Raw genomic sequence first — 57,671 nt, forward strand, 5'->3', positions numbered from 1 at the left:
TCGGGCGGCTCGGGAGTCCAGAACTTGCGCGCCAGCCATGAGTTAGGCGGAGGTCCGACAGGACGCTTAGCCTGCCAGGGCACCGTCAGCAAGGGGCCACGCGAGGAGGAGCCGGAGGCACCGCGCCGGGGCCGGTCCGAGACGGGCGCGCGGATGACGACCGGCACACCCGAGGGCGCCTGGGCGCCCGTGATGCGGGTCAGTTCCGCCTCGCCCGAACGGACCTGGCTGGTCTGCGGGGTGATCCCGGCGGCCACCATCAGGCGGCTCATGTCACGCCGCTGGTTCGGCGTCACCAGCGTCACGACGCTGCCCGACTCGCCGGCCCGTGCCGTACGGCCGCCGCGGTGCAGGTAGTCCTTGGGGTCGCTCGGCGGGTCGACGTTGACCACCAGGTCGAGCTGGTCGACGTGGATGCCGCGCGCCGCGACGTTGGTCGCCACCAGCACGGTCACGTGCCCGGTCTTGAACTGGGCGAGGGTGCGGGTGCGCTGCGGCTGGGACTTGCCGCCGTGCAGGGCCGCGGCCCGGACACCGCTGTTCAGCAGGTGCTCGGTCAGCCGGTCGACCGCGTGCTTGGTGTCCAGGAACATCAGCACCCGGCCCTCCCGCGCGGCGATCTCGGTGGTCGTACGGTGCTTGTCGGCGCCCTGGACGTGCAGGACGTGGTGCTCCATCGTCGTGACGGCGCCCGCGGACGGGTCGACCGAGTGGACGACCGGGTCGTTCAGGTAGCGGCGGACCAGCAGGTCGACGTTGCGGTCCAGGGTCGCGGAGAACAGCATCCGCTGACCGCCCGGACGCACCTGGTCGAGCAGTTGGGTGACCTGGGGCATGAAGCCCATGTCGGCCATCTGGTCGGCCTCGTCGAGGACGGTGATGTCGACGTCGCCGAGTCCGCAGTCGCCGCGCTCGATGAGGTCCTTGAGACGGCCCGGCGTGGCGACGACGACCTCCGCGCCGTTGCGCAGCGCGGCGGCCTGCCGGCCGATGGACATCCCGCCGACCACGGTCGCGAGCCGCAGCCGCAGGGAGCGGGCGTACGGGGTGAGCGCGTCGGTGACCTGCTGGGCCAGCTCGCGGGTCGGGACGAGGACCAGGGCCAGCGGCTGGCGCGGCTCGGCGCGCCGGCCGGCGGTACGGGCCAGCAGCGCGAGGCCGAAGGCCAGCGTCTTGCCGGAGCCGGTGCGGCCCCGGCCGAGTACGTCACGTCCCGCGAGGGAGTTCGGCAGGGTCGCGGCCTGGATCGGGAAGGGGACGCTGACGCCCTCGTGTCCGAGCGCGGCCAGCAGCGGGGCGGGCAGGGCGAGGTCGGCGAACGCCTCCACGGCCGGCAGAGCGGGCGTGACCGTCACCGGCAGGGCGAACTCGCCCTGGAGGGAGGCCGGCCGGCCCCCGTAGCCCTTCGACCTGCCGGCGCCGCCGGAACGGCCGGAGGAAGCGGAACCACGGCCGGAGGGCGCGGACCCGAAGCGGCTGCCACCACCGCTCCGCCGGGGGCCTGCGCCCTCGGATCGGGTACGGGCGAAACGGTCGTTCGTGCGTGTGCGGTTCATGCGGAACCTTCCTTGAACGGGCGCGTTTCAAGGAATTCCCGCAGCGAATGTGCAGCGCAGAGAATAGCGAGAACGAGCCGAATGAAATACGACACCGAATGGGGTCGTGCATCGGACCGAATGCGGTCCGGGGTGGTGAGTAATGCGGTCGGGATACGTGTCCGGAAATCCGGAACGGTCACGGTCCCGAAGGTGGTGGGGCCGAATCGGCGGCACCGGGCGGAACCACGGGGTGAGGCTGCCGTGGGCGAAACCGGTGGCGGGGCCGGGAAGTGGAGCCTGAGGTGAAGAGGGGAGCCGGGGCGGTGCCACCGGCGGAACCGGGGTTTTCGCGTGCTGTCCCGGTGGTCCCGGCGGATGCGCGCGGTCCCGAGGGGATTCATACCCGCGTTCGGGTCCGGCCACTCGCGGCCGGCGGTCCGGGACGGGCGTCGTCGCCCGTGCCCGGGAAAGCGGCGAGCTGGGGCCCGCACCCAAGGTGCGGGCCCCAGCTTCGCTGTGCGTGCGGGTGTCAGGCGGGAACGATGTTCTCCGCCGTCGGGCCCTTCTGGCCCTGCGCGATGTCGAAGGAGACCTTCTGGCCCTCCTGCAGCTCGCGGAAGCCCTGCGCGGCGATGTTCGAGTAGTGGGCGAAGACGTCGGCGCCGCCGCCGTCCTGCTCGATGAAGCCGAAGCCCTTTTCCGCGTTGAACCACTTCACGGTGCCAGTAGTCATGTCAATTCTCCTTCGGGACGGTGCTCGGAGTCCGCACTGCGCGGATTCCGCGTCGCCGTGATGATTACCCCGCCGGAAAAAGACCGGAGACACAAAAGAACTCCACCAAAGAAGAGGGTGGAAGTCCGTCAAGTTCTTGGGAACCACAACTGCAACTGTTGTCGACAGTAGCACGACGGGAACGGCTGCGGGCGGCGAAAAAAAACCGCGCCGGCCGCCGGTCATCGGCCGATCAAGAAATACTGGCCGCGCCCGCCGTCCATTTCTCATGTGGCGGTCACAGATATTGGCGGGCCCGGGTCGCAGCGTTTCTGCGCGCCCGCTTTCGGGCGCCGCCCACCCGTCAGCCCGCTTCCGACCCGCCCGCCGGCCCGCTTCCGACCCGCCCGCCGACCCTGTCGGCACCCTCCGCCGGCCCCTGTCCGCACCCTCCCCGGCGCCCCGCCCCCGGCCCCGGCGCCCCGGCCCACGCCCCTGGCGCCCCGGCCCTGGCCGCCAGGGCACCGGGCGGCGGGGCACCGGGCGGCCGTATTCCAATCCTCAATTGTCACTCCCATGTCATACGCTGCACCTCAGGCAGCGTCCACACACCCGTCGTGGTGTGAAAACACCCGTCGTGGTGTGCAGGGGGGACGCGCGGCCGTTTTCGTCTCGGCTTCGGTCGCGGCCCGGTGAACACCGGGCGGGCCGTCTTCTGTGGGGGTCACATCACTGTGCGCAGGCGCAGCATCTCGATCGCGACGGCACTCGCGGTCGTCCTTGGTTCCACCGCCCTGGTGGCGGGCGTGGCGGGTCCGGCGGCGGCCGACTCCGCGAAGGTCCTTCCGGTGAAGTCGGTCGGCGACATCGTCGTGGACGGCACCCATCAGCGGGTCTACGTCTCCGACCCGACCGGCGGCAAGATCGTCGTCACCGACTACACGGGCACCGTCCGGGCCACGCTGACCGGGCTCTCCGGGGTGAGCGGCCTCGCGCTCTCGCCCGACTCGGGCCAGGTGTACGCGGCCGTCACCAACGCCCGCCGGATCGTCTCGGTGGAGACGGGCACGTACACCCAGACCGCCAGTTACCCGCTCGGGGCGGCCCCCGGTGACCTGGAGGTGGTGGACGGACGTATCTGGTTCGCCCACGGCACGGACTTCGGTTCGCTCGACATCTCCGGCGCCGAACCCGTCGTCCACCTCGACCAGCGGGGCGACGTCGACTTCTCCGGCGCCTACGGCATGTTCCTGGCCGCGGACCCGGCCGTCCCCGGAGTGCTGGCGGCGGGCAACGGCGGCGACCTCGCCGTCTACGACGTCACGGCCGACGGCGCCACGCTGCGCACCAAGGGCTCGATGGACACCGCCGTGAAGCAGATCGACCTGACGCCCGACGGCCGCCAGGTCCTCACGTCGTGGGGCGACCCGGCCTACGGCTACGGTCTCGGCGCCTACTCGACCACCGACCTCAGCGAGCAGACCGGCTACCCGATCGACTCCTACCCGAACGCGGTGCGGGTCGCGCCCGACGGCACCGTGGCCGGCGGCAGCTTCTCCTGGTACGAGCCGGACGTCCACATCCACCGGCCCGGCGACCCGGTGCCGACGCGGGAGTACGACTTCCCCAACACCGGCAACAGCAGCGGCGCCGACACCCTGGTGGACGGAGCGCTCGCCTGGGCGCCCGACGCCGGCCGGGTCTTCGCCGTCTCGGAGAACACGTACGGCACGTACACCCTGCGCGCCCTGACCGACCCGACCAAGGAGCTGCCGGCCCTCAAGGTGTCGGCTCCCGCGAAGGCGGACCGGGCCAAGAAGCTCACCGTCACCGGCAAGCTGACCTCCAAGACGAGGCTTCCCGCGGGCACCGGCCTGAAGGTGACCCGTACGGACGTCGAGTCGACGGGCGGCAAGGCGCTGGCCGCGGTCAAGACCAAGGCGGACGGCAGCTTCTCCTTCACCGACACCCCGCCCGCCGGCGGCAAGGTCACCTACAAGGTCTCCTACGCGGGCGACGCGACCCACGCCGCCGCCTCCGGCTCGTACGCGGTGGAGGTCTCGCGCAAGGCGACCTCGCTGAGCCTGAACAACAGCGGCAAGGTCTACGCGTACGGCAAGGACGTGTCGTTCACGGCGCACCTCGGCACGACGTACAAGAACCGCACCGTCGCGATCTACGCGGACCCCTACGGCGCCGACAAGCCGAAGAAGCTGCTGAAGACGGCCAAGGTGAACTCCTCGGGGAACGTGTCGGCGACCGTCGACATGAAGCGCGACACCGTCGTGACCGCCGTGTTCACCGGTGACTCGCACTACGCGGCGAAGACCGTGAAGTCGACGGCGTACGCCCAGGTGAAGGTCTCCACCAGCGTCTCCAAGCACTACCGGACGGGCCGGATCGGCTCCCACACGTACTACTACTTCCACAAGAAGACCGACCCGGTCCTCACCACGACGATGAGCTACTACAAGGGCCGCAAGTTCCGCTTCGACCTGGAGGTCTACTACCAGGGCTCGTGGTACGACGCGGGCTCCGAGTACTTCGCCCTGGGGACGAGCGGCAAGACGGCGGTACGCCTGAAGGCCTCGGGCGAGGCCGGCGTCCGGGCCCGCACGCGCGCGTCGTACGTGAACAACTCCTCGGGCGACAACGTCAATTCGACGACGCACGGGGCATGGAAGTACTTCACGTTCACGAACTGAACCGGCAGAGGGGGGCCGGCCTGAGGCCCCCCTCTCCGTACCCATCCCCTCTGGCTCACCGCACGGGAAACCCGAAGGTGTACCCCTGCTGCTTGAGCCAGGGCAGCACCCGGCGGAGGGCTTCGACGGTCTGGGAGCGGTCCCCGCCGGCGTCGTGGAACAGGAGCGTGGGCCCGTTGGGGAGTTCGCGCCGCACGGTGGCGACGATGGCGTCCGCGCCGGGGCGCTCGAAGTCCTTGGTGTCCACGTTCCAGCCGAGCGGGCGCATGCCCCGGGAGGCGGCGAGCTTGCGGCTGTCGGGGGTGAAGGCGCCGCCGGGAGCCCGGTAGTACAGCGGCCGGACGCCCCCGGACGCTTTGGTGATCATGCGTTCGGCGTCGAGGATCTCCCGGGAACGGTAGGCCGGGGACTTCTGGTCCATGGCGGTGTCGTGCGACACGGTGTGGTCGCAGAGCCGGTGCCCGGCGGCGACCACCTTCTTCACGAGGTCGGGGTGGGCCTGCGCCTGCGTCCCCACCATGCAGAAGGTGGCCTTCACCCCGTACTCCCGCAGCACGTCGAGCACTTGGGGGGTCCAGACGGGGTCGGGCCCGTCGTCGATGGTGATGTTGACGCCGTGGGCGCCCCGGTCGGAGGCGTGCGCGATGCTCGTCGCGACGGCCCTGACGGCGGGTTTGGCCGGCGCGGCCGGCTGCGCGGGACCGCCCACGGCATCGGCCTGCGCGCTCCACACCGAGGCACCGACGGCGCACAACGTCACCCCGAGCGCCGCCCCGACCACCTTGCCGTACCAGCCTCGCACCCCACCGTGCCGCGCCATCCCGCCCCGCCTCCACCCGATCCTCACCCCACCGGCCGCGACGCGACCACTGACGATGACGACCCCCGGCTCCCGAGGGCTCCCGCCGTTACGGAGCACGGACAATCCCGGGGGGATTCGGGGACATGCGGCTCGGCGCCCGGGCCGACTGGTCGAGAAGGCGAGTCCTGTGTCACTCGAGCCCCACGGACTGGGACGTGCGACCTGCCGCCGTCCCGGCCGTATGCGACAGGCACGCCGCCGGAGGTTCGCTACCAAGGCTGCCCATTCCGTAGGCGTGGGATCCCACCTCTTGAGCGGCGCACCGGAGCCGTCCTCCAGTGGCGCGGACGCCACCGCGCTTCGTGGGAGTACGGACAGCGGAACTCGGAGGCCGGACTGGGGCGACGTTCCGTTCCTGACCGTCACAGCATGGAGTCGACCAGTCGCCGGGTTCCCTGCGAAGTGTCGTTCCTGCCGGCCGCCCGCCTGTCGCGCATCAAAGTGTGCTGTGTGTCGACCAGCCGAGGTGTCAGCCGCAGGGCGACCTCCTCCACAGGGTGAAGGAGCCCGTCATCACCGAGTTCCGCCCGCCAGACACGGTAGTCCAGCTCGGAATAAGCGGGATTGACACCGATCTCCCCTTTGGGAACAGTCCCGTTGAAGGGCAGCGCGATGCCCATGTGGTTCCAGTAGTTCCACGCCTGGACCGCCTTGTATTCGTCGAAGAAGTGGTAGAAGTCGGGATATCGGTGGAAGCGGCGCAGCTCGCGGTGGATGAGGTGGCCTAGGAGTGGCCCGAAGTACTCCGCGACGTGGTCGAAGTCCCATCGAATGCGATGCCACCGGTCCATGGGCCATTCCGGCCCGAGAAAGCGCGCGGTGGCCAGAAAGCTGATGCGTGCCGTGAGGTGAGCTCGGGCATGGGCGGCGTCGATGCTCGGGTCCACCTGGCCGAGGATCTGCTCGAGGAGGGCGAAGCCGGGACGGAATCGAGCCAGGTCGAAGTGGCCCTCCGTACCGGGAAAGCCTTCGAAGAGCACCTTCTTATAAAGCCAGTTGTTGAACTCGCCTTGCTCCGCCAGCCTCTGGGTGTGGTCGGAGCGTGAGTACAGCATCAGGTACTCCGACAGCGCTTCGAAGTAGACGTAGCCCAGAACCGGGAGCCTGGGGATGGTCTCGGACAGGAGGCGAGGAAACGCTTGGTGTTCCGCGGGTTCCGGGCGTTGGGCGATGGCGGCCGCCAGACTGAGGAAGTCCGCTGAGTTCCTCACGCGATTCACCACCGCTTCGCGTAGTTCGCACTGCTCCTTGGGGCCTAGAAGGTTCTCCAGCTCCCGGTAGTTCCGCAAGTGGATCGACCCCAGCCGGAGGTAGTCGATGCCTACCAGACCGCGGTAGCCGTGGCGCGGCACGGTGATCTCCAGGACCAGGGGGGTCGCGACCTGGCCGGGACGCGGGGAGCGGGCCGCAGAGGCGGGTGCTTCTTTCGTGAGGATGTACGCGGCGAGGTTGTGCATGCGCAGACCCTCTGACGTGGGTGTGAGCGGTGCGCAGTAGAGGCTCCCTACCAGACAGCCGCCCGAGGGCCGAAGAGTGCCGTGGCGCGCGATGAGGTCATACCACGGGGTGACATGGAGCAGATGAAGGGTCGTCCCACGGCGCAGTGATTCGAACATGGTGTTGTGGGCCAGCAGGGCTCCGTTGGGGGCCGCTTCAGCCAGGCGTTCGTTCCACGCCGCTGTCTGTTCGGCCAGCGGGCCGGAGTTGCCGATGAGTCCGGGGCCCGCGGGTGAGGAGTAGGAGACATGGGCGTCGGCCCACATGTCGTGGAGTTCGAGGTTGCTCACGGGGCGATCACTCCTAGGTCGAAGCAGAGCTGCACGGCGCCCTCGTCTTCGTCTGGCTCCGCTGACTGGTCCCGTGTGGTGGGCAGGACGTACTCGGCGGCCTTGCGGGCGAGGTGGAGTGGAAGTGGCAGGGCGAGTAGGGGAGCTCGTCCGGGTGACTGCCGCAGGCGGTGGGTCAGGGCCGCCCACAGCTCAGGGTCGTCACCGGGCAGGCAGCCTGCGATGGTGATCTCCAGGAGGCCGGGGTTCCACGCCGGCCTGTCGGTGTCGATCGTGGAGCCGGTCTTCCCCGCCCTGGTATAGGAGCGGAAGGCCCAGCGTGATGCCATGACGGACACCTTCGTCCCCGGCCCCGCCTTTTCACCGGTGCTGCTGAACACGCGGTTCCGCGGATCACAACCGGGAGGTTTCCACAGGCCGGTGGCGAGGCCGAACCTCTCCCCCTCCTCGCCGTCACTTGTGTTCTGCTCCTTTCGGCCCCACCACTGAGGTGTTTCGGTGTCGGCGTTGTCGCGGACCCGGACCAACCGGAGCTCGGGCCCTTGGAGAGCGATCCGCTGAGCCCGCCGGCCATGAAGCTGGATCGTGTCCGGTTCGATGCGTCCGTTCTGCAGCCACGGCCACAACTGACGGGCGTTCTGAGCGTGGATCAAGAGCAGCGTCGGGCGGTCGCGAAGAGCGAACAGGATTTCCTGGACGGCGTCCGCCACAGCCCTTCTGTGCTGTTCGGTACGGCTGTTCCAGTCCCAGCCTTGTTCGGTGTCGTCACCGCCTTCCATCTCGTCCGGGCCGCCCGTCTCCGTGCCTGGCGGTCCCTCGTCGGGATCGTCCGCTGTCGGCAGTTCGGCCGATTCGGCCAGGCGCATCAGGAGCGTCGGGTACGGGACCCACTCGCCGGTTCTGTTGTCCCAGCCGGTGATTCGTTCTGGAGCGGGCTCGCCGGGACGGACGCGGATAGCGATCGGTACGAGGTCCGCCTGGCGGGTGGGACCGTCCCGGCGGCGCTTGACCAGCCACAGAGCCGTGTACTGCGTGTGCGCGGGGATGGCCGGGCCGAGGCCGTGGTCGGGCACAGGGCGATGGCCGAGCTGGCGGAAGCCGTCCATCCAGCATGCTTCGAGTTTCCTGGCCGTGGACTTCTTCACGTCCACGGGTTTGCCGGTCACCCGGCGAGGATTCACTACGAACTGGGTCACCCGTCCCGCGTCCCCGAAGCCCAGCCTCAGGGCGAACTTGGGGTCGGCGGAGCGCGGGGTGTAGGCGTCCTTGTGGTGGATCTCCAACAGGGCAAGCGACGCAGGACCGCCCGTCCGCGCGTTGGGCAAGTGCCGTACAACCCGTTCGCGGCGGCTCGCGATGGCGGTGTGCAGGGCGCTGGTTTTCCCCTGGTCGCCGGGAGCGAGGTCGAGGCTGTCTGCGAGCCCGCCGATCCGCGTCAGGTGCAGTTCCACCGCCAGCTCGGGTGTCCGCCACGAGAGTGTCTCCCCGTCCGGTCCGGTGACTTCTCCGTCCGGCTTTCGTCCTGGCTCCCCGTCGAGACCGAGCAACGTGGCGAGTGCCTGTACGCCCGCGTCCCGGATGGGCTCGGTGAGCCAGAGGAACTCCACCCGCAGGGGAGCGCCTTCCAGCAGTTCGGCCATTTCCCGACGGCGCGCGGTGGTCTCGCGCGTTTCCGGCTCAAGGGGCTCCTCGTCGTGCTGCTTTGTCTGTCGTCGCACCCTGAAGTAGCGGGTGGCCCGTACCTGGTCCGGCGCCCGGACCAGGCCATCGGGCATGGCATGTTCGAACCACTCGGTGAGCGGCACACGATCGCCAGGCATCAGCCCGGCCTTCACACCATGTGAGCCCATGGGGGCGCTGTGTACCACCGCGGCGCTGACCCCAGCCGTCCCTGTGAGCCAGCCGGTCGGGTCGCCAGTGAGGTCGTCAGGCTTGGGGAGTGGCTGCCGGAGCCGCAACCGGGAGAGCATCCCATCAGGGCCGCCCGCCTCCCAGCGCCGAGCATGGAGGGCGCGGTCGTACCTGAGGCGCCCCACGGAGAAGCGGGCAGAGGCCCAGCTCTCCGGGCAGTCGGTGATCCAAGGAGCGTTCGCAAGCAGGTATACCGAGGTGGCGCGACGAGGGGGAAGGTACAGACCGTTCGTTCCGGTCCGGGTCGCCCAACGCCGGACACCGCACCGTAGATGAACCCGGAACTCCGGTGAGAACGGGACGGTCTGGAGGGACAGCGCCAGCAGTGCCGAGAACCACCATGTCCGTCCGTCGCGGTCCTCGTGTCGGTCGGGCGGCCATGAGATCAGCTCGGCACCCCGATCGGAGGGCCGCCGCGCGACTCCGCGGAACCCCAGGGTCCCGCCGGCGTAGGAGAACGGTTCCAGCCCCAGCGCCAGGTCGGCGAGGGCATCGGGGAGTAGATGGTAAAGGCGCCCGTCCGGCTCCGCAGTACCACCCGGTGTCGGTGTCCGGGACAGCATCGAGACCTCGCGCCGCTCCCAGCGGAGTTCGCCGAGGCGTAACTCGCCGAGCACCTCCCTGACGGCCTGTCGGTGCTCCGGTTCGGGGCGCAGGTCGCGTACCCATGTGTGCATCAGCGTCGAGAAGACGTCCTGGGGCACTGGCCTGCGGGCGTACAGCCATGGCTCGTCATGGGAGACGTCGAGCCATTTCGCCACCGAGACCAATTCGGGGGCCAGCGCCTGAAGGAGGGCGTTGAGGCGTCCGACCGGGACCGCGAGGCAGTCCTCCGGTCGTTTGAGCCCTAAGCGGTAGAGCTCGAGGAGGCGTTTGCGGTGGGGCCGCGGGAAGAACAGCGTGTAGTAGGGGGCGGTCCACTCGGCGCCCGGGACGGGTACATAGCCGGCGAGTCTGATGGTGTCGTAGCGGATCACGGGGCTCCTCAGGCGGCGCGGCGTTGCGCGTCCGGCCGGTAGGGGGGGATGTTCTTGAGCGCCAGGTAGAGGGGCTCATAGAGGGTCTGTACCAACTGCCGGTCGGCTAGAGAGATCGGCCCGTCGTCGTCGAAATATGGGTCCAGGACGTGGACCATGCTGGCGAGCAGTCCGGTACGGAAGGTGTCGGAGCCCCGGCCGGCGGCCTCGCGTTCGGCGAACCGGGAGTCCACGAAGACCACCCGCGCCGGGACACCGCCCCGCACCAACCGTCCGATCACCTGCCACATCACGACCAGCCGATCCCACGTGAAGGCCGCCTTGTCCTCGTCGTTCAGGTGTCGCCAGGCCATCTTCCGGGTGAGCAGGTGACGCCACCGGATGCGCGCCTCCCGGCGGAAAGCCCGTCCGGCCGCGTTGAGGTCCGGAGCCGAGGAAACCAACTCGTTGAAACCGCCGTCGGCCATCAGGCGCGTCACCCAGTTGTTGATGCCTTGGACAGCCAGGCCGATGTCATGCGGACGGGGGTGAGGCCGAGCCAGAAAGAAGACCGAGCCGATAGCTGCCTGACCTGCGTCGTTCAGGATGTTGTGCCCGCGTTCCACGGACATCAGCGGCGCAATGAGGATCTCGGCGTCCATGGCTCCGAAGGCGGAGACGTCACCGCGCCGCAAGGTACCGGGTTCGGTGACTGCCACAGGGTCTCCGGGCGTGGCACCGCCGAAGGAGACTTCCAGTTCGGCGTCGTCCGCGACCAGTCGGCACACCTTTCCCTTCCAGCGGGGAATGGCGTTGAGGAGCTGAAAGCCTCGGCGGGCCTCCTCGTACGAGCCGACGAGCACTAGCAGACGCTTCCGTTTGGCGTTGCCGATGAGGTTCAGCTCTTGTTCGAAGTCGCTCTGGAGTTGGCCCTCCCGAGGCCTGGCGAGGCCGTCGAGCATCAGCTCCAGAACCTTGGGCCGCCTGTCCGGCCGCATGCCGGACAGGTGCAGAGGTTTCCCGTCCGGACCGGGGACGAAGACTTTACGGAAGGAGGTGCGGCGCAGCGCACCGCGCTCTTTGGGGGAGGACTTCAGGACGGCACGGACCGGTGCCAGTACATGTGCGCCCGCCGCGGTGCCCGCCCAACTGGTTCCCGACATCAGGAGGACGTGGGTAGACGGGCCGTCGTCGAGCGAAGCCACCTCGTGCAGTCCGGTCACCAGCGAGCGTCCCACTCCGGCGCAGCGAAAGAAGCGGAGCACGGCGCTGCCTGGCGTCGGCATGGCGTCCGGCTCCTCGGTGAGGAACTGGAATCCGAGGATGTTACCCATCGGTGATTCCGGTACGAGGGGACCGTAGTCGAGCGGAGGGCGCCGGGAGAGCTGATTGTCCGTCGACTCCAGATTGAGCGCGGCTTCCACCGTCGGCCACAGCTCAGTGAGGACGTCGAGGCGCTGCTGGAGCACTCCGAGCAGCAGGGTGAATTCGAAGCGGAGTGTCTTGTCGAAGAGTTCATCGGCGGATCCACCGGTGATCCCAGAGAGTCGCCTCAGCTCGGCTCTTGACCTGGCCCGAGTACGGTCCTCGTCCAGTGTGTGCAGCAGATCGTGGGTGAGACTCACCAGATCGGTCAGTTCGGGATTGTCCGAGTGATCGCCTCCGAGTGGGTCGTCGCGGAATGCATCCAGTACCTCCATGACCGCGGCTCGCCGCATGTCGCGCGGGTCCGTCGGCTTCTCGTTCTCTTCGGATTCCCGGGTGCCGGCCCCGTGTTCAGGGCTGTCGGAGTCATCTTCGGCGGGGAAATCTTCCTCGAACTCGTCGCCGGGTCCGTCGTCCTCATCCGGTCCGTCGGGAGCGGGGCGGTCTCGGAACCAGTCTTCGACCAGCTTCTGTTGGAGCGTCCAGGTGCTGAAGTAGTCGGCCTGCACCCAGGCGCGGAGCCTGGGGTGGCGCATCAGCATCGAGTACAGCCGGTTGGTGGCGGCGATCGACGCGGTCAGGGAGGAGGACCAGCGGTCCACGTCCGCGTCCAACAGCTGTAGGCGTCCGTTCCGAGCGAACTCGTCGGTCGTGTGGGCTTGTAGTTCGTCGAGCCATGAGTCCGGGGAGCGCCCGACGAGGGTGGCGGACGGCACGAACATCGAGTCGAGCTGCATCTGTACGCGGTCTGCCTCGTCCACGATGATCAGGTCACTGCGGACGCACGCGAGTTCCAGGAACCGGGCGCGCTCTCGGTTCTGATGCCTGGGTGTCAACCCGTAGATGAGGCTGGCGGGGTTGGCGACCCAGATGTCCGCGTCGACCAAGTCGTGGGCGCCGCGCTGCCGGGGGCACCCCGCCCACAGGGGGCAGCCGCGTGCGGTGTCGGGCCGGCCGGTGTTCGTTGTGTCGGAACCCTCGGCGGTGGGGCCGGTAGGCGGTGCCGTGAACGGCGCGTCCGTCTCATTCCGTCCCGATGTGGCTGTCCGAGGGTCCGCCGGATACAGGTGAGTGCAGGGCGACTCAAGGATGTCCAAGGGCTGGAGCGCCTCAGTACCGCGCAGGGCGTCGAGCGGACAGGCGGTGCTCAGATAGGTGAAGTGTTTGGCCGCGTGGCTGAGCAGGGACACCGCGCCCGCACCGGCGAGTCTGCGGTGCATGCGCTGGGCGTTCCGGGCTCGGGTGGAGGCCCCCAGCACGGGGGCTACCTGCAGCCCCAGCGCGCCGAAGAGCGCCACCAGGGTCAACTGTTCGGCGACGTCTCCGACGACGATGGTCACCTTGCGGCCCTGCTGAACGGCTTGGACGGTGAGCACGTCCCGCAGTGTGCTCTTACCCGCGCCGACCATGCCCACGAGGTGGAAGAGGCCGGTGATGGACAGCTTCCGGCTCGGCCGGTAGGCCGTCCCTCCGGAGTCGAGTACGTCCAGTTCGATTCGCAACACCCGGTTGCGCCAGGTCTTCCGGGGGTCGGTGATCCCCAGTCGCCCGTCCATCCACTCGGCGGTCGCCAGTAGTTCGTCCCAGGTCGTCTCAATCGAATGCCCCGCCTTGGGCGGGGGCAGGAGACTGTGCGGCCGGACGGCGCCCACCGGCAGGTGTTCGGGCAACCGGATGGATGTGAGGAGCTTGCCCTGCGGGAAACGGTACGACCTTCCCGGCTTGGCGATCTTCAGCTCCTGCCTGCGGTGGAAGCGGGGGGCTGATGTGAGTGCCTGTTCGTAGACCTGCCAGCGTTCGGAGGCGATCGACACGTCCTCCCTCCGGGCGGCGGTGTCGAGGTCGGTGATCTGGTAGCCGCGCACTTCGGCGGGGAAAGACGCGTACTGCCGTAGTGCGCGTTCCCAGGTGCGGCGGCGCCGGAGCATCCAAAGCAGGTGCCGGGCGACTCGGAGCATCCTCTCCCGTTCCGGTGTCCGGTCCTTGACCAGTGCGAAGGGGTAGCCACCGAGCACGGTCCACGCCGCGATGGCCGGCTCCCCGGGGCAGAGGCGCTCCAGCAGATAGAGCCCCAGTTCCACGCGGCACAGGCGGGCGGCGCGGATCGGGGCGCCGTCCCTCGGCCAGGCTGCACGGATGCGGGTGGCGGTATTGGCGAACCAGGAATTGCGATCACGCATCAGAACAGTCCCTCCATCGCTTCACCGTCCGGAGCCGAGGCCGTCTCCGCGTTCCGGGGGCTGGGACCGGTGGGCCCGATGAATTGCCGCGTGGTGCGGAGTAGTTCCCTGTCGGTCATGAGCTCCAGCGACGTGGACGACCGATAGCGCTCGAAGACAGTGCGGAAGTCGGGGTGATCGCGTAGCCGGGTGGCCGGCACCACCCACACACAGCGGTCATACGGCGGGTCGGGCGGCGGCGGAACGGCCCGGCGCCCCAGCAGGGCCGGACTCGCCCAGTCCTTGTATTCAATCGCCAGGGTCGCTCTGTCGGGGAACCGCACGCGCATGCTGTAGGAGCCGAAGCCGGGCCACAGCTCGACGTCCGCCCCGACGTCCGTCAGCCGACGGGCCAGCCGCGTCTCCAGGACGCCGGGCGCCGATACCCACTGGCGAAGCGGACGGATCAGGAGTTGGATGCCGCCGCCGTCGTCGGCCCGATACTCGCGCCCGTGGCGGACTGTGCCTAGATCGCGGCACCGTCCCTGCTCGCACCACAGCCCGCCCACCGTCGTGGGGTGCAGCAGAGTGTGGCAGCGCGCGCAGGCGGTGTAGCTCTGTCGTTTTCGGTCGAGATAACCGGCCGGTGCCGGCTGGTAGACGTCATACAGCAGGTCTCCGAGGAACCCCAGGTCGTTGTCCGCAGCCGCGGGGAGGGTGCTCAGTTCGCGGTGGGTGAGCACAGGACGTCGCACCAGCAGTAGGCGGAAGGCCCGGTATGCCTCGGGGTAGTTCTCCTCCCGGCAGCGCTGGGAGACGACGGTCATGTAGCGCTGTTCGGAGTGTCGAGCGGCGGAGTCCTCCGCGTCCACGGCCCATTCGTAGCAGAGTTGAGTCGGCAGGTGAGTGGCCTCGTCCAGGAGCAGGGCCTCGGGGGGCACCACATCAGGCGGCAGTGTGACAGGCCAGCGGTCCACCGGGCGCTTGGCCGCCCATTCGACGAGTTCGGGCAGGCTCTCCGGAGGCCGTGCTTTGAGCACCAGGCAGGTGAGGACCGTATTGTTCAGGGCGCGCTGCGCCTCCTCGGGATAGGGCAGGGCGGACGTCTTCAGATTGCCGATTTCGCTGAGGCGGACCAGGGCGGTGGCGACGCTCCGGAGCAGGAGGACGCCATCCACCTCCGACCACAGGGCCGCGCGGACTGACCGGTCGGGACTCATCTCATCTCAGCCTTTCGTGGCGTCGGACGAGGCGGAACGACACCAGACGGCCATCTCGCAGGCCCGGCAGTGCGGGCCCGGGCGGGCGGGGGCGGTGGTGTCCACATGCCACTCAGCGGTCAGGGAACGGACGACCTGGCGTGCTTCGGCGCGTACCTCGGTGTCGAGGGGGTCAATGATGGTGAGCTGGGCGCCACGCGGTCCCAGGACTTCCAGCTCCACCCGTGCGGCGGAGACGTCCTCGCCCATGATGGAGCTGGTGCTGAGCAGGACGGCTAGCGCGAGTTGAGGCCGCCTGCGTAGGCAATCGGCTTCCACGGGTGGATCCCGACGGGCGTCAGTCTTCGTCTCCCGATAGACCCAGGAGCGCCCATCCCGGTAGAGCATGTCCGTCTTGGCGAGCACTACGACGTCGGCGGCGGTGTCGTGCACCACGAGGGTTCGTTCGTGAACTACCTCGGTGACGGTGGACAGCTTGGACGGGCAGTAGCGGGCGTGTGCGGCGACCATTCGCGCTCCGAGGTCCGCCTGCTCTCGCGGGACCGTCCAGCGTCCTGCCGACCAGGAGGACCGGCCGTCGGGGGCGTCGTCGGGGAGGCAGGCGATTCCCGGGTGCGCCTCGTGGCGCTGTTGGATCCAGGTGTGTACGGCGTGGCCGCGGATGACGTGCGGAGTCAGTGCCCGGTTCTCCCGATCCGGTAGCCGGAGCCTGCGGAGGCGCTCCCGGGCGGGACAGCCCTCGTCGCGGTCCGGCCGACCGACGTACGAGCGCCCGTTGGTGACCGACCACGTACGGCGCGGCCGGCTGCGGTCCTCGATGCCCAGCACGCCATCGAGGCGGCTCAGTGCGGGGCAGCCGGAAATGTACTTGCAGTCCGCGCAGTCGTGGCCGGGAACGAAGGTGTCAGCGGAGACGGCGGCGGTCAGTCCGGGAAGGCCGTAGGCCGCGTAGCGCCGCGCCACGTCCTCGGCGCTTTCGGAGAGCACCTGGTGACGCTGGCCGTCGAGGCAGCTCACTTCGGTGATCCTCACCTCTTCGGGCTGTCGCCAGGCCGCCTTACCCACATCCCACACGGGTTGTGCTTCGTCGCTCCAGTGGAATCGGTCCGGTAATCGGTGTGGTTCACCACGGGCCACGACCTGCGCGGCCGCCGCCAGGTCGGCCCGCTCGGCCTGCCTGATGAGTTCGGCGGCTTCCCGCTCAGGCTCGCGCAGCTCTCCGACGACCGGCACGCACAGTTCCCGCACCCGCCCGTCGGCTGAGGCGTACGGGCGGCCCCAGACACACTGCTCGTAGCGCTTGGCGCCGCGGCTGTCGGGTCTTCTGAGCCGGGTAACGAGCACCCAGGAGTAGGGGACCGGGCGAAGATCCGGCGTGCTGTTCTCCAGGTAGCGGTCGAGCGCGAAGCGGGTCCATGCGGCCAACCCCGGATCAGCCTCAGGCCGCTCCCGGGTGGCCGCCAGGGCTTGCTGGAGCGCTTCCTGGGGCTCGACATCCTTGTACTCGATCAGGTCGAGCGCGTCTCCGAGCGGACCGAGGTTGAAACCCTCTCGCGGATCGGCCTTGTAAGTGGGAAGCGGGCCCGGTGCCAGCTTGATCCCGGTTCGGATCTTGAGTGCCCCTTTGTAAGGGCAACTGCCGCGGCGGTCCGGGCGGAGGAAGGACCCCGCGAACACGCGGATCAGTCCGCTGGTCCAAGTGCTCTCCGGCGGTGGCGTCCATGCAGGCATGCGATCTCCATGGCATCGACCTCGATGGGCTCACCATGGGAGCATGGTTTGTGAAGTGAGTCAACACACTCTTTCTGGTGACTTGCATTAACGAATCTGTTCCATATGATCCTCGGAAGGTGTCGTGCGAGGAGGTCACCATGACGAGCGGAGCCACGGTCAACGCTGCCGAGATCGCCCGTATCGCCGGGGTCGGGCCGGCGGCAGTGAGCAACTGGCGCCGGAGGTATGCGGAGTTTCCCACCCCAGTCGGAGGTACGGCGGCCAGTCCGCAGTTCTCCCTCTCGGAAATCGTGGGTTGGCTCAAAGCTCACGACCGGCCAGTGCACCTCTCACCAGCCGACGAGGTGTGGCGGGCCATGGAGGCTCTACGGGACCCGGGGCGCCCTGGCGGAATACTGGCCGCGGTCGGGTCTCGCCTGCTAGGTGAGGAGCAGCCCGCGCACTCCGGCCGAGCGAGGGCGGGGTTCGCCAGCCTGCCCCCGGAACTGGGTGTTCATGTCGATCGACTCAGGGATCGGCTTGGTGCGGCCGAGGCGTTCGAAGTGCTGTTCAGTCGTTGGGCGGAGGAACACGCCCGCCAGGTGGAGGTGACGCCCGCCCCCGTGGCGTCGCTCATGTGCGCACTGGTCGGCTCCGCAGGCACTGCGGCCCCCAACTCCGTGCTGGATCCCGCGTGCGGTACAGGCGGCCTGCTCCTCGAAGCTGCGAAGAACGGCGCCGCCTGCCTGCTCGGCCAGGAAACCCAGCCCGATCTCGCCGAGATCACTAACGTGCGGTTGCGGCTCCACGGATATCACGATGTCAACGTGGCCACGGGTGATTCACTCTTGGGGAACGTCCATGCTGCCGAGCGGGTAGGCGGAGTCGTCTGCAACCTTCCATTTGGCCAACGGGACTGGGGCCGGTCTGAGCTGGGATACGACACTCGCTGGACTTACGGTCTACCGCCGAAGGGAGAGTCCGAACTCGCTTGGGTCCAACACGCTCTGGCTCATCTGGACGACGGCGGCAGGGCAGTCCTTCTGATGCCCGCGGCAGCGGCCTCCAGGTCCTCGGGCCGTCGCATCCGAGCCGAGTTGGTGCGGCGCGGCACACTGCGAGCGGTCGTGGCCCTGCCTTCCGGGTCCGCCTCAGCCCACACTTTCGGGGCCCATCTCTGGGTGGTTCAGCCGTGCGACGAGCCGTTCTCTCACGACGTGCTTTTCGTCGACACCGGGTTGTTGCCCGAAGCGGCACCGGCGGGCCGCACCGCCAGTACGGACTGGGAGGCCGTGCACACCGCCGTCTCCGCCGCGTGGCGGTGTTTCCAGGAGGGAGCGGCACTCGAACCCTCTTTCTGTAGCGCGGTTCCCATCACAGACCTCCTCGACGAGGAGGTGGACGTCACTCCCTCGCGGCACGTCCGTACCTTTCCCGGCGACGCCGTGGACTTGGTGGCGCTGGAGGAGGATCGAAACCGCTGGCGCCAGACGTTGGCCGGCTTGGCGGACCGTCTTCCCGCTGTGAGAGAAGTGCCGTTGGCCGCCCCGCAGGTACTCGTCCCGCTGGAGGACCTCATCCGCTCCGGTGCCCTGCGGATGTGGCGCGGGTCCTCCAGCAGGGAAGCGCCGGAGGAGACGGTGTCGCAGGTCCCATTGGTCAGCTTGAACGACGGGCTGTCCCGTATCCCGCCCAGCCGCCAGACCTACGTCACGGAGGCCGAGCGTCTCCGCGAGGGAGACGTCCTCGTGTTCGCCGGCTCGCCGCAGGGCGCGCGCCCCGCCGACCAGCGGGAGTACGGCGCGGCGGTCGGCCAGGGCATCACCGTGCTGCGTCCCGAACGAGAGTCTCTGGATTCGTGGTTCCTGGCTGGGGCGTTGACCGGGGGGCCTGGTGTCGGACGCTCCGGTACCACCACGGGGGCCACTGGACGGCCGAGCCGGCTCGACCCGGGGCGCCTCTTCCTCCCGGTCCGGGAGCTGGACGAACAGCGTCGGATCGGCCGGGCCTTCCAGGACATCGCACGGTTCGACGAAGTCTTGGACGAGGTCGCCGACCGTGGCCACCGTATCGCCCGCCATCTTGCGGACGCGCTGGCTGCCGGGCTGGCGGGCCCGGTTAACGACGACAGGCGGGGCTGAGATGCCCTGGGGAGAGGCCGACGGCATGCTCGAGATCCAAGCGGGTCGCGTCCTTCGCTCCCGCTACCGGCTGGACGGGCCTCTTCGTACCGGGGGCATGGGGATGGTCTGGCGGGCGTACGACTTGCGGCTCAGCCGTGTGGTCGCGGTGAAGTTCGCTAACCCCGCAGCGGCTTTAACAACCCAGGGGAGGGACGAGATGCTCAAGCGCTTCCAGCAGGAAGCCGGGGTGATGGCGCGGTTCACGAACGTAGGGGTGCCCGCCGTTCACGATTTCGGCGACGATCAGGGCCACCTCTATCTTGTTATGGAACTGATCCAGGGTGCGACCCTCGAGGAGCTGATGGATGAGTGCGGAATGTTCGAACTCGCCGTCGTGGCCAGCGTCATCGTGCCCATCTGTGACGTCCTCGCGGCAGCTCATCGCGCGGGTATCGTGCACCGTGACCTGAAGCCCTCCAACGTGATGATCTCCGAGCTGGGCTACACCAAAGTTCTGGACTTCGGTATCGCCCGGGTGACGGGAGCCCCTGATGACACCCGGCTCACCAGAACGGGCCGGAGCCCGGGCAGCCCCGCCTACATGTCACCAGAGCAGTACAGGGGTGAGGAGGTCACCGGGCGGTCCGACCTCTACACCTTGGGCTGCGTGCTGTACGAGATGCTCGCGGGGCGTGCCGTCTTCCCCCGAGACGACGAGTTCGTGCTCCGCCACATGCACACCACCGTCACGCCCGACGCGTTGAGCGTGCTCCGGGATGGAATTCCGGAGGAGGTACTGGATCTCGTCAACCGGCTGCTTGCCAAGGATCCTGCGGACCGGCCCGCCACCGCCGACGAGGTGAACAGGGTTCTCCGCCCCTATCTGCCCGTGAGAGGCGACGGCCCGCCGGTCGACTACATCTCGCCCGACCCCACTCGACCCTTCCGTGAACCGTTCGCGCCCGAGGACGTGCCGCTGATCGGCCCGCGCGTGGAGTTGCCCGCTTCCGCATCGCAGACGTATCGGCCGCGGGCCGACGCCAAGGACCTCCATCACGAAGTACGGCGCCTGCTCACGAACGACCCGGCTAAGGCGGTCGACTTGCTCGCCGAACGCCTGCCGGACCTCGGTGAGCAGTACGGCCTCCGAGCTCGTGAAGTACTCGACCTTCGCTTCGATCTGGCCGAGGCACTGCTCGCCCAAGCCGACCGCGAGGCGGCCAGGGGCGTCTACACAGAGATCCAACGGGACACCGTCGGCGTGGATGGTCTGGAGGTGTACCGGTCCCGGGCGGAGGAGGGGCTCGCTCGATGCGACTGAGGTGGCCGAGTGGTCACGACTCCGCCACCGCGGCTTCCGCTCGTTCCTCGAACCGGTCTGCCCAAGCCGCGACCCTGCGGCTGACCCGGTCGAGGGTGTCCCGTACCTCTCTCACCTGGGATGGATCCCAGCCCTCCTGTGAGACGAAGCTCGGGCCCCCCTCCTCCGCGGGCACACCCGCCATCCCGTCCACCTCCTTGCGTAGGCTGTCGACGGTCTCCCGTACGCACGCCCAGCTCGTGGCGGCAGCTTTGACACCCACCTGGGCGTTCTCGAGCGGCACCGGCCCGCCGCTGTACGTGTGGCGAACCAAAGCATCGGTGAGATCCCGTGGCCGGCCCTCGGCCGTGACCAGAGGCTTGCCGCTCTCGTCCACTTCACGGAGCCGTTCCCCTGCCCGTCCCGCCCGGATGATCTCGTAGGACTGGAGGATGCCACGCCGACGGGACAGCATGGCCCGCAGCACCGTCGCGGCACCCCGGTCGTCCTCGTCCTCCCCACCTCCGAAGACCTCGCGCTGCAGGGCCATTGGCTCGGCCATCGCCATGTAGTACGCGGCCTTCACCACGAGTTCGGTCTGCGCGGGGCCGAGTCGGCCGCTGTAACCGAGGCCCTGGTCCGCCTCGGCCAGGGCCGCGTCGCGCAGCTCCTCCAGAGTGCGGCCGCTCTTCCCGGCTCCCTCCAACCGCTCTGCGGCCGATAGGTCCTCGATCTCCGGCAGCCGGTACGCGCGCTGGAGCACCGCACGACGTGGACGGACGAACTTTGCGTCATCACTCCCGGTGCGCACGGGCCGAAGGATCAGCTCCACGACGACGTCGACGCGTTCTTCCCGCTTCGGCCGCTGCTTGGCGGTGAGGGACCGGATGCCCTCGTTGACCCTTCGCGCGGTCCTGACCCCTCCGCCCAACAGGGAACGGACGATCTCTCCCGCGCGGACGTCCGGTTCGGCACTCAGCCCAGCCGCCTCCACCTCTTCTCGGGAGATCGTGCCGGCGAACCAACCCTTTTCGATTTCCGTGATGTGGGCCACGCCGGACCGCCCCGGCTCGGCGAGGCTGTCGAGGACGGCGTCCGCCTTAGCCTCGTTCTCCACGGCGGGCCCGTAGGGACGCGGGGGACGGATGTGAGTGAGGCCGATAAAGTTGCGTACCGCCGTGTGGAATGCTTGGTCGGCTTGCGTGTTGGGCCGGAACCCCACAATCACACGGGCGGGGACACTGAGGGCGCGAACCTTGCGGCGCTCGCTCTCCGTCAGTCCTTGCCACCCCTGCTTCCGCACTAGTCGAGCCCAGCGGCTGATCTCAGCGCGAAGTTTCCGGTCATCGGCGCCCCACTCGTACGCGATCTTTGACGGTTCGTAGTCAAGAAGCTCGTGGACCGCGCTGATCCGGCTCGATCCGTCGGCCGCGATGAGCAGCGCGCAGTCGGGGTGGCTGTTCTCGTGAACGACGGTCAAGGGAACCACGGTCAGTGGTTGGAGGACGCCCTCGACGGCGATGTCTTGGACCAGAGGGTTGTCCTTGAGAAGTCGGCTCTTCGCTCCTTCCAGACGTTGAGCGATTCCGGAGGGTGTCTCGACACGCATTTCCAACTCCGCCGTGCCGTACGGGGTCGACCTGGGTTCGATCATCATCGGTCGCCGTGGCCCTGAGGCCGCCAGCGCGTACTGACGATGCCCGTACTCCCGGGGGTTGGCGGGGTGGGGCAGCACGGTCGCCGACCACAGTCGCGTCTCCGCGATCAGCAGGGTGCCGCCCTGCACTCGCAGTTCGGCAGGGTCCGCGAGCCTCCGCCGCAGGTCGTCTGGCCGCACTGCGGCCCGGGACATCGCCCGCACCCCACCCTCTGTGAGCCCCTGCCCGCGCAGAGCCTCGGCGAGATTGTCGACTGCCGCCGTACGGGGCAGCGTCCACAGGGCGGGTTGCCAGCCTGGGACCGCTTCCTCCTCCACTGATTCCTTCAAGGGCGCGGAGTCGTCAACCACTTGTGATGACCTCCGTGATGCGGTCTACCAGGCGCAGCGCCCGTGTCGCCTGCTTGCGGTTCTCGTGCGTGGACGGCGGGTTGCCTGGGGCGCGCGTGAGCTGTGCGGCGAACTCGCTGAGAGCCGCTCGGACCTGATACCACTCCTCCAGGGTGAGCGAGACGTTATACAGCCGCTCGCCGTGGACGTTGATGACGTCGCAGTGTTCGTCGCGTTCCGCGATGGCCGCCCATCGTGCCGCCACACGGCCGAGAGTGACCACCGAGCGGTTGTCTTCCGGGATCTCGGGGGCATCCACGGCCCGGCAATCCTGCGCCGCCTGGTGCAGCACGGTGGCGACGAGGCTGACCTGCGCCTGGTCGAGGGGAATGAAGAAGTTGTTGCTCGTTTCGGTCACGGGACCGCACTCCGCTGGGTCGGCCGATATCTCATCGGTGATGGCGCCTGGCTTGCCCGGCCACGGGTGCGTCGGGCAGAGCGAGAGAGCGCGGGCGTACCCGACCGTCGACCTCCACCCGTGTCGGCCTGCGGCGGAAAGAACTCCGTAGACCTCTGGTGCCGCTCGGGCCGCACACCATCCGGCCCTGGGGAGAAGGCGGTGAGCAGCCTCATTCCCGAGGAGCGCGGCGAGGCGACACGACGACCCGGAGCCTGAGGACCGAGTGGGCCGTGTCGCCATGGTGATGAACACCGAGCGGGTCGCTCGGCGGGACTGTAATCATCTGAGTACGCACAGTGCAAGCCCATCTCCGGGAGCGGCGGCGCCTGCGGGAGTGCATGTCGTCCGGTGGCATGCACTCCCGCCGTGTGACGGGTCAACCCCGTGCCCTTGAGGGAGTTGATCAGGCGCGGCTTCCTCATTGAGCTTCTTCGATGTGGCCGCCGATCGGGTGACGGGCTGTGAAGCGCAACGAGCGAGGCCCCCGGGCTGTTGATCGAGATGTCTGACGTCTCAATCACGTTGCTCGGGGGCCTCGTTGGTCATGCATCCTGCCGCACTCGACCTGCCGCATGCACTCGTGGAGTGGGTCACCATGCTGATCGTCACCCGTGAGGGCGAGGCGGCGCTGCGAGCTCCGTCCGTCCCAGCGCGCGATGGTGGCACTGGTGTACCTGCGCGAACACACCACCCTGGCGAAGATTGCCGCCGGGTTCGGGATCAGCGAGTCCACCGCCCACGTCTACACCCGCGCGGTCGTCGACCTTCTCGCCGCCTGTGCACCGGGCCGGCTCAAGACGGTGCGCGACCACGAACCCGACCTCGTCCTGCTCGACGGCACTCTCGCCGCATGCGACCGGGTCGGCGACGGCCGGGCCGACTACTCTCACCAACACCGGCGGCACGGCGTGAACGTGCAGATGGTCACCGATCCCGGCGGCCGGCTGCTGTGGCTCTCGCCCGCTCTGCCGGGCCGCACCCACGACCTGACCGTTGCCCCCACCCACCGGATCATCCGGATCTGCGAGCGTCAGGGCGTTCCGATCGTGGCCGATCTCGCGTACCAGGGCGCCGGCCCATGGCTGACCACGGGCATCAAACGCAAGCCCCTGCAGGAACTGACCCCCACCGACAAGACCCGCAACCGTGCCCTGGCCGCAGCACGCGCACCCGTCGACCGCGGCGTCGCCCGCCTGAAATCCTGGCGGATCTTCCGCAGGCCCCGCTGCAGCCCCAACCGCATGACGTCAATCGCCAAGACCGTCCTCACCCTGGAGCTGCACCGCTGAAGAAGCTCAATGATCATTGGAGTGTCGCAGCAGCCCTATGCCGTTTTGGTCCTGCCTCTCCGTACTTCCTGTAGCGTCCTGAAGCGCACAACTGGGATGCTGGGAGTAGAAGATCCCGTGAGAACTGGAGGGAGTGGACCATGGCGTACTCGACTCGTATGGCTGCGGCTCTCTCCGGGGCAACCACCGGGCAACTACGCTCATGGAGGCAGGACCGAGGCAACGGTCCGATTCTCTGTCCTGAGCTCGCGGCAAAGCCTGCTCTGTACTCCTTCCGGGACGTCCTGGCACTACGCGCGTTCGCGATCCTTCGGCAAGACGTATCCCTGCAGAAGATCCGCAAGGCGCTGGCCACACTGAAGCGATTCGGTGAGTTCGAGCACCTGTCCAGCTACTCCCTAGTGGCTGAGGGCGACTCCATCGTCCTTGCGGGCCACAACAACGACGACCACGCAACAGACCTCGTGAAGCACCCGGGGCAGCGAGTCATCGCGACGATGGAGGACATCCTCCGGGAATTCGCGCCCCGCGCCGGCGTCGTGGTGCCGCACCTCCTGCGGCCGAAGCAACACGTCAGCGTGGATCCGGAGACGCAGGGGGGGCAGCCGGTCATCACCGGCACCCGTGTCCCGTTCGACGCCGTCGCGGAACTGGTGGAGGACGGCATCCCACCAGAGGAGATCGCCGACTACTACCCTGGCGTGACAGCGGAGGCCGCCCGCGACGCGGTGTCCTTCGCCCTGTATGTGGACAGCTACAGCCCGGGACCGCGCGCTGCCTGATGCGAATCCTCATCGATGAGAACGTCCCGGTGCAGATGCTGGAGATGCTCAGACGGTTGCTCCCCGGGCACGAGGTGCAGCACGTTAGCGAGATCAGGTGGGCGGGGAAGAAGGATCTTGCCCTCCTCCCCGACGCCGCGAAGAGAGGCTTCGAAGCCTTCCTCACCAAGGACGGGCGTCAGCTGGAAGACCCGTCGGAGACGACCGCCATCAAGAAGTCCGGCATGCACCACATCCGGTTCAGTCACGGTCACAAAGGTATGGCCGGCCTGGGGCTGGCCATGGGTGCTGTGATCGCCGCCATGCCTCTGATCATCCGTGAACTCGACGCGGCGGAAGGCCAGCAGCTCGTCCACATCAAAGGTCTGAACCCCGGCAGCAAGCAGCGGTTCGATCTGGTTGACCCCGTCAAGGAACCGCCTCGCTATTGGCCGCGATAGTCGCGTTCGGCGGCGCTGCTCGAACGGTCTTGGCTGCAAGTTCTACGTCACATCAACTCCCAAATCCGCGAGTTGCTTGCTCGGCGACGACGGCATCAGGTGGTACATACTGCGACTCCGCACCACATGAGGTACAGCTGAAGCAGGGGGATTTCGGGTGGCGTCGTACGACTTACGTCTGCAGCGCTGGGCCATGCGTCTCTGGGCTCGCCACCGTCTCTGGCTCAGGAGATCTGCCCAACAGAACGGCTGGGCAGGACTGCGCAAGAGGGAGCTGGACGCAGCCCTGGAGAAGCTGGGTATCCCGTCGAAGGAGGCTCCAAGAGTCCGCGGCGTTCTCAGATCGTGGCATCCGAACTGGGTGGCCTGTGTGCTCGGAGTCGTCGGGGGCTGGATTGCCGCGTGGGCAGGTTGGCGAGTATCGCTAGCACTGGCCGAGGCCGGGGTCTCCCACTTGCGCTGGACCTGGGGTACGCGGGCGATAGAGCATTTTCACTGGACGGCGGAGAAGGGGAACGCCCCAGCCTTGAGTCTCCTTGACTGGACGGTCATGCTCGCGATCATGTCCGGCGTGTTCCTGTGGCCCGTGTTCTGGGCCATGCGATGGAGCTCGACCGCTCGCTACCGCCTCGTCCTGGGAGTGATCGATGCGGTCGTGGTCGGAGCTAAGGTACGCGCTGCGCCTCGTGGCAGGGGCCGATCCAGGGCACTGCGGCAGCTGGATCAGAGCTGTCGGCATGTCGAGAAGCGCCTGTTCAAAGTGCACAGCATCGCCGGCTCGGTTCCGCGCCGCTCCTCCAGGCTCCGGCTGATCAAACGGCATGCTGCGTTGGTCGCCGGAGCCCAGCGTGTGGCGCTGCATCAGGTGGACGTCGACCCGGAGCCCGCGCTGACTGAGTTGGCGCGGCTGCAGCTCGTTATCGCCGAGAACCATCTGTACGGCCGACAGGCAGCGCTCTTGCCCGCCGAGCTGCTCCAAGATGTCCGGCCCGTGTCCCGCCTACGGAACACCTGGCGCGAGTCGGCCCACGTCGCCACGGCGATCCTCGCGTCCATGACTGCGGCAGCCGGCGCAGCGCGCGCTCTGCCATCGATGGGGGTGGGAGAAGACGTGCGTCCGTGGCTGATCCTGGGGGCGGCGGTTCTCGCCGCGACGTTGGTGGCCGGCTGGGGTCGGGTCACCCGCGTCCTCGAACTGTTCCCTGCCTGACGTGGAGCCGCTCGGCTCAGTCCTTCCGCGTTGTCCGTGACTCAACTCCAGTTTTGCGGATGCGACTTCGCAGGGGCGTCCGACCGTGGTGGCTCAGGCCACATGAAATGCGTCTCAGGATCCGAGACGTCCGGCGTTCGCGATCCCGGCGATGGCGCCCGAGGGTCGCGGCTAGGGCGACCGAGTCCCGCCCGCCCTTAGGGCGGGGGGACCCTGCGGTTGGCCTAGACAACAAGAAAGCCCCCGGGTCATCGACCTGGGGGCCTCGCGTGGAGCGGGTGACGAGAATCGAACTCGCACTCTCAGCTTGGGAAGCTGATGTTCTACCACTAAACTACACCCGCGTAAGACGCCGGTTCGGGCCGGTGTCGAATGCTCGCTCACTCTACCTCATGCCCGGCCCCCGGGGTCGAAACCGTGGGGGCCTGCCGTGTTTCAGGGGGTGGACGAGGCTGCGGGCGGCCGGAGTTGAGGCGTAGCGTGGGCCTCCCGGAGCCGGCTCCGGAGCGGGGCTCAAGCGCGGTCCGATGAGCCGGAGTGCCGCCTGGAGGGGCGTCCCTTTGGTCCCGTAATGTGGCGCTCCTGTCAGGACATCAGCCTGACACAGCTCTTGGGGAAGGGACTCTGGGACTTGATGGAGCGCACCGTCGTCCGTTGTGCCGAGGGGCACGTGTTCAGCACCGCTTCGTTCCCGATGCAGCAGGCCGAGCGGCTCGGCCCCGGACGCCTCGTCCGGTGCCCGCGCTGCGCCCGGCTCCGCAGTGTGGTGCCGGTGGCCATGGAGAAGCGGTGACGCGGTGAGCCGGTGACACGGTAAGCCGGTGAGGTGATGAGCCGGTGTCGGGGCGTCACCGTGCTGGTGGCGCGGGGAGCGCGGTGCCGTCGCGATTGTGGTGGCCCCGCGCCCCTTGCGTATCCTCAGGGCGTGCTTCTCTCAGACAAGGACATCCGGGCCGAGATCGACGCCGGGCGGGTCCGGATCGATCCCTATGACGAATCCATGGTGCAGCCGTCGAGCGTCGACGTGCGGCTCGACCGCTATTTCCGGGTGTTCGAGAACCACCGCTACCCCCACATCGACCCCTCGGTCGAGCAGGCGGACCTCACGCGGCTCGTCGAGCCGGAGGGGGACGAGCCGTTCATCCTGCACCCCGGTGAGTTCGTCCTCGCCAGTACGTACGAGGTCATCACCCTCCCCGACGACCTCGCCTCCCGGCTGGAGGGCAAGAGTTCGCTGGGCCGGCTGGGACTGGTCACCCACTCCACCGCCGGGTTCATCGACCCCGGCTTCTCCGGTCACGTCACCCTGGAGCTGTCGAACCTCGCCACCCTGCCGATCAAGCTCTGGCCGGGCATGAAGATCGGGCAGCTCTGCATGTTCCGGCTCAGCTCGCCGGCCGAGTTCCCCTACGGCAGCGACCGGTACGGGTCCCGCTACCAGGGACAGCGCGGGCCGACGGCCTCCCGTTCCTTCCTGAACTTCCACCGGACCCAGGTCTGAGGCGGTGACCATGTCCTCCGAGACCCCCCGGTCCTCCCGGCGCGAGAACCTCACCTACGAGGGGTTCGGCACCGCCGTACGCGAACTCGCCCAGACCATCGCCGACGACGGCTACCAGCCCGACATCGTGCTGTCGATCGCCCGGGGCGGCGTCTTCGTCGCGGGCGGGCTCGCCTACGCCCTCGACTGCAAGAACATCCACCTGGTGAACGTCGAGTTCTACACCGGCGTCGGGACGACGCTGGAGATGCCGGTGATGCTGGCCCCCGTCCCCAACGCGATCGACTTCTCCGACAAGAAGGTCCTGATCACCGACGATGTCGCCGACACCGGCAAGACGCTCAAGCTCGTGCACGACTTCTGCGTCGACGCCGTCGCCGAGGTCCGCAGCGCGGTGATCTACGAGAAGACCCAGTCCCTCGTGAAGTGCGAGTACGTCTGGAAGCGCACCGACGAGTGGATCAACTTCCCCTGGTCGGTCGAGCCCCCCGTGGTCCGCCGCGCCGGTCAAGTACTCGACGCGTAGGGGTCGGAGCGGCAGCAGGCGTAGACGCCCGAGAGGGGCCCCGGCCGGGTGCCGGGGCCCCTCTTCTGGTGTTCGGGACCGGTGCTGCCGGTGCCGGTGCCGGTGCCGTTGGCGTCGCGTCAGAACGTGCCCAGCTTGATGATCGACAGGATCGCGATGAGCTGGATGGATGACGCGGCGAGGGCCTTCGGCCAGGGGAGGTCGTGGGACTTGCCGACCATCAGGGTCAGCAGCGCGCCCGCCGCGACCCAGGTCGCCCAGCCGAGGAGCCGTACGAACGGCGCGTCGCCGCCGAGGAACATGGCGACCAGCAGGCGCGGGGTGTCCGTGAGGGACATGATCAGCATGGAGAGGCCGACCGTGGGCTGCCAGGCGCCGTCGCCGCCGAGCTGGCGGGCCAGCGTGTGGGTGACCACGCCGAGGATGAACGTGCTGAGCACGATGGCGACGGCGGTCGTCAGGACGATCGGGATGGCGTTCGACAGGGTCGCGTTGATGGCGTCCTCGCGGGCGCCGTCGAAGCCGAAGACCGCGAGCAGGCCGTAGACGAACGTCACGACCAGGGCTGGGCCCCACATCGCGTAGTCGCGCATCTGGAGGAAGGTCCGGTTGGGGGCTGTCACGATGCCCCGGAGCAGGTCCTTCCAGTGCAGCCGGGGTCCGACCGGCGGGGCCGCCGCCTGGCCGGCGCGGTAGGTGTCGCCCTGGCTGTACGGGTCCTCGCCGATCGAGAAGGCCTGGGTGTGACCGGGGCTGTTCGCCGCGTACGGGTCGGGGCCCTGCTGCGGGTGACCGTCACCGAAGTACTCCGGCTCGCCCGGTCCGCCGCCGGCCTGCGGCCAGCCGCCCTGCGCGTTGCCGCGGTACGGCTGCTGCGGACTGCCCCCGCCGTACTGCCCGCCCCCGTACTGCCGGTCACCGCCGTGCTGTCGGTCGCCGTAGCGGGGTGCGCCCTGCCGGCCGTCGTACGGCGGCTGTCCCCCGTACTGCGGCTGCGAAGGCTGCGAAGGCGCGTTCGGATAGCCGTACGGCTGCCGGCCGCCTCCCTGGGGAGCCTGCTGTCCGTACGACGGTTGTTGTTGCGGTCGCGCCTGCGAAGCACGGTTGTCCCGGCCGCCGCGTCCGATCCTGAATCCAGCCACGTTATCGAACGTACCTGGTCCCGGAGAGTGACGTGCCGGGCCCGGGGGATCGGGCCCGGCATTGGGTCCGAGCTGTGACATCCCCTACGGGGCGTGCCCGGCGGCCCCCTACGGGTCCCGCGGGGGGCCGTTCCGGCAGGTCAGCCACGGTGTCGGGCGGTGACGGCCGGCGCCCGCCCGGATCGGCCCGTGCGGATCGATCCGTGCGTGTCAGTCCATGCGGACCGGCCCATGCGGACGGGCCATGCGGACCGGTCTGTGTGGGTCAGCCTGCCAGGACTTCTCCGAAGTAGGAGTCGCCCGACGGGCCGCCCACCGTGGCGCCGCCGAACGACTTGGAGCCGGTGGCGGTGACGCCGGCCGTGCCGGCCTTGAAGTACCAGACCGCGCCGTCGGCGGTGTTCTCGCCGCGGGCGCCGACGACCAGCTCGGCGCGGCCGTCGCCGGTCGTGTCGGTGAGCTTGACCGCGTCGCCGAAGTAGTCCTGGGACTCGGCGGTGCCCGGGACCCCGGCGGTGTTCTGGGAGAAGGACTTGGAGCCGGTGCCGGTCAGGCCGGAGGCGGAGCCGCGCAGGACGGTCACCTGGCCCGCGTGCTTGACCGACCCGATGTACTCGCTGTCCGAGCCGATCGCCACGTCGGCGTAGCCGTCGCCGTTGGTGTCGCCCGCGGACAGGCTCCAGCCGAAGCCGTCGTTCTTCTCGCCGGTGCCCGGCACGCCCGCCGTGTCCTGGGTGATCCGCTTGGGCGTACGGGTGCTGAGGCCGCCTGCGGCGCCGTAGGTAACGGTGATCGCGCCGCCGAGGCCGCCGTCGGGCTCGGTCGAGGACTTCTCCATGAAGTTGCCGGTGACGATGTCGCCGTAGCCGTCCTTGTCGACGTCGGCGATCGTGCCCGCGTAGCCGCCCGCGAGCTTCTTGCCGAGCTTCGGGCCGGCCGGGGAGCCGGTGTAGAGGACGCTGCGGGTGCGGTAGCCGCCGCTGCTGGTCTCCTCCTGGCCCATCACCAGGAGGTCCGTCCGGCCGTCGCCGTTGACCTCGCCCGCGACGAGCTGGTCCGGGTAGATGGTGCTCTGGGCGATGGTGTCGACGCCGACGAGCGAGGCGGCTTTGCCGGTACGGGAGATGGGGCCCCGGAAGACGTCCAGCGCGGGCGTGGCGTTGTTCGCGGCGGCCAGGTCGGTGTGGCCGTCCCCGTCGAAGTCGCCGGCGGCCACCTCCCAGCCCAGTTCGTTGCGGTAGCGCGGCAGCGGGGAGGCGATGTCGGTGCCGGACTTGATCCCGCTCGCGCTGCCCCACAGCACGGTGAGGGTGCCGGACGAGTCGGTGGAGCCGATCCGCTCGCCGTGCACGCCGACGACGATGTCCGTGTAGCCGTCGCCGTCCATGTCACCCGTGGTCAGCCGGTCGCCGAAGTAGTCGTACGACTCCGGGGTGCCCGGGATACCGCTCGTGGCCTGGCTGATGATCTGCCGCTTGGCGGTGTCGAGCCCGTGCGCGGTGCCGTAGACCACGGCGACGTAGCCGGCGCCGGACTTGCCGGAGACCTTGCCGAGCGGAGCGGCGATCGCCAGGTCGCGGTGCCCGTCGCCGTTGAAGTCCCCGGCGAGTCCGGAGGGCGCGGCGGCGGCCGGGGTGGCCGTGGCGGCCGGAAGGGCGGTGAGCAGGCCGGCGGTGATCGCGACGGCCGACAGCAGGGTGCGCTTGTGCAAGACGGGACTCCGGGAGACGGAAGCAGGGACCGTGGTGAGCAGGTGGTCCGACCAGTCCCGGGGCTCCGGCCGCCCGCGTTCGACCGCGGTGGTCCGGCAGTTCACCGGGTGATCGGCGAACAGAAGACCGCTGGTGGGCGACGAGGGTTGTACGTGCGTTCGAGGAATCCCGATACGGGAGTGAGGCGCCCGTTCCCGGCGCGTTGGTGTGTCCTTTCCGGACGCATCAGCGCCTGCCGCCGGTGCGCTGGTGTGTCCTTTCCGGGATGGAGCGCCTGCCGCCGGCGCGCTGACGTGTCCCTCCCGGGACGTGAGGCCCCCGCCGCCGTCCGCCCGCCCCGGGAACGGCGACGCACGGCGACGCCCCCGTGTCGGGGGGACACGGGGGCGTCGGCGTCGGTGGGGCCGGCCGGCGTGCGCGCGGCGAGGGCCGGCCGCGTTACTTGACCGGCTCCGGTTCCGGGGCGTTCTCCGAGTCCGCCGTGCCCGCCGGGGGCTCGTCGTCGCCGGAGTCGGTGTCCAGCGGCGTCTTGACCGAGTCCAGCAGGAGCTGGGCCACGTCGACGACCTGGACGGACTCCTTGGCCTTGCCGTCGTTCTTCTTGCCGTTGACCGAGTCGGTCAGCATGACGAGGCAGAACGGGCAGGCGGTGGAGACGATGTCCGGGTTGAGGGAGAGGGCCTCGTCGACGCGCTCGTTGTTGATGCGCTTGCCGATCCGCTCCTCCATCCACATGCGCGCGCCTCCGGCGCCGCAGCAGAAGCCGCGCTCCTTGTGGCGGTGCATCTCCTGCTGGCGCAGGCCCGGGACGGCGGACATGATCTCGCGCGGCGGCGTGTAGACCTTGTTGTGGCGGCCCAGGTAGCACGGGTCGTGGTACGTGATGAGGCCCTCGACCGGGGTCACCGGGAGCAGCTTGCCCTCGTCGATGAGGTGCTGGAGAAGCTGGGTGTGGTGGATGACCTCGTAGTCGCCGCCGAGCTGCGGGTACTCGTTGCCGATGGTGTTGAGGCAGTGCGGGCAGGTGGCGACGATCTTCTTGGCCGACCGGGGCTTCGCCGACTCGGGCACGACCTTGCCGTCCTCGTCCATCTCCTCGCCGAAGGCGGCGTTGAGGGACATGACGTTCTCCATGCCGAGCTCCTGGAAGAGGGGCTCGTTGCCGAGGCGGCGGGCGGAGTCGCCGGTGCACTTCTCGTCGCCGCCCATGATCGCGAACTTGACGCCCGCCATGTGCAGCAGCTCCGCGAAGGCCTTGGTGGTCTTCTTGGCGCGGTCCTCCAGGGCGCCGGCGCAGCCGACCCAGTAGAGGTACTCGACCTCGGTGAGGTCCTCGATGTCGCGGCCGACGACGGGGATCTCGAAGTCGACCTCCTTGGTCCACTCCAGGCGCTGCTTCTTGGCGAGGCCCCAGGGGTTGCCCTTCTTCTCCAGGTTCTTGAGCATCGTGCCCGCCTCGGAGGGGAACGCGCTCTCGATCATCACCTGGTAGCGGCGCATGTCGACGATGTGGTCGATGTGCTCGATGTCGACCGGGCACTGCTCGACGCAGGCGCCGCAGGTGGTGCAGGACCACAGGACGTCGGGGTCGATCACGCCGTTCTCCTCGGCGGTGCCGATGAGGGGGCGCTCGGCCTCGGCGAGGGCGGCGGCGGGGACGTCCTTGAGCTGCTCAGCGGAGGCCTTCTCCTCGCCCTCCATGGTCTTGCCGCCGCCGGCCAGCAGGTAGGGCGCCTTGGCGTGCGCGTGGTCGCGCAGCGACATGATGAGGAGCTTCGGGGAGAGCGGCTTGCCGGTGTTCCAGGCGGGGCACTGCGACTGGCAGCGGCCGCACTCGGTGCAGGTGGAGAAGTCGAGCAGGCCCTTCCAGGAGAACTGCTCGACCTGGGAGACGCCGAAGACGTCGTCCTCACCGGGGTCGGTGAAGTCGATCGGCTTGCCGCCGCTGGTCATCGGGAGCAGCTCGCCGAGGGCGGTCGCGCCCTTGGCGTCGCGCTTGAACCAGATGTTCGGGAAGGCCAGGAAGCGGTGCCAGGCGACACCCATGTTGGTGTTCAGGCCGACCGTGATCGCCCAGCCCATGGTGACGCCGAGCTTGATCATGGCGGTCAGGTAGACCAGCGTCTGGAGGGTGCCGAGGCTGAGCCCCTTGAAGGCGGCGACCAGGGGGTACGAGGCCCAGTACGCGGCCTCGTAGTGGTCGACGCCGTGCAGGGCGCCCTCCAGGCCGCGCAGGGTCATGATGGCGAGGCCGATGACGAGGATCACGGCCTCGACGAAGTAGGCCTGGCCGGTCTTGGAGCCCGCGAAGCGCGACTTGCGGCCCGGCTTGGACGGCCGGTTGAGCTGCCGGACCGCGATCAGCACGAGGATGCCGAGGGTCGTGAACAGCGCGATGAACTCGGTGTACAGCTCGTAGGGGAGCCAGCCGCCGAGCACCGGGAGCGTCCAGTCGGCCTTGAAGAGCTGGCCGTAGGCGGTGACGATCGTCAGGCCCAGGGTCAGGAAGCCGACGGCGACGAACCAGTGCGCGACGCCGATGATCCCCCACCGGTTCATCCGGGTGTGGCCGACGAACTCCTTGGCCAGCGTGACGGTGCGGGCCTTCCAGTCGTCGGTGCGGCTGCCGGCGGGAACGGGCTGGCCGAGCTTGATGAACCGGTAGATCTGTGCGACGGCCCGCGCGATCAGCGCGACGCCGACCACGGTCAGGACCAGCGACACGACGATCGCGGCGAGTTGCATTCGGGGGCTCCTCGGGCCTGCGAGGTGTTCTTCGAGGCGGACCTCGAAGTGATTACTAAGCGGTAACTTATGCAGTCCGTCTGAGACTACCCACTTCTTCCGCCGCACTGTAGCCAGCGGTGCGGTGATCTGCGTCGCTGAGGCAAACCTGAGTGGGGCGCGTGGCGGGCGGACGGGCGGCCGTTTCTCGGCTCCGGAGTGCGCCGGCCCCGGTTCCGCCGTCTCCGTGCCCTGTTCGGGGACGGTTCGGGGACGGTTCGGGGGCGGTTCGGCCCGAGGGTCCGGCGCGACACGTAAAGCCGATCGTGTTATTCGCACAATACTGTGACAATTACCCCTAAATTAGCGATGTGCTGTACGGAATCGCGGCCGCCACGGCCGCTCTGCTCCTGACCGCCGCGCTCACCGCCCTCCTGCGGTCGCTCGCCCTGCGCCTCGGCGCGGCCGGCGGGCCGGGGCTCCTCTCCGGCCCGCCCCGGCCCCGCCCGTCCGCCTCCGCCGGTTCACCCGGTTCGCCCAGTCCGCCCGGTTCACGCGGTTCGTCCGCCCCGCCCGGCCAGGCCGCCCCGCCCGGCCAGGCCGCCCCGCCCGGCCGGGAGCGGCGGCTCCCCGTGCTCGGCGGTATCGCCGTGGCGGGCGCGACGGCCCTCGTCGGCTGCGCCGGGGACTGGACCGGCGTCGCCCCGCTCGGCCCGGAGGCCGGCCGCCTGCTGATCGCCGCCCTGGTGGTCGCGCTGGCCGGTCTCGCCGCCGACCTGCTGCCCGTACCGCCCCTGCTGCGGCTGACCGCCCTCGCCGGCGCCGCCCTGCTCGCCGTGCCGTACGACGCCCTGGGCGCGCCCGGCGCGGTGCTCGCGGCCGGCTGGATCGTCTTCGTCACCCGCGCCTTCCGCTCGCTCGACCAGTCCGACGGGGTGCTCGGGACCGTCGGGGTCGTCACCGCGTTCGCGCTCAGCGGCTGCGCGGCGGCCGAGGTGATGGACGGGCTCGCGGCGCTGCTCAGCGTGCTGGCCGCCGCGCTCACCGGCTTCCTCATGCACGGCTGGCCGCCGGCCCGGATCGCGGCCGGCCGGTGCGGCTCCCAGTTCGCCGGGTTCGTGCTGGCCTCGGCGGTGGTGCTGGTGCACGCGGAGCGGCCCGCCGGACCGGGGATCGGCGCCGGGTTCGCGCTGACCGCGGTGGTCAGCGCCGACGCCCTCCTGGTCCTGGTGTCCCGGCGGCGCGCCGGGCGGCCGGTGCTGCGCTCCGCGCCCGACCATCTGGTGCACCGGCTGCGCCGCGCGGGACTGACTCGGCAGGGCGTCATGGTCGTGGTGGGGCTCGCCGCGTTCGCGGGTGCGCTCGTCGGGCTGGGCATCGATCTCGGCCGGCTCGGGGCCGGCGCGGCCTGGTGGGTGGCCGGGGCCGTGCTCCTCGTGGCCGCCGCGGGCGCCCTCCGTCCGGGGCCCCGTCCGCGCCGGGCGGGCCCGCGACCCCGGTCCCGTACGCATGCGATCCCCGCTCCCGGGGGACCCGTCACGGGCATCGCGCGCCGGCCGGGAGGCCCCCGTGTCGCGGCGGATGTGCCGAACGGGGCCGTGGCCGGAGCGGTGAAAACCCCCTAGCTCCCTGTGAAAACCGCAGGTCAGACGCTTCCTGCGTGTAAGGAGCGGATAAGAGTTGAGTCTGTCTGACTCATGTCTGTTGACCGGGCGGCCGACGTCGTGCACACTTGAGCCTGTTCCACTCAAGTCATTGTTGGAGGAATCGAAATGGCACGTGCGGTCGGCATCGACCTGGGCACGACTAACTCCGTCGTCAGCGTTCTGGAGGGCGGCGAGCCCACCGTGATCACCAACGCCGAGGGCGCCAGGACCACGCCGTCCGTCGTCGCCTTCGCGAAGAACGGTGAGGTGCTGGTCGGCGAGGTCGCCAAGCGCCAGGCGGTCACGAACGTGGACCGGACCATCCGCTCCGTCAAGCGCCACATGGGCACGGACTGGAAGATCGACCTCGACGGCAAGAGCTTCAACCCGCAGCAGATGAGCGCCTTCATCCTGCAGAAGCTGAAGCGCGACGCCGAGGCCTACCTGGGCGAGAAGGTGACCGACGCGGTCATCACCGTCCCGGCGTACTTCAACGACTCCGAGCGTCAGGCGACGAAGGAGGCCGGCGAGATCGCGGGCCTGAACGTCCTGCGCATCGTGAACGAGCCGACCGCCGCCGCCCTGGCGTACGGCCTCGACAAGGACGACCAGACGATCCTCGTCTTCGACCTCGGCGGCGGCACCTTCGACGTGTCCCTCCTGGAGATCGGTGACGGCGTCGTCGAGGTGAAGGCCACCAACGGCGACAACCACCTCGGTGGTGACGACTGGGATCAGCGCGTCATGGACTACCTGGTCAAGCAGTTCCAGGCCGGTCACGGCGTGGACCTGTCCAAGGACAAGATGGCCCTCCAGCGCCTCCGCGAGGCCGCCGAGAAGGCCAAGATCGAGCTGTCCTCGTCCACCGAGACCACGATCAACCTGCCCTACATCACGGCCTCCGCCGAGGGCCCGCTGCACCTGGACGAGAAGCTCACCCGCGCCCAGTTCCAGCAGCTCACGGCCGACCTGCTGGAGCGCTGCAAGACGCCGTTCCACAACGTCATCAAGGACGCCGGGATCAACCTCTCCGAGATCGACCACGTCGTTCTCGTCGGTGGCTCCACCCGTATGCCCGCCGTCGCCGAGCTGGTCAAGGAGCTGACCGGTGGCAACGAGGCCAACAAGGGTGTGAACCCGGACGAGGTCGTCGCCATCGGCGCCGCCCTCCAGGCCGGTGTCCTCAAGGGCGAGGTCAAGGACGTCCTGCTGCTCGACGTCACCCCGCTGTCCCTCGGCATCGAGACCAAGGGAGGGATCATGACCAAGCTCATCGAGCGCAACACCACGATCCCGACCAAGCGTTCCGAGATCTTCACGACGGCCGAGGACAACCAGCCGTCCGTGCAGATCCAGGTCTACCAGGGCGAGCGCGAGATCGCGGCGTACAACAAGAAGCTCGGGATGTTCGAGCTGACCGGTCTGCCGCCGGCCCCGCGTGGCGTTCCGCAGATCGAGGTCGCCTTCGACATCGACGCCAACGGCATCATGCACGTGACCGCGAAGGACCTGGGCACGGGCAAGGAGCAGAAGATGACCGTCACCGGCGGCTCCTCGCTGCCGAAGGACGAGGTCGACCGGATGCGCCAGGAGGCCGAGAAGTACGCGGAGGAGGACCACGCCCGCCGCGAGGCCGCCGAGACCCGCAACCAGGGCGAGCAGCTCGTCTACCAGACGGAGAAGTTCCTCAAGGACAACGAGGACAAGGTTCCCGGCGAGGTCAAGACCGAGGTCGAGTCCTCCGTCGAGGAGCTGAAGGCCGCGCTCAAGGGCGAGGACACCGCCGAGATCCGCACGGCCACCGAGAAGGTCGCCGCCGTCTCGCAGAAGCTGGGCCAGGCCATGTACGCCGACGCCCAGGCGGCGCAGGCCGCGGGCGGCGACGCCCCGGGCGCCGGTGCCCCGAAGGCCGACGGTGCTGACGAGGACGTCGTCGACGCCGAGATCGTCGACGAGGACCGTAAGGACGGTGCCGCGTGACGGAGGAGACCCCGGGCTTCGAAGAGCAGCCCGACGTCCCCTCCGGCGCCACCTCCGACGACGCCGACCCGAAGGCCGCCACCCCCTCTGCGGAGGGGGCGGCGGCCCCGGACGGGGACGACAGCGCACAGCTCGCGGGCCTGACGGCCCAGCTGGACCAGGCACGCACGGGTCTCGCCGAGCGCACCGCCGACCTCCAGCGCCTCCAGGCCGAGTTCCAGAACTACCGCCGCCGTGTCGAGCGTGACCGGATCGCGGTCAAGGAGATCGCCGTGGCGAACCTCCTGACCGAGCTGCTGCCCGTGCTCGACGACATCGGCCGCGCGCGGGAGCACGGCGAACTCGTCGGCGGATTCAAGTCCGTCGCCGAGTCGCTGGAGACCGTCGCGGCCAAGATGGGGCTCCAGCAGTTCGGCAAGGAGGGCGAGCCCTTCGACCCGACGATCCACGAGGCCCTGATGCACTCGTACGCGCCGGACGTCACGGAGACGACGTGCGTGGCGATTCTGCAGCCGGGGTATCGCTTCGGCGAGCGCACCATCCGCCCCGCGCGGGTGGCCGTCGCCGAACCGCAGCCCGGGGCACAGACGGTCAAGGCCGAGGAGTCGGCCGAGGCGGCCGAGACCGCCAAGGACAAGGAGAGCGGTGGCCCGGACGAGGGCTGAGCTTGAACACGTGAGGAAGGAGGGACGTCGGGGATGAGCACCAAGGACTTCATCGAGAAGGACTTCTACAAGGTCCTCGGCGTCCCCAAGGACGCCACCGAGGCCGAGATCAAGAAGGCGTACCGGAAGCTCGCCCGCGAGAACCACCCGGACGCCAACAAGGGCAACACCAAGGCCGAGGAGCGCTTCAAGGAGATCTCCGAGGCGAACGACGTCCTCGGCGACCCCAAGAAGCGCAAGGAGTACGACGAGGCGCGCGCCCTCTTCGGCAACGGCGGTTTCCGCCCGGGGCCGGGCGCGGGCGGCGGCAACTTCAACTTCGACCTGGGCGACCTCTTCGGAGGCGGCGGCCCGGGCGGCGGCCAGGCCGGCGGAGCCGGTGGCTTCGGCGGCGGCATCGGGGACGTCTTCGGGGGCCTGTTCAACCGCGGCGGAGCCGGTACGGGAACGCGTACGCAGCCCCGGCGCGGCCAGGACATCGACACCGAGGTGACGCTGAGCTTCACCGAGGCGGTGGACGGCGCGACCGTTCCGCTGCGCATGACCTCGCAGGCGCCGTGCAAGGCCTGTTCGGGCACCGGCGACGCCAACGGCACACCCCGGGTGTGCCCGACGTGTGTCGGCACCGGCCAGGTCGCCCGCGGCTCGGGCGGTGGCTTCTCGCTCACCGACCCGTGCCCGGACTGCAAGGGTCGCGGCCTGATCTCGGAGAACCCCTGCGAGGTCTGCAAGGGCAGCGGCCGGGCCAAGTCGTCCCGGACGATGCAGGTGCGGATCCCCGCGGGCGTCAGCGACGGCCAGCGGATCCGGCTGCGCGGCAAGGGCGCGCCCGGCGAGCGGGGCGGCCCCTCCGGCGACCTGTACGTCACGGTCCACGTGGACGCCCACCCGGTCTTCGGCCGCAAGGGCGACAACCTCACCGTCACGGTGCCGGTCACCTTCACGGAGGCGGCGCTCGGCGGCGAGGTGAAGGTGCCCACGCTGGGCGGACCCGCGGTGACGCTGAAGCTGCCGCCGGGCACGCCCAACGGACGCACCATGCGCGCCCGGGGCAAGGGCGCGGTCCGCAAGGACGGCACCCGCGGCGACCTGCTGGTCACCGTCGAGGTGGCGGTCCCCAAGGACGTGTCGGGAAAGGCTCGTGACGCGCTGGAGGCGTATCGCGAGGCGACCGCGGACGAGGACCCGCGGGCGGAGCTGTTCCAGGCCGCGAAGGGAGTATGACGGAGCCATGGACACCACCGGTCGGCGGCGCAACCCGTACGAACTGACCGAGGAGACGCCGGTCTACGTCATCTCGGTGGCCGCCCAGCTCTCCGGACTGCACCCGCAGACCCTGCGCCAGTACGACCGGCTCGGCCTGGTCTCCCCCGACCGCACGGCCGGCCGGGGCCGGCGCTACTCGGCCCGCGACATCGAACTCCTGCGCACCGTGCAGCAGTTGTCGCAGGACGAGGGCATCAACCTGGCCGGCATCAAGCGCATCATCGAGCTGGAGAACCAGGTCGCGGCGCTCCAGTCCCGGGTCGCCGAGCTGCAGTCCGCGCTCGACGGGGCGGCGGCGACCATGCAGCAGCGCGAGGCCGCGGTGCACGCCTCCTACCGGCGGGACCTGGTCCCGTACCAGGAGGTCCAGCAGACGAGCGCGCTGGTGGTCTGGCGGCCCAAGCGGTCGCCGGAGCAGTGACCGGCGGCATGACCGAAGCACCCGAGCGGGGGCCCGGAGGTTCGACCTCCGGGCCCCCGCTCGCGTGTTCCGGGAAAGTGGCTCGATCTTGATGTCCCGGCCGGAAAGGCCGAGTTGACCGCTTTCGTCCGGATGGCCGTGCCGGGCGCGGCTACGGTCCGTGTCCGATCCGCGCGCCCGGCCCTTCTGTGGATGACAGAAGGTGAAGTCGAGGGGATTGCCGGAACCACGGGCGTCATCTCTTCCCACCGTGTTCACTTGTGGAACACGGAACGCTGTTGCCATCTCGTTAAGTGGCTACTCCTTGACGCTGAGGTGATCGCCGCGTTGGCTTTCAGCCACCTGGGTCGCAATGCTGCAACCTCGCCCGGAAGGCACCTGATGTGAACACTCGTAACACCGGTCTCCGTCGTACCGTCATATCCCTGGCCTCGTCGGCCGTCGCTCTCTCCCTCGCCGGCTGCGGGGTCGTGGACGGGCTCGGCGGGAGCGACGCCAAGGCCAGCCCCACCAAGGGAGACGACATCAAGGTGGGCCTCCTTCTCCCGGAGAAGGAGAACACCCGTTACGAGAAGTTCGACCACCCGATCATCAAGGAGCAGGTCGAGAAGCTCACCGAGGGCAAGGGCGAGGTGGAGTACGCCAACGCCGAGCAGGACGCCGCCAAGCAGCTCACCCAGCTCCAGCGGATGGTGGACGACAAGGTCGACGTCATCCTGCTCGACGCGGTGGACTCGAAGTCGATCGCCAAGGGCGTGAAGAAGGCCAAGGACGCCGGCATCCCCGTCATCGCCTACGACCGGCTGGCGCAGGGCCCGATCGACGCGTACATCTCCTTCGACAACGAGCTGGTCGGCGAGGTCCAGGGCAAGGCCCTGGTCGGCGCGCTCGGCGCCAACTCCGCGACGAAGAAGATCATCATGATGAACGGCGCGACGACCGACCCGAACGCGGCGCAGTTCAAGGCCGGCGCCGAGTCCGAGCTGAAGGACAAGGCGATCGTCGCCCAGTCGTACGACACCAAGGACTGGAACCCGGTCAACGCCAAGGCCAACATGGAGAAGGCGATCCAGGAGGTCGGCCTCGACAACATCGCCGGGGTGTACGCCGCCAACGACGGCATCGCCGGCGCGGTCATCGACACCCTGAAGAGCGCGGGTGTCAGCAAGGTGCCGCCGGTCACCGGCCAGGACGCCGAACTCGTCGCCGTGCAGCGCATTCTCAAGGGCGACCAGTTCATGAGCGTCTACAAGTCGTACCCGCAGGAGGCCAGCGCCGCCGCCGAGATGGCGGTCGCCCGGGTCCAGGGCCGCTCGATCGAGTTCGACGCGCTCACCCGCGACAAGGTCAGCAGCCCGACCAACAAGGACATTCCGGCGCAGCTCGTGCCCGTGGTCGACCTGACGGCGGACAACATCCAGGACACCGTCCTCCAGGACGACATCTACACGGTCAGGCAGATCTGCACCGCCCCCTACAAGGCGGCCTGCGACGCGCTGAAGCTCAAGTAGGCCCGCGGCGGCCCCAGGGCTCCCGCAGCGCGGGCGAGGCGCTCTGGCGCCCGGGGAAGGCCACACGACACGAAGGCCCGGGGCATCGCCCCGGGCCTTCGTGGTGCTACCGCCGGGAACGGAGATATCCGGCCAGCCGCACGCCGCGCGCGGGGCGGCCGGCCACGGGCCGGTTCACCCCTGAAAGGTGCCTTCGGGGAGCGCGGCTTGCAGCTTGTTGCAAGCCGCGCGGTGGAGGTGCGGATTTATGGTGACCAGAGGGGGCGAACGGCCGCGCCGGCGCCGCACAGCCGTGTTGCGGTGCCGGACGCGTCCGCGCATAGTTGCGCTGCGAAGGACGCCCTGACGCGGGGCTCACGCCAGGGGTCGGAGCTGGAGCCAGAGGTGGGAGATGGCCGGGCACGGGAGGGACGGGCATCCGCACGGCGCTGACCGACTGTGCGAGGCCGGCGACCGGGTGTACTCACGGGCGGTACGGCGCGGCCGGGTGCCCCGCGACGACGCCGACCCGGTGCCGTGCCTGCTGGAACTGGCGCTGCTGCACCCCGACCCCGACGACATGGACTGGCTGGTGCCGACCTCCCCCCAGGAGGTCATGACCCGGCTGCTGCGCGGGGTGTACGAGGAGGTCAGCGCGAGCCAGGCGCGGGTGGGCGACGCGGTCTCCGCCTTCGAGTGGTACGCCGGGCTCGGCGGCCGGGTCCAGGCACCGGCGGAGGGCGCCGCGATCCGCGTCCTGGACGGACTGCCGCGTATCCGGGCCGCCATGGACAAGGCGACCGAGGAGTGCGCGAGCGAGGTCCTCACCGTCCAGCCCGGCGGCATCCGGCGCGAGGACGAGCTGGTGGAGGGCCTGCACCGGGCGCTGGAGATGCGCCGGCGCGGGGTGCGCATGCGCGACCTCTACACCCATGTGGCCCGGCACGGCCAAGGCCTGCTGAACTACATGGAGTTGATGGGCGACGCGGCCGAGGCGCGGACGCTCGACGAGGTCGTGGAGCGGCTCATCCTCTTCGACCGCAAGGTCGCCTTCATCCCGGCCAACTCCGACCGGACCATCGCGCTGGAACTGCGCCACCCGGCGCTGATCGACTACCTGGTCACCGTGTTCGAGCGGCTGTGGCGCCTCGCGATCCCGCTGGCCTCGCCGCTGCCGTCCACGGGCATCGAGGGCATCACCCACCGCGAACGGTCGATCGCCGCGCTGCTCGCGGAGGGGCATCAGGACGCGGTGGTCGCGGAGCGGCTCGGGATCAGCGTGCGCACCTGCCGGGCCCATATCGCCCGGCTCTCCGAGACGCTGGGGGCGGCCAGCCGGACGCAGTTGGGCGTGCGGATCGCGCAGGCGGGTCTGGACGGGCCGCCGCGCGCGGCCGAGCCGGAGACGGTCACCGTGCGTCCTCCGGCGGCACCGGGCACTCCGGGCACTCCGGGCGCGCCGCCCGCGCCGGCCGGTCCGTCGGCTTCCGCCGCTTCCGGCCTGGGGTCCGCCGCGACGGGGTCCGCCGCCACAAGTCCCGACGCCACGGGCCCTACGGCCGGTTCCGGGGGCGCCGGTGTCCCCGGGCTGCCGGGGGTTCCGGGGGTGCCGGGGGTGCCGGGTCAGGGCTCGCCGACCGCGCGCTGAGCGGGCCGGGCGTCGAGTGGGCCGGGCGTCGAGTGGGCCGCGCGGTGAGCGGGCGCCGCCGAGGGAGCCGCGCGGTGAACCGGCGCCCGTCGAGCGGGCCGCGCGGTGAGCGGGCGCCCGCTGAGCTGGTCGTACGCCGGTCAGTGTTCCTGTTCCAGGATGCCCGACTGGGCTATCAGGAAGCCGAGTTGGGCGCGGCTGCCGCTGCCCAGGGAGGCCGCCAGCTTGGCGATGTGGGCCCGGCAGGTGCGGACGTTCATCCCGAGCCGGCGGGCGATCGCCTCGTCCACGTGACCCTCGATGAGCAGCTTGGCTATGGAGCGCTGGACGCCCGTGATGCCGTCCGGGGTGGACTCGTAGGGGACTTCCTCGCGCAGCGGGGTGGCGCGGCGCCAGAGCTGCTCGAAGACCCGGGTGAGATAGCGGACCAGGCCGGGGTGGCGCAGTTCGAGGGCGAACTGGTTGTCGTCGCTGGCGGGGATGAAGGCGACCGTGCCGTCGCAGACGATGAGCCGCTCGATCAGCTCCTCCAGCGTGCGGATCTCGATCTTTCCGCTGGCTATCCGGTCCATGTAGGCGGCGGTGCCCTGGCTGTAGCGGACGGTGTGCTGGTAGAGCGTGCGGATGCGGACGCCCCGGTCGGTGAGCGGGCGGTCCCGTTCGAGGGCCTGGTTCAGGATGTGCTCGCTGCGGCGCCCGCCGGGCTGGATGGTGAGCATCTCCGTGTGGCACTCGGAGGTCGCGACGTCGAGCGCGGCGTTGATCCGGTCGATGCCCTCCAGCACGGTGATGGCGTGGGTGGGGGCGGGCGCCATGGCGCTGACCATCATGAACGGCTCGAATGATTCGGTCAGTTCGATGGTGCGCCGTCTGCGGTCCTGGATCTCGCGCTCAATAGGGTGGAGGCGCTGGGTGAGCGCGATGGACGGCGGCACCGGGCGCAGCCAGGTCGAGTCGTCGGGATCGGGGCGCAGCAGGGCGAACTCCAGCAGGCATGGCGCCGCCGTCGTTTCGGCCCGGGCGATCCGTCCCGTGCTCAAAGCGCTCGTGTACAAGCGTGCCCCTTCGTCACAAAGCTCCGTGACGGGATGGGGATGTGTCTGGTTTGTGCGTTCTATGGGCAAATCGCCACCCCCCAGGGTCCTGAACATGCAGGAACATGATGCATCGTGTCGGTGGTGGTGACGTGCCTGAATGAGACATCGTCTTCATTACCGGGGGAGAGGATCCGATCAAGTGAGGACGAAGCCGACTATGTACAGGAGAATGCTTCGCTCGGTACTTGCCACCGCTTTCTCCGCGGTTGTGGCTGTCGGGGCCCTGAGTGGTGTGGGTCTCGCGGCAGGGGGGTCGTCGACCACCTCGGCACCACCGGACAGTGGCTGGGGCAGCGCACCCGCGGTTCTCTCCCTGGACAGTGGCTGGGGCAACGGGCCGGCGGATCTCGCTCTGGACAGTGGCTGGGGCAACGCGGCCAAGGCGCTTCCCGCCGACAGCGGCTGGGGCAACGCGGCGAAGGCACTGCCTGCCGACAGTGGCTGGGGCAATGTGGCGAAGGCGCTTCCCGCCCTGGACAGCGGCTGGGGCAACGCGGCAACGGCGGTCCCCGCTCTGGACAGTGGCTGGGGCAACGCGGCCAAGGCGGTCCCCGCCGACAGCGGCTGGGGCCATGTGGTCAAGGCGCTTCCCGCCGACAGCGGTTGGGGCAACGTACGGACGGACCTGGCCGACAGCGGTTGGGGCAACGCGCCGAAGGTCGTCCTGGCCGACAGTGGCTGGGGCAGGGCGAAGACGATCGTGCTGGCTGACAGCGGCTGGGGTTTCGTGGCTCCGGCCGGCAGTGCTTCGAGTGACGTCACGAAGGCTTCAGTGGACTCATGACTACACCACCCGACGACCGTTCGTTCCGCCGCGAGATGGCTACCGCGTACCGCTCCGGCTGGCACTTCATCGACCTGGTCACCGCCATCCCCCACAGCGGTGACTCGCTGATGGTGACCGTTTTCGGTGAGCCCGTCGTCGTCACGCGCGACGACGACGAGGACGTACGGGCCTATCGGTGTCTGCGGCGGCCTCGGGGGGCGCCGCAGCCAGTACGGTGTGCCATCCGCTACGGAATGATCTTCGTGAACCTCGACCAGCGCGACCACCGGCTGACCGGGCCGGACATCCCCGATGTAGAGACCATCGCAGCCACCCCCCGCAGTGCCTGACGCGATTCCCCCGTCGTAGTAGATCGCGCAGGTACTTCCCCCCGCAGCGGCGTCACCGTGACCTGAACACGGTGACGCCGCTGCAGTTTTCCCGGAAATCTCCGGGTTTCCGCCGATCCCCGCAAGGGCTGAAACCAGCCGTAGCCGAGCGGGCCCGTCCGTACGGCCGCGAGCGGGCGCCTTCCGCCACCGGTACGCCTGCCGCAGCCGGTCCCAGCCGTGAGCGGGCACCTGCGTCTCCTCGGCCGTGTCCGGGAGCCGTCGCCCCTCAGCCGTGGCCGAGCGCCTTCGTCAGCTCGATCTCGATGACCACGCGCGCCGGGTTCGGGGCCGGCACCTTCTCGTAGCGCTCGGTGTAGCGGCGCTCCGCCTCCGAGACCCGCCGCGGGTCGGCGGACACCCGGGCCAGCCCCTCCAGCGTCGCCCAGCGCCGGCCGTCCACCTGGCAGACCGCCACGCGCGCCCCCTCGGGACCCGCCGCCCGCACATGCGCGGCCTTCGCCGTGCCGCCGCCGGTGATGATCCGGGCGAGCCCGGCCTCGGGGTCGTAGGTGACACCGACCGGCACCACGTGCGGGGTGCCGTCGCGCCGCAGGGTCGTCAGGGTGCACAGGTGGCGCTCACGCCAGAAGCGCAGGTAGGCGGCGTCGGGCCGGCGCGGGTCCACGGGAGGGGAAGCCATGAGGCCTGAATCTACGCCCCGCGGGTCTTTTTCCGCCCCGCTCCAGCCTTGAGTGGAATAGACTCAAGTTTGTGCACGTTGTCGCTGTCAGGCAACGGTCGGAGACCAGGAGGAGGAGAACGCGAAAGTGGACGCCGAGCTGACCAACAGGAGCCGGGACGCGATCAACGCGGCCAGCAGCCGTGCAGTGACGGAGGGACACCCGGACCTCACCCCCGCCCACCTGCTGCTCGCTCTGCTGGAGGGGCAGGACAACGAGAACATCATCGACCTGCTGGCCGCGGTCGAGGCCGACCAGGCCTCCGTACGGACCGGCGCCGAGCGCGTGCTCGCCGCGCTGCCCAGCGTGGCCGGTTCCACCGTCGCGCCCCCGCAGCCCAACCGAGAACTGCTCGCCGTCATCGCGGACGCCGCCGAGCGGGCCAAGGATCTGGGCGACGAGTTCATCTCCACCGAGCACCTGCTCATCGGGATCGCCGCGAAGGGCGGCCAGAGCGGCGACGTACTCTCGCAGCAGGGCGCCAGTGCGAAAAAGCTGCTGGAGGCGTTCCAGAAGACCAGGGGAGGGCGCCGGGTGACGACCCCGGATCCCGAGGGCCAGTACAAGGCGCTCGAAAAGTTCGGTACGGACTTCACCGCCGCCGCGCGGGAGGGCAAGCTCGACCCGGTCATCGGCCGGGACCAGGAGATCCGCCGCGTGGTGCAGGTGCTGTCCCGCCGCACCAAGAACAACCCGGTGCTCATCGGCGAGCCCGGCGTCGGCAAGACCGCCGTCGTGGAGGGCCTCGCCCAGCGGATCGTCAAGGGTGACGTCCCCGAGTCCCTGAAGGACAAGCGGCTCGTCTCCCTCGACCTCGGCGCCATGGTCGCCGGGGCGAAGTACCGCGGTGAGTTCGAGGAGCGGCTGAAGACCGTGCTCGCGGAGATCAAGGACTCCGACGGGCAGGTCATCACCTTCATCGACGAGCTGCACACCGTCGTCGGGGCCGGCGCGGGCGGCGACTCCGCCATGGACGCCGGCAACATGCTCAAGCCCATGCTCGCCCGCGGTGAGCTGCGCATGGTCGGCGCCACCACCCTGGACGAGTACCGCGAGCGGATCGAGAAGGACCCGGCGCTGGAGCGGCGCTTCCAGCAGGTGCTGGTCGCCGAGCCGAGCGTCGAGGACACCATCGCCATCCTGCGCGGACTCAAGGGACGCTACGAGGCCCACCACAAGGTCCAGATCGCCGACCGCGCGCTGGTCGCCGCCGCGACCCTCTCCGACCGCTACATCACCTCCCGCTTCCTGCCCGACAAGGCCATCGACCTGGTCGACGAGGCCGCCTCCCGGCTGCGCATGGAGATCGACTCGTCCCCCGTCGAGATCGACGAACTCCAGCGGGCCGTGGACCGGCTGCGGATGGAGGAGCTGGCGATCGGCAAGGAGACCGACGCGGCCAGCCGGGAGCGGCTGGACAAGCTGCGCCGCGACCTCGCCGACAAGGAGGAGGAGCTGCGCGGCCTCACCGCCCGCTGGGAGAAGGAGAAGCAGTCCCTCAACCGCGTCGGTGAGCTGAAGGAGAAGCTGGACGAACTGCGCGGCCAGGCCGAACGCGCCCAGCGCGACGGCGACTTCGACACCGCCTCCAAGCTGCTCTACGGCGAGATCCCCACCCTGGAAAGGGACTTGGAGGAGGCGTCGGAGGCCGAGGAGGAAGTCGGCCGGGACACCATGGTCAAGGAGGAGGTCGGGCCGGACGACATCGCGGACGTCGTGGGCTCCTGGACCGGCATCCCCGCCGGACGCCTCCTGGAGGGCGAGACCCAGAAACTCCTGCGCATGGAGGAGGAGTTGGGCCGCCGGCTGATCGGTCAGACCGAGGCGGTGGCCGCCGTCTCCGACGCGGTGCGCCGCACCCGCGCCGGCATCGCCGACCCGGACCGCCCCACCGGCTCCTTCCTGTTCCTCGGCCCGACGGGTGTCGGCAAGACCGAACTCGCCAAGGCGCTGGCCGACTTCCTCTTCGACGACGAGCGGGCGATGGTCCGTATCGACATGTCGGAGTACGGGGAGAAGCACAGCGTCGCCCGGCTGGTCGGCGCCCCGCCCGGCTACGTCGGGTACGAGGAGGGCGGCCAGCTCACCGAGGCGGTGCGGCGGCGCCCGTACAGCGTCATCCTGCTGGACGAGGTGGAGAAGGCGCACCCCGAGGTCTTCGACGTGCTGCTCCAGGTGCTGGACGACGGGCGGCTGACGGACGGTCAGGGCCGTACGGTCGACTTCCGCAACACCATCCTGGTCCTCACCTCGAACCTGGGCAGCCACTACCTCGTGGACCCGTTGACGAGCGAGGTGGAGAAGAAGGAACAGGTCTTGGAGGTGGTCCGGGCCTCCTTCAAGCCGGAGTTCCTCAACCGGCTCGACGACCTGGTGGTCTTCTCGGCCCTCTCCAAGGACGAGCTGAGCCGGATCGCCCGGCTCCAGATCGACCGGCTCGCCAAGCGGCTCGCGGAGCGCCGGCTCACCCTGGAGGTCAGCGACGCGGCCCTGGCGTGGCTCGCCGCGGAGGGCAACGACCCGGCGTACGGGGCGCGCCCGCTGCGCCGCCTCGTCCAGACCGCCATCGGCGACCGGCTGGCCAAGGAGATCCTGGCCGGCGAGGTCAAGGACGGCGACACGGTCCGGGTGGACGCCTTCGGCGACGGCCTGATCGTGGGACCGGCGACCGGCAAGACGCTGTAACCGGAGCGCGGCCGGTCGCCGTGACCGGAGCGCGGCCGGTCGCCGTGCCCGGAGCGTGACCGGTCGCCGTGACCGGAGTACGGATTCCGGCCGAGGGCCCGCGGTGTGCTCACCGCGGGCCCTCGGTGTGTCCTCGGTGTGTCCTCGGTGTGTGCGGCCTCGGACGGCCTGGTCGCTTCCGGCCCGGGGCGGGGTGCTTTCGGCCGCCGGAGACCGACATGTGCGTGTTCATCCCCGCGGCGCCGCCGCGTCACCCGCCATACCCCCGCGGCCCATCGCCACCTGGCCCGACGCACCCGTGTGACCGGATCTTGTCAGCCCCCGGCGGACAGGCCCGGCCAGGGGTTGCCACCCCCCGCCCCGCATGGGGGAGGATGGCAGGATCCGTACGAAGGGAAATACACGGTGAGCATCGACCCGTCCTCGATTCCGAACTTCGGGGGCCAGCCCGAGCCGCAGCCCGGCGGCCCCGCGGGCCCCGTGGTCCCGGATCAGGACCTCGTGAAGCAGCTCCTGGAGCAGATGGAGCTGAAGTACGTCGTCGACGACGAGGGTGACCTCGCGGCGCCGTGGGAGGAGTTCCGTACGTACTTCATGTTCCGCGGCGAGGGTGACCAGCAGGTCTTCTCGGTGCGGACGTTCTACGACCGGCCGCACCAGCTGGAGGAGAAGCCCGCGCTCCTCGAGTCGATCGACGACTGGAACCGCCGCACCCTGTGGCCGAAGGTCTACACCCACACGCACGACGACGGCACCGTCCGCCTGATCGGCGAGGCGCAGATGCTGATCGGCACCGGCGTCAGCCTGGAGCACTTCGTGTCCTCCACGGTGAGCTGGGTGCGCGCGGCCATCGAGTTCGACAAGTGGCTCGTCGAGCAGCTCGGCCTTGAGCAGGAGATCAACGAGGCGGAGAAGCCCGAGGACGACGGGGAGTAGTCCCCCGCCTCGGCCGCGCGCCGGCGCACCCCCGCGTGGACGGAGCGCTGTGCGCCTACAGCGGTGTGTGCGCGACCACGACGAGATACGCGCCGTAGGCGAACGAGAGCCCGGCCAGGGCACCGACCACCAGGGTCGCGTGCCAGGGCCGGGCTCTCGCCGTCCTGACCAGGGCGGAGGCCAGCGGCAGCAGCAGCGGGAACGCGGGCAGCAGGAAGCGCGGCTTCGACGCGAAGAAGCCCGAGCCGCCCAGCGCGACCAGCAGCAGGACCCCGCTGTGCACCAGCAGCGGCAGCGGTGCCCGGTCCGCGAGCAGCAGCGCGTACAGCAGGACGGCCGCGGCCACGATCACCAGCGTCATGGGGAACACGAACCGGCCGCCGTGCGTCAGCAGGTGCCGGACGAAGTGGAGGGCGCCCGCGCCGAGGTCGAAACGCGAGCCCCAGCGCCGCTGCACCGCGAAGTAGCCGCCGAGCGGGTCGCCCTCGCGGCGGCCGACCCACAGCACGTAGCCCGCCCAGCCGAGCGGGGCGAGCGCCGCGCCCGTCCACAACCTGTGGGAAACCTTTCCGCGCCGGCGCACGGCCTCGCACAGCGCCGCCGCGAGGACCGCGGCGGCCACCGCGAAGCCGTTCGGCCGGGTGAGTCCGGCGAGCGCGGCGAGCGTTCCGGCCCACAGCCAGCGCCCGTCGAGCACGGCGTACAGCGACCAGGCGGCGAAGGCGGTCAGCACGGGCTCGGTGTACGCCATCGACAGCACCACGGAGTGCGGCAGCAGCGCCCAGAGCAGGACCAGCGCGGTGCCGACCGCCCGGCCGCGCAGCCGTGCCCCGACCGCGTACACCCCGCACGCGGCGACCGCCGCCGCGAGCCAGGAGACCAGCAGTCCGGCGGTGCTCGCGTTGAGCGGAGTGAGCGTGGTGACGGCGCGTACGAGGGCCGGGTAGAGCGGGAAGAAGGCGAGGTCGCTGTAGACGACGCCGGGGCGGAAGTGGAGTGTGCGGCCGTAGCCGTGCGCCGCGATCCGCAGGTACCAGAGCGAGTCCCAGGACCGCGCGAGCAGGGCCGCCGGGTGCCGGCCGGTCGCCCAGGCGGTCGCGGCGAGCACGAGGACGCCGGTGACGCGCGCGGCGGCGAACAGGCCCAGCGCGGTCATCATGTGGGACGGCCGGACGCGGCCGGCGCGCCCGGCGCGGGAGGGGTGGCCGGCGGGGCTGACGGCGGGTTCGCCGGCCTCCGGGAGCGCGGGGCGGGCGAGGGTGGTCGGCTGGGTCACACCCGAACTCTGCGACCCCCGCCGGGTGTTCGCGAGCCGTGATCCCCCGTGCGGGTGCCGTTCCGCGCCCCCCGGCGTGCCGCCCGTACGCGGCCGGGCGCCGATGCTAGGGAGCCCCGGCGGTTCCGGCCGTGCGCTGGGCTACCAGGCGGCCTTGAGCCGGCGCGCGGCCTCTTCCAGGACGTCCGTGCGCTTGCAGAACGCGAACCGTACGAAGGGGGCGCCCGCGTCCCGGTGGTCGTAGAAGACGGCGTTCGGGATGGCGACGACGCCGGCCCGTTCGGGCAGCGCGCGGCAGAAGGCGAAGCCGTCCGACTCGCCGAGCGGGCGGATGTCGGTGGTGATGAAGTACGTGCCCTGCGGCCGGAACACCGAGAAGCCCGCGTCGGTGAGGCCCGCCGCCAGCACGTCCCGCTTGCGCAGCATGTCCGCGCGGAACTCCTCGAAGTAGCTGTCCGGCAGCGCGAGCGCCTCGGCGACGGCGTACTGGAAGGGCCCCGACGCCACGTACGTGAGGAACTGCTTCGCCGAGCGTACGGCGCCGACGAGGGCCGGCGGCGCGGTCACCCAGCCGACCTTCCAGCCGGTGAAGGAGAACGTCTTGCCCGCGCTGCCGATGGTGACCGTCCGCTCGCGCATTCCCGGGAGGGTGGCGAGCGGGATGTGCTCGGCGTCGTCGAAGACCAGGTGCTCGTAGACCTCGTCCGTCACCACGAGCAGGTCCCGCTCGACGGCGAGCCGGGCGATCTCGGTCAGCTCGGCGCGGGTCAGGACGGTGCCGGTCGGGTTGTGCGGGGTGTTGAGGAGCAGCAGCCGGGTCCGGTCGGTGACCGCGTCGCGCAGTTCGTCCAGGTCGAGCCGGAAGCGGCGGTGCGGGGTGCCGTCCGGGGCGGGGGCGGCGTCCTCGGGGCGCAGGGTCACCGGGACGCGGGTGCCGCCCGCCAGGGCGATGGAGGCCGCGTACGAGTCGTAGTACGGCTCCAGGGCGATCACCTCGTCGCCCGGTTCGAGGAGCGCGAGCAGCGCGGCGGCGATGGCCTCGGTGGCGCCCGCCGTGACCAGGACCTCGGTGTCGGGGTCGTAGGACAGGCCGTAGCGGCGTTCCTGGTGCGCGGCGACGGCGGCGCGGAGTTCGGGGATGCCGGGGCCCGGCGGGTACTGGTTGCCGCGCCCGTCCCGCAGCGCCCGGACGGCCGCCTCGCGGATCTCCTCGGGGCCGTCGGTGTCGGGGAAGCCCTGGCCGAGGTTGATCGACCCGGTGCCGGCCGCGAGGGCGGACATCTCGGCGAAGATCGTCGTCCCGAACTCGGCGAGGCGGCGGTTCAGCAGGGGGCGCGCGCTGGAGGTCATGCGGGCCATCCTCCGCCGAAGGCGAGCAGTCCTCAACCGGCCCGCGCGGACCGGGGGCGCGGCCCTCAGCCGTCCTGCCGAGACCGTTTGCCGAGACCTTTTGCCGACACCGTCTACCGACCTCGCCTCGCACGCCGATTCGATCGCAGTACGACGACGAGCCGGCCGACACCTACACCGCCAAGACGGCGACGGCGGAGGTCGGGAGCCTGGCCGACGCCTTCGCCACCTGGTGGGACGGCGGCGACGGCAACGGAGGCGGCGACGGCGACGGAACGGCCTGGAACCTCGTCGTCACCGACTCCGCCGGGCGCCGCCTGGCAACCCGCGACCTGAGCTGACGCCCGCGCGCCGCCCGGCGATGTTCCGGCCCTGTTCCCCCCGGCGAATCCCGGATGCTCAGGACTTGCTCAACTCTGCTTTGGGCGGTCGTGGGGGAGGGCATCCCCCTGGCACGTACGGATGGACATCGAGAAGCACGGCCCACGGGGGGCCGCTTCCGGGGAACGGAAGGAGGGGGCGTCATGGTTTTCGGCGTCATCGTGGCGGTCGTCCTGCTCGTCGTGGTCTTGAAGGCCGCGAGCGGGGGGAGCAAGCGGAAGCGGGGGTTCGGCGGGCGGTCCGGAAGCAATTCCGGGAGCAGCGGTGACAGCAGTTGGTGGGCCGGTGGCGGGGCCGCGGCGGGCGGCAGCGCGTCCTGTTCCTCGGGCGGATCGTCCGGCGGTCATCACGGAGGCCACGGGGGTCACTCCTGCGGGGGTCACTCGTCGTGCGGAGGCTCGTCCTGCGGAGGCGGGTCCTCGTGCGGTGGCGGCGGATGCGGCGGAGGCAGCTGACGCGGGGCAGCCTGCCCTACCGCCGGCCCGCGGTTCCCGGGGGGACGGCGCGGGTGCCCGAGGGGACGGCGCGGGTGCCCAAGGGGAGGGCGCGTTCTTCCCCACGGGAATGCGCGTCCGGCGCACGGGAGTGCCCGTCGGCAGATCACTGCCGGCGGGCGCTTTCGTACCCCCGGGCGTACGCCGTAGTTGAACAGTTGAGCTGTGCAGCCCTCGGGGGGATGGAAACCGCACGAAGTTGGGTAAAAACGCTGTGGTGGTGCCACCGTTCATGATTCCCTCTAAATCACCGAAGCAGCCCTGGTAGTTGACCGAAGCAGCCCTGGGCCGAACGCCCTTCCGGCCGGGCTGACCGGGCCGTCCCCCGGTTCTGACCGGCTGCGCCGGAACCCCACCTCACCTTTGCGTGCTAGCGGAGCCGACCCATGCTCACGACCCTGAACACCTCGTACACCGACACGCGCGCGGCCGATCTCGCCTGGGCGCTGGGCCGCGAGCCGCTGCCTGCCCTCGCCACCCTCGATCTCGAACTGAACGGGGCGAACCTCCAGTTGAGACTGCTCGGCGCGTCCCACCAGGTGCTCCTGGAGGAGGAGCGGGGCACCTGTTCGGAGACCGTCGCCTGCATCCCCGGCAGCAGCACGCCCCTGCCGCTCGGCGTCGCCAAGCAGTTCGGCGACTGGGAGTACGAGTTCGCGGCCCGCGTCGAGGTCCTGTCGCCCGGCTCCTTCGCGGGCCGCGCCCAGGAGTTGCTCGCCCTGGTCGCGGACCACCCGCACGGTCTGGCCGGCGTCTTCCCCGGCAGCCCGCACGCCTTCACCGCGATGCTCGCCCACCGCCACGACGGGCAGGTCCACTGGCGCACCTGGCACGCGTACCCGCAGGACGGCCAGTTGGTCGCGACGCGTACGCGGGTGGGGGTCCGCGCGGACGTCCTCAGCGCGTCGGGGGTCTGAGGGCCGCCGGCTCGCGGGGCGGAGGCCGATGTGGAAGTCGACGCCCGGGCCGACGCTCAGGCCGACGTGGAGTGGCGCTGGAGTGGGCGGCGCGAGGCCGAAGGTCTGTGTCCAAGGGGCCGGAGTTTCCGGTCCGCAGTTCCGGGCCGTGCATGGAGGCCCGCCTCGCGGGGAAGATGCCCGCCCCGGACCGCCTGCCATAAAGCGCAACGCTTTCCACACGTGTGGGTGACGAAGCGCGGTGGCACCGTGACGTAGCGTTCGCAACGTGATCGACCCGCACGCGCCTGCCCCGCCCGGCGCGCCGCCGCCCTGGGGCGTCCAGGGCCAGGCGCGGCTGCCCGTCCGCCCGGGCGTCGGCCGGTTCCTCGTCCTCGCCGGCGTGTTCGTCTGCGCGGCCTGCGGACTGGTGTACGAACTGGAACTCGTCGCCCTCGCCTCGTACTTGATCGGCGACTCCGTCACCCAGGCCTCCGTCGTCCTGTCCGTCATGGTCTTCGCCATGGGGATCGGCTCGCTGGCCGCCAAACGGCTGCGCCCGCGCGCCGCCGCCGGGTTCGGCGCGGTCGAGGCGGCGCTCGCGCTGGTCGGCGGATGCAGCGCGATGGCCCTGTACGCGGCGTTCGCCTGGACCGGCGGCTGGGGCGGCCTGTGGGCGGACGGCTCCCGCTGGCTGCTGGTGGCGTTCTCGCTCGCCATCGGCCTGCTCATCGGCGCCGAGGTCCCCCTCCTCATGGAGTTGATACAGCGCATCCGCCGCCAGGACCCGGGCGGCGCGGTCGCCGACCTGTTCGCCGCCGACTACGTGGGCGCCCTCGTCGGCGGCCTCGCCTTCCCGTTCCTGCTGCTGCCGCTGCTCGGCCAGCTCACCGGCGCGCTGCTCACCGGCACGGTCAACGCGGTCGCGGGCGGCGCCCTGGTCCTCGGCCTGTTCCGCAAGGACCTGAGCCGCCGGGCCCGCTGGACGCTGCTCGTCGCCAACGTCGTCGTCCTCGGCCTGCTCGCCGCCGCGGCCGTCCTCGTCGACGACTTCGAACGGGCCGCGCGGCACGCCGTGTACGGGGGTGACGTGCGGGTCGCGCTGAGCGGCGGCGTCCAGGAGGTCGTCCTCGCGGGCGGCACCCGGGGGCACCCGCTGCACCTCTTCCTCGACGGCCGGCTGCGGTTCAGCGGCCGGGACGAGGACCGCTACCACGAGGCGCTCGTGCACCCCGCGATGAACGGGCCGCACGCGCGCGTGCTCATCCTCGGCGGCGGGGACGGGCTCGCCGCCCGGGAGGTGCTGCGCCATCCCGGGGTGCGGCGGGTCGACATCGTGGAGATCGACCCGGACGTCGTCCGGCTCGCCCGCCACGACAGCGCGCTCACCGCGCTCAACCGGCACGCGTACGCCGACCCGCGGGTGCACGAGGTGACCGCGGACGCGTTCACCTGGCTGCGCGGGACGCCGTCCACGTACGACGTGGTGGTCTCGGACCTGCCCGATCCGGGGATCACCGCGAGCACGAAGCTGTACTCGCAGGAGTTCTACGGTCTCGCCCGCCGCGTTCTCGCCCCGCGCGGGCGGCTTGTCGTGCACGCGGGGCCGTTCGCCGGGCGGCAGCGGGTGTTCTGGACGGTCGAGGCCACGCTCCGGGCGGCCGGTCTGCGCACCACCCCCTACCGGGTCGCCGGGCGGGACTCCGGGTTCGCCACCGGCCCGGACCGCACCAGCGGCGAGGCGGGGGGCGCGCCCGGCGACTGGGGGTTCGTCCTGGCCGCCCGCTCGCCCGCGCCGCTGCGGCTCGCCGCCGCCGGGCCCCGGCCGCGCACCCTCACCCAGGCGGGCCTGACGGCGGACGCCCGCGCGGCCGGCCGCGGCCGGCCGTCCCCGCCTCCGCCGCCCTCCACGCTGGTGCACCCGCGGTACGCCGACTGAGCACCGCGCCCGGGAATCCCGGCATAGTCGGGTGCGGTTCGGGGCTCGCTGGGTAGGCTCGGCTGACATGGAGCATGAGGTGTTCGTTCCGTTTCCGGCCGGCCCGCTCAGAGAGGCCCTGGCCGACCCCGTCCGGGTGGCCCGCGCCGTCCCGGGGCTCCAGCAGGACGCGTCGGCGGGCCCCGGCGACGCGCGCACGGAGCCCGTACGGGTCGCCGGACGCCTGAAGGTCCGCGTCGCCGGTCATACGATCACCTACCGCGGGGCCCTGCGGGTCACCGCCCGGGAGGACGGTTCGTACGCGGTCGAGGGCGACGGTACGGAGGCGCGCGGCGGGGGAGCGGTGAAACTGGCGCTCACCTTGCGGCTGGTCCCCGCCGAAGGCGGTACGACGGTCGTCTACGGGGGTACGGCGTCCGCCGACGGCCGCGTCACCGGACTCCCCCCGGACGCGGTCACCACGACGGCCCACCGCCTCCTGACCCGCTTCACCCAGTCCCTGGCGGCCTCCACCCCCCAGCCCGGGGAGGAGCAGGCCTCCGGCGACACCCCGGCGCCGGAACCCGGAGACGAGACCGTCACCGAGCCCGAGCCCGAGCCCGTCACCGAGCCCGAGCCCGTCACCGAGCCCGAGCCCGCCCCGGAAACCGCCCCGGACGCGCGGGGCGAGAGCGCGCCGGTGTCCGGCGGAGGAGTCGAACCGGATGCCGAAGACCCTGCCGAGTCCCTGCCCGGCGCTGACGGGTCCGGGATCTTCGAGGCACCGGTGCCGCCCCCGTCCCTGGAGCCGGGCGCCGAGGACGACGACTTCGGGGACTTCGGGGGAGACGCCTTCGGCGAGGGTGAGCCGGGGGCGGAGGACGCGATGGCCGAGGCGGCCCACGCGCGCCGGACGATGATCGGGCGCAGCGCGGAGGAGGTCGACCACGCACCGCCGCGTGGCCGCTACGCCCCCGTCCCGCCGCCGGAGGCGACGGCAGCCCGAGCCACCCTCCGCTGGGCGGCCCCGGCGGCGGCCCTCGCCGTGGCGTCGGCCATCGCGGTGTCCCGGGCCTTGCGCAGGCGCCGCTAGGTCGCGTCGTTTGGATCAGGCTGCGGACCGCAGGGCAGGGCACGCACTTCCCCAAGCTCTTCGAGCTGGGGGTACCCCCAGCGGCGTTGTCGTCGGTTGCCGACGCTCCGCGTCGTCGTTCTCCTCCGCCTTGCGGCTGCACGCACCCTGCCCCGCTCGGCCCAGCCGACAAGGCGCCGCACTCCGGCGCCACCTGATCCGAACGACACGCCCTGGACGGCGTAGCCCGCGCGTCGCCGCGAAGGTGTCGGAGTGGCGCGGGCATGGGGCGGCCCGCGCATGCCCCGACTTCCCGGCGCCGGTCCGCCTTCGGCCCTTCGGTCCCGGACATCTCGGGCTCCGGTCCCAGCACCGGCCCCCGGCTGCCCCCGTCGACCCCGCTCACCCGCCGCTCCCGGCGTCCGGCT

The 57,671-nt window shown here is 70.2% G+C and carries 39 protein-coding genes, 1 tRNA gene and 2 pseudogenes; 24 read left to right on the plus strand and 18 right to left on the minus strand.

The genetic code is table 11. The features are described from left to right. On the minus strand, window positions 1-1,556 hold a 1,556-nt coding region (locus tag AB0912_RS10745; RefSeq protein ID WP_366697925.1), incomplete at its 3' end, for a DEAD/DEAH box helicase. A 511-nt stretch (window positions 1,557-2,067) separates the two neighbouring features. Next, a complete protein-coding gene (locus AB0912_RS10750; RefSeq protein ID WP_315886733.1) occupies window positions 2,068-2,271 on the minus strand; it encodes a cold-shock protein in 204 nt (67 codons plus the stop codon). Window positions 2,272-2,984: 713 nt separating this feature from the next. Here AB0912_RS10750 and AB0912_RS10755 point away from each other — a divergent pair. After that, the gene (locus AB0912_RS10755) at window positions 2,985-4,955 is read left to right on the plus strand and encodes an Ig-like domain repeat protein (protein ID WP_366697927.1); all 1,971 of its coding nucleotides are present in this window, start codon (window positions 2,985-2,987) and stop codon (window positions 4,953-4,955) included. A 55-nt stretch (window positions 4,956-5,010) separates the two neighbouring features. Here the strand turns inward: AB0912_RS10755 and AB0912_RS10760 are convergent, their stop codons facing one another. From AB0912_RS10760 to AB0912_RS10785, 6 genes are all read right to left on the minus strand, one after another. Next, on the minus strand, window positions 5,011-5,775 hold the full coding sequence (locus tag AB0912_RS10760) for a polysaccharide deacetylase family protein (RefSeq protein WP_366697929.1): 765 nt from the start codon (window positions 5,773-5,775) through the stop codon (window positions 5,011-5,013). Between the two features lie 404 nt (window positions 5,776-6,179). Next, complete coding sequence (locus AB0912_RS10765; protein ID WP_366697931.1) at window positions 6,180-7,604, minus strand: hypothetical protein; 1,425 nt, start codon at window positions 7,602-7,604, stop codon at window positions 6,180-6,182. Then, window positions 7,601-10,492, minus strand: coding sequence for a DUF3962 domain-containing protein (locus AB0912_RS10770; RefSeq protein WP_366697933.1), 2,892 nt, complete (start codon window positions 10,490-10,492; stop codon window positions 7,601-7,603). Before AB0912_RS10770 ends, AB0912_RS10765 begins: the two co-directional genes overlap by 4 nt. Window positions 10,493-10,500: 8 nt before the next feature. Next, on the minus strand, window positions 10,501-14,076 hold the full coding sequence (locus AB0912_RS10775) for a signal recognition particle (protein ID WP_366697935.1): 3,576 nt from the start codon (window positions 14,074-14,076) through the stop codon (window positions 10,501-10,503). Then, window positions 14,076-15,275, minus strand: coding sequence for a hypothetical protein (locus tag AB0912_RS10780; RefSeq protein ID WP_366697937.1), 1,200 nt, complete (start codon window positions 15,273-15,275; stop codon window positions 14,076-14,078). Before AB0912_RS10780 ends, AB0912_RS10775 begins: the two co-directional genes overlap by 1 nt. 6 nt (window positions 15,276-15,281) lie before the next feature. Then, on the minus strand, window positions 15,282-16,952 hold the full coding sequence (locus AB0912_RS10785) for a PD-(D/E)XK nuclease family protein (protein ID WP_366697939.1): 1,671 nt from the start codon (window positions 16,950-16,952) through the stop codon (window positions 15,282-15,284). 413 nt (window positions 16,953-17,365) lie between these two features. Between AB0912_RS10785 and AB0912_RS10790 the strand changes: the two genes are divergently transcribed. After that, window positions 17,366-19,129 (plus strand): N-6 DNA methylase, encoded by a 1,764-nt coding sequence (locus AB0912_RS10790; protein ID WP_366698199.1) that lies wholly within the window; start codon window positions 17,366-17,368, stop codon window positions 19,127-19,129. A 25-nt stretch (window positions 19,130-19,154) separates the two neighbouring features. Then, window positions 19,155-20,432 (plus strand): serine/threonine-protein kinase, encoded by a 1,278-nt coding sequence (locus tag AB0912_RS10795; RefSeq protein WP_366697941.1) that lies wholly within the window; start codon window positions 19,155-19,157, stop codon window positions 20,430-20,432. A gap of 13 nt (window positions 20,433-20,445) precedes the next feature. On the opposite strand, the gene AB0912_RS10800 is transcribed toward AB0912_RS10795, so the two are convergent. Further along, on the minus strand, window positions 20,446-22,419 hold the full coding sequence (locus tag AB0912_RS10800) for a hypothetical protein (RefSeq protein WP_366697943.1): 1,974 nt from the start codon (window positions 22,417-22,419) through the stop codon (window positions 20,446-20,448). Next, window positions 22,412-22,816 carry a hypothetical protein gene (locus AB0912_RS10805; RefSeq protein WP_366697945.1) on the minus strand — a complete coding sequence of 135 codons (405 nt, stop codon included), beginning with the start codon at window positions 22,814-22,816 and terminating at the stop codon, window positions 22,412-22,414. Before AB0912_RS10805 ends, AB0912_RS10800 begins: the two co-directional genes overlap by 8 nt. 580 nt (window positions 22,817-23,396) lie before the next feature. On the opposite strand from AB0912_RS10805, the pseudogene AB0912_RS10810 reads away from it, so the two are divergent. The 4 genes and pseudogenes from AB0912_RS10810 (at window position 23,397) to AB0912_RS10825 (ending at window position 26,579) form a co-directional block, all read left to right on the plus strand. After that, window positions 23,397-24,147: pseudogene (locus AB0912_RS10810) on the plus strand (transposase family protein). A gap of 140 nt (window positions 24,148-24,287) precedes the next feature. Further along, entirely contained in the window at window positions 24,288-24,929 is a 642-nt protein-coding gene (locus tag AB0912_RS10815) for a DUF433 domain-containing protein (RefSeq protein WP_366697947.1), read from the plus strand. Beyond that, window positions 24,929-25,369 carry a DUF5615 family PIN-like protein gene (locus AB0912_RS10820; protein WP_366697949.1) on the plus strand — a complete coding sequence of 147 codons (441 nt, stop codon included), beginning with the start codon at window positions 24,929-24,931 and terminating at the stop codon, window positions 25,367-25,369. The genes AB0912_RS10815 and AB0912_RS10820 overlap by 1 nt, the downstream gene beginning before the upstream one ends. A 550-nt stretch (window positions 25,370-25,919) precedes the next feature. Further along, the gene (locus AB0912_RS10825) at window positions 25,920-26,579 is read left to right on the plus strand and encodes a hypothetical protein (RefSeq protein ID WP_366697952.1); all 660 of its coding nucleotides are present in this window, start codon (window positions 25,920-25,922) and stop codon (window positions 26,577-26,579) included. A 270-nt stretch (window positions 26,580-26,849) separates the two neighbouring features. On the opposite strand, the gene AB0912_RS10830 is transcribed toward AB0912_RS10825, so the two are convergent. Then, window positions 26,850-26,923, minus strand: a tRNA-Gly gene (locus tag AB0912_RS10830). 290 nt (window positions 26,924-27,213) lie between these two features. Here AB0912_RS10830 and AB0912_RS10835 point away from each other — a divergent pair. From AB0912_RS10835 to AB0912_RS10845, 3 genes are all read left to right on the plus strand, one after another. Next, window positions 27,214-27,372 carry a hypothetical protein gene (locus AB0912_RS10835; RefSeq protein WP_366697954.1) on the plus strand — a complete coding sequence of 53 codons (159 nt, stop codon included), beginning with the start codon at window positions 27,214-27,216 and terminating at the stop codon, window positions 27,370-27,372. Between the two features lie 132 nt (window positions 27,373-27,504). After that, window positions 27,505-28,080 (plus strand): dCTP deaminase, encoded by a 576-nt coding sequence (gene dcd, locus AB0912_RS10840; RefSeq protein WP_366697956.1) that lies wholly within the window; start codon window positions 27,505-27,507, stop codon window positions 28,078-28,080. 10 nt (window positions 28,081-28,090) lie between these two features. Then, window positions 28,091-28,606 carry a phosphoribosyltransferase gene (locus tag AB0912_RS10845; RefSeq protein ID WP_366697958.1) on the plus strand — a complete coding sequence of 172 codons (516 nt, stop codon included), beginning with the start codon at window positions 28,091-28,093 and terminating at the stop codon, window positions 28,604-28,606. A gap of 119 nt (window positions 28,607-28,725) precedes the next feature. On the opposite strand, the gene AB0912_RS10850 is transcribed toward AB0912_RS10845, so the two are convergent. From AB0912_RS10850 to AB0912_RS10860, 3 genes are all read right to left on the minus strand, one after another. After that, window positions 28,726-29,829 carry a YIP1 family protein gene (locus AB0912_RS10850; protein WP_366697960.1) on the minus strand — a complete coding sequence of 368 codons (1,104 nt, stop codon included), beginning with the start codon at window positions 29,827-29,829 and terminating at the stop codon, window positions 28,726-28,728. Between the two features lie 184 nt (window positions 29,830-30,013). Beyond that, window positions 30,014-31,459 carry an FG-GAP-like repeat-containing protein gene (locus tag AB0912_RS10855; protein ID WP_366697962.1) on the minus strand — a complete coding sequence of 482 codons (1,446 nt, stop codon included), beginning with the start codon at window positions 31,457-31,459 and terminating at the stop codon, window positions 30,014-30,016. A 439-nt stretch (window positions 31,460-31,898) separates the two neighbouring features. After that, complete coding sequence (locus tag AB0912_RS10860) at window positions 31,899-34,205, minus strand: (Fe-S)-binding protein (RefSeq protein WP_366697964.1); 2,307 nt, start codon at window positions 34,203-34,205, stop codon at window positions 31,899-31,901. 350 nt (window positions 34,206-34,555) lie between these two features. On the opposite strand from AB0912_RS10860, the gene AB0912_RS10865 reads away from it, so the two are divergent. The 7 genes and pseudogenes from AB0912_RS10865 to AB0912_RS10895 form a co-directional block, all read left to right on the plus strand. Then, window positions 34,556-35,809, plus strand: a complete 1,254-nt coding sequence (locus tag AB0912_RS10865; RefSeq protein ID WP_366697966.1) for an undecaprenyl/decaprenyl-phosphate alpha-N-acetylglucosaminyl 1-phosphate transferase — start codon at window positions 34,556-34,558, stop codon at window positions 35,807-35,809. Window positions 35,810-35,956: 147 nt separating this feature from the next. After that, a complete protein-coding gene (gene dnaK / locus AB0912_RS10870; protein WP_366697968.1) occupies window positions 35,957-37,810 on the plus strand; it encodes a molecular chaperone DnaK in 1,854 nt (617 codons plus the stop codon). Beyond that, complete coding sequence (grpE, locus tag AB0912_RS10875; RefSeq protein WP_366697970.1) at window positions 37,807-38,475, plus strand: nucleotide exchange factor GrpE; 669 nt, start codon at window positions 37,807-37,809, stop codon at window positions 38,473-38,475. Before dnaK ends, grpE begins: the two co-directional genes overlap by 4 nt. 33 nt (window positions 38,476-38,508) lie before the next feature. Further along, on the plus strand, window positions 38,509-39,699 hold the full coding sequence (gene dnaJ / locus AB0912_RS10880; protein WP_366697972.1) for a molecular chaperone DnaJ: 1,191 nt from the start codon (window positions 38,509-38,511) through the stop codon (window positions 39,697-39,699). A gap of 7 nt (window positions 39,700-39,706) precedes the next feature. Beyond that, window positions 39,707-40,162 (plus strand): helix-turn-helix domain-containing protein, encoded by a 456-nt coding sequence (locus AB0912_RS10885; RefSeq protein WP_366697974.1) that lies wholly within the window; start codon window positions 39,707-39,709, stop codon window positions 40,160-40,162. A gap of 383 nt (window positions 40,163-40,545) precedes the next feature. Next, window positions 40,546-41,673, plus strand: a complete 1,128-nt coding sequence (locus AB0912_RS10890) for a substrate-binding domain-containing protein (protein WP_366697976.1) — start codon at window positions 40,546-40,548, stop codon at window positions 41,671-41,673. A gap of 391 nt (window positions 41,674-42,064) precedes the next feature. After that, window positions 42,065-43,033: pseudogene (locus AB0912_RS10895) on the plus strand (helix-turn-helix transcriptional regulator); the annotation flags it as partial. Window positions 43,034-43,440: 407 nt separating this feature from the next. Here the strand turns inward: AB0912_RS10895 and AB0912_RS10900 are convergent. Next, the gene (locus AB0912_RS10900) at window positions 43,441-44,451 is read right to left on the minus strand and encodes a helix-turn-helix transcriptional regulator (RefSeq protein ID WP_366697978.1); all 1,011 of its coding nucleotides are present in this window, start codon (window positions 44,449-44,451) and stop codon (window positions 43,441-43,443) included. 178 nt (window positions 44,452-44,629) lie between these two features. Between AB0912_RS10900 and AB0912_RS10905 the strand changes: the two genes are divergently transcribed. Further along, entirely contained in the window at window positions 44,630-45,181 is a 552-nt protein-coding gene (locus tag AB0912_RS10905; protein WP_366697980.1) for a hypothetical protein, read from the plus strand. Beyond that, window positions 45,178-45,513 (plus strand): hypothetical protein, encoded by a 336-nt coding sequence (locus AB0912_RS10910; RefSeq protein WP_366697982.1) that lies wholly within the window; start codon window positions 45,178-45,180, stop codon window positions 45,511-45,513. Before AB0912_RS10905 ends, AB0912_RS10910 begins: the two co-directional genes overlap by 4 nt. Before the next feature lie 268 nt (window positions 45,514-45,781). Here the strand turns inward: AB0912_RS10910 and AB0912_RS10915 are convergent, their stop codons facing one another. Further along, on the minus strand, window positions 45,782-46,195 hold the full coding sequence (locus tag AB0912_RS10915) for a TIGR03618 family F420-dependent PPOX class oxidoreductase (protein WP_366697984.1): 414 nt from the start codon (window positions 46,193-46,195) through the stop codon (window positions 45,782-45,784). Window positions 46,196-46,322: 127 nt separating this feature from the next. Between AB0912_RS10915 and clpB the strand changes: the two genes are divergently transcribed. Both clpB and AB0912_RS10925 read left to right on the plus strand, forming a co-directional pair. Further along, complete coding sequence (gene clpB, locus AB0912_RS10920; protein ID WP_366697986.1) at window positions 46,323-48,920, plus strand: ATP-dependent chaperone ClpB; 2,598 nt, start codon at window positions 46,323-46,325, stop codon at window positions 48,918-48,920. Window positions 48,921-49,325: 405 nt separating this feature from the next. Continuing rightward, the gene (locus AB0912_RS10925) at window positions 49,326-49,856 is read left to right on the plus strand and encodes a YbjN domain-containing protein (RefSeq protein ID WP_366697988.1); all 531 of its coding nucleotides are present in this window, start codon (window positions 49,326-49,328) and stop codon (window positions 49,854-49,856) included. Window positions 49,857-49,911: 55 nt separating this feature from the next. On the opposite strand, the gene AB0912_RS10930 is transcribed toward AB0912_RS10925, so the two are convergent. Together AB0912_RS10930 and AB0912_RS10935 are read right to left on the minus strand one after the other, a co-directional pair. Beyond that, entirely contained in the window at window positions 49,912-51,012 is a 1,101-nt protein-coding gene (locus tag AB0912_RS10930; RefSeq protein ID WP_366698201.1) for a glycosyltransferase family 39 protein, read from the minus strand. 261 nt (window positions 51,013-51,273) lie between these two features. Continuing rightward, complete coding sequence (locus AB0912_RS10935; protein ID WP_366697990.1) at window positions 51,274-52,491, minus strand: pyridoxal phosphate-dependent aminotransferase; 1,218 nt, start codon at window positions 52,489-52,491, stop codon at window positions 51,274-51,276. Between the two features lie 1,252 nt (window positions 52,492-53,743). Here AB0912_RS10935 and AB0912_RS10940 point away from each other — a divergent pair. The 3 genes from AB0912_RS10940 (at window position 53,744) to AB0912_RS10950 (ending at window position 57,264) form a co-directional block, all read left to right on the plus strand. After that, window positions 53,744-54,274, plus strand: coding sequence for a DUF2617 family protein (locus tag AB0912_RS10940; protein ID WP_366697992.1), 531 nt, complete (start codon window positions 53,744-53,746; stop codon window positions 54,272-54,274). A 268-nt stretch (window positions 54,275-54,542) separates the two neighbouring features. Beyond that, entirely contained in the window at window positions 54,543-56,192 is a 1,650-nt protein-coding gene (locus tag AB0912_RS10945) for a polyamine aminopropyltransferase (RefSeq protein ID WP_366697994.1), read from the plus strand. A 67-nt stretch (window positions 56,193-56,259) separates the two neighbouring features. After that, window positions 56,260-57,264, plus strand: a complete 1,005-nt coding sequence (locus AB0912_RS10950) for an SRPBCC domain-containing protein (RefSeq protein ID WP_366697996.1) — start codon at window positions 56,260-56,262, stop codon at window positions 57,262-57,264. The last annotated feature ends 407 nt before the right edge of the window (window positions 57,265-57,671 follow it).

Source organism: Streptomyces sp. NPDC007084 (assembly GCF_040703595.1).
Classification (GTDB): domain Bacteria; phylum Actinomycetota; class Actinomycetes; order Streptomycetales; family Streptomycetaceae; genus Streptomyces.

Bases quoted from the DNA above. Each gene is read 5' to 3' on its own strand.
- AB0912_RS10750 (WP_315886733.1), bottom strand. From the start codon at position 2,271: ATGACTACTGGCACCGTGAAGTGGTTCAACGCGGAAAAGGGCTTCGGC.
- AB0912_RS10760 (WP_366697929.1), bottom strand. From the start codon at position 5,775: ATGGCGCGGCACGGTGGGGTGCGAGGCTGGTACGGCAAGGTGGTCGGG.
- AB0912_RS10775 (WP_366697935.1), bottom strand. From the start codon at position 14,076: ATGCGTGATCGCAATTCCTGGTTCGCCAATACCGCCACCCGCATCCGT.
- AB0912_RS10780 (WP_366697937.1), bottom strand. From the start codon at position 15,275: ATGAGTCCCGACCGGTCAGTCCGCGCGGCCCTGTGGTCGGAGGTGGAT.
- AB0912_RS10790 (WP_366698199.1), top strand. From the start codon at position 17,366: ATGGAGGCTCTACGGGACCCGGGGCGCCCTGGCGGAATACTGGCCGCG.
- AB0912_RS10795 (WP_366697941.1), top strand. From the start codon at position 19,155: ATGCTCGAGATCCAAGCGGGTCGCGTCCTTCGCTCCCGCTACCGGCTG.
- AB0912_RS10815 (WP_366697947.1), top strand. From the start codon at position 24,288: ATGGCGTACTCGACTCGTATGGCTGCGGCTCTCTCCGGGGCAACCACC.
- AB0912_RS10820 (WP_366697949.1), top strand. From the start codon at position 24,929: ATGCGAATCCTCATCGATGAGAACGTCCCGGTGCAGATGCTGGAGATG.
- AB0912_RS10825 (WP_366697952.1), top strand. From the start codon at position 25,920: ATGCTCGCGATCATGTCCGGCGTGTTCCTGTGGCCCGTGTTCTGGGCC.
- AB0912_RS10835 (WP_366697954.1), top strand. From the start codon at position 27,214: ATGGAGCGCACCGTCGTCCGTTGTGCCGAGGGGCACGTGTTCAGCACC.
- AB0912_RS10845 (WP_366697958.1), top strand. From the start codon at position 28,091: ATGTCCTCCGAGACCCCCCGGTCCTCCCGGCGCGAGAACCTCACCTAC.
- AB0912_RS10850 (WP_366697960.1), bottom strand. From the start codon at position 29,829: ATGTCACAGCTCGGACCCAATGCCGGGCCCGATCCCCCGGGCCCGGCA.
- AB0912_RS10860 (WP_366697964.1), bottom strand. From the start codon at position 34,205: ATGCAACTCGCCGCGATCGTCGTGTCGCTGGTCCTGACCGTGGTCGGC.
- dnaK (WP_366697968.1), top strand. From the start codon at position 35,957: ATGGCACGTGCGGTCGGCATCGACCTGGGCACGACTAACTCCGTCGTC.
- dnaJ (WP_366697972.1), top strand. From the start codon at position 38,509: ATGAGCACCAAGGACTTCATCGAGAAGGACTTCTACAAGGTCCTCGGC.
- AB0912_RS10885 (WP_366697974.1), top strand. From the start codon at position 39,707: ATGGACACCACCGGTCGGCGGCGCAACCCGTACGAACTGACCGAGGAG.
- AB0912_RS10900 (WP_366697978.1), bottom strand. From the start codon at position 44,451: ATGTTCAGGACCCTGGGGGGTGGCGATTTGCCCATAGAACGCACAAAC.
- AB0912_RS10910 (WP_366697982.1), top strand. From the start codon at position 45,178: ATGACTACACCACCCGACGACCGTTCGTTCCGCCGCGAGATGGCTACC.
- AB0912_RS10915 (WP_366697984.1), bottom strand. From the start codon at position 46,195: ATGGCTTCCCCTCCCGTGGACCCGCGCCGGCCCGACGCCGCCTACCTG.
- AB0912_RS10930 (WP_366698201.1), bottom strand. From the start codon at position 51,012: ATGACCGCGCTGGGCCTGTTCGCCGCCGCGCGCGTCACCGGCGTCCTC.
- AB0912_RS10935 (WP_366697990.1), bottom strand. From the start codon at position 52,491: ATGGCCCGCATGACCTCCAGCGCGCGCCCCCTGCTGAACCGCCGCCTC.
- AB0912_RS10940 (WP_366697992.1), top strand. From the start codon at position 53,744: ATGCTCACGACCCTGAACACCTCGTACACCGACACGCGCGCGGCCGAT.
- AB0912_RS10950 (WP_366697996.1), top strand. From the start codon at position 56,260: ATGGAGCATGAGGTGTTCGTTCCGTTTCCGGCCGGCCCGCTCAGAGAG.